This is a genomic window from Agathobaculum sp. (assembly GCF_050946325.1).
Taxonomy (GTDB): Bacteria; Bacillota; Clostridia; order Oscillospirales; family Butyricicoccaceae; genus Agathobaculum.
The window spans coordinates 1-45,664 of the sequence record NZ_JBMNUP010000004.1; the positions used below are offsets into that span (position 1 = coordinate 1).

General features: G+C 55.5%; 44 protein-coding genes and 1 tRNA gene. 15 read left to right on the top strand and 30 right to left on the bottom strand.

Annotated elements, in window-relative coordinates; translation table 11 throughout:
* A partial coding sequence (locus tag ACOYIE_RS00955) for an IdeS/Mac family cysteine endopeptidase (protein WP_433409985.1) occupies positions 1–2,159 on the bottom strand: 2,159 nt, incomplete at its 3' end.
* 311 nt (positions 2,160–2,470) lie between these two features.
* Here ACOYIE_RS00955 and malQ point away from each other — a divergent pair.
* From malQ to ACOYIE_RS00995, 8 genes are all read left to right on the top strand, one after another.
* On the top strand, positions 2,471–3,964 hold the full coding sequence (gene malQ, locus ACOYIE_RS00960) for a 4-alpha-glucanotransferase (RefSeq protein ID WP_433409986.1): 1,494 nt from the start codon (positions 2,471–2,473) through the stop codon (positions 3,962–3,964).
* 36 nt (positions 3,965–4,000) lie between these two features.
* A complete protein-coding gene (locus ACOYIE_RS00965; protein ID WP_433409988.1) occupies positions 4,001–5,239 on the top strand; it encodes an HAD-IA family hydrolase in 1,239 nt (412 codons plus the stop codon).
* A 140-nt stretch (positions 5,240–5,379) separates the two neighbouring features.
* Positions 5,380–6,081, top strand: coding sequence for a helix-turn-helix domain-containing protein (locus ACOYIE_RS00970; RefSeq protein ID WP_433409989.1), 702 nt, complete (start codon positions 5,380–5,382; stop codon positions 6,079–6,081).
* Positions 6,082–6,175: 94 nt separating this feature from the next.
* Positions 6,176–6,251 (top strand) — tRNA-Gly (locus tag ACOYIE_RS00975).
* A 492-nt stretch (positions 6,252–6,743) separates the two neighbouring features.
* Entirely contained in the window at positions 6,744–7,334 is a 591-nt protein-coding gene (locus tag ACOYIE_RS00980) for a 2-oxoacid:acceptor oxidoreductase family protein (RefSeq protein ID WP_433409990.1), read from the top strand.
* Positions 7,331–7,636: a 4Fe-4S binding protein gene (locus ACOYIE_RS00985; RefSeq protein ID WP_433409991.1), complete on the top strand. Its 306-nt coding sequence runs from the start codon at positions 7,331–7,333 to the stop codon at positions 7,634–7,636. The genes ACOYIE_RS00980 and ACOYIE_RS00985 overlap by 4 nt, the downstream gene beginning before the upstream one ends.
* A gap of 2 nt (positions 7,637–7,638) precedes the next feature.
* Positions 7,639–8,823 carry a pyruvate ferredoxin oxidoreductase gene (porA, locus tag ACOYIE_RS00990; RefSeq protein WP_433409993.1) on the top strand — a complete coding sequence of 395 codons (1,185 nt, stop codon included), beginning with the start codon at positions 7,639–7,641 and terminating at the stop codon, positions 8,821–8,823.
* A gap of 4 nt (positions 8,824–8,827) precedes the next feature.
* Positions 8,828–9,757 carry a thiamine pyrophosphate-dependent enzyme gene (locus tag ACOYIE_RS00995; RefSeq protein ID WP_433409994.1) on the top strand — a complete coding sequence of 310 codons (930 nt, stop codon included), beginning with the start codon at positions 8,828–8,830 and terminating at the stop codon, positions 9,755–9,757.
* A 74-nt stretch (positions 9,758–9,831) separates the two neighbouring features.
* Here ACOYIE_RS00995 and ACOYIE_RS01000 read toward each other — a convergent pair whose 3' ends face one another.
* Positions 9,832–10,677 (bottom strand): pyridoxamine kinase, encoded by an 846-nt coding sequence (locus ACOYIE_RS01000; RefSeq protein ID WP_433409996.1) that lies wholly within the window; start codon positions 10,675–10,677, stop codon positions 9,832–9,834.
* A gap of 134 nt (positions 10,678–10,811) precedes the next feature.
* Between ACOYIE_RS01000 and ACOYIE_RS01005 the strand changes: the two genes are divergently transcribed.
* Genes ACOYIE_RS01005 through ACOYIE_RS01020 form a run of 4 tightly spaced genes read left to right on the top strand, consistent with a single transcriptional unit; the run spans position 10,812 to position 13,599 of the window.
* Positions 10,812–12,107 carry a glycoside hydrolase family 10 protein gene (locus ACOYIE_RS01005; protein ID WP_433409998.1) on the top strand — a complete coding sequence of 432 codons (1,296 nt, stop codon included), beginning with the start codon at positions 10,812–10,814 and terminating at the stop codon, positions 12,105–12,107.
* A gap of 21 nt (positions 12,108–12,128) precedes the next feature.
* On the top strand, positions 12,129–12,857 hold the full coding sequence (locus ACOYIE_RS01010) for an acyl-[acyl-carrier-protein] thioesterase (RefSeq protein WP_433410000.1): 729 nt from the start codon (positions 12,129–12,131) through the stop codon (positions 12,855–12,857).
* A gap of 3 nt (positions 12,858–12,860) precedes the next feature.
* The gene (locus ACOYIE_RS01015) at positions 12,861–13,172 is read left to right on the top strand and encodes a hypothetical protein (RefSeq protein ID WP_433410001.1); all 312 of its coding nucleotides are present in this window, start codon (positions 12,861–12,863) and stop codon (positions 13,170–13,172) included.
* Positions 13,156–13,599, top strand: a complete 444-nt coding sequence (locus tag ACOYIE_RS01020; protein ID WP_433410002.1) for a HEPN domain-containing protein — start codon at positions 13,156–13,158, stop codon at positions 13,597–13,599. The genes ACOYIE_RS01015 and ACOYIE_RS01020 overlap by 17 nt, the downstream gene beginning before the upstream one ends.
* Before the next feature lie 48 nt (positions 13,600–13,647).
* Here the strand turns inward: ACOYIE_RS01020 and ACOYIE_RS01025 are convergent, their stop codons facing one another.
* The 27 genes from ACOYIE_RS01025 to ACOYIE_RS01155 all read right to left on the bottom strand — a co-directional run bounded on the left by ACOYIE_RS01025 (position 13,648) and on the right by ACOYIE_RS01155 (position 41,752).
* On the bottom strand, positions 13,648–14,922 hold the full coding sequence (locus ACOYIE_RS01025; protein ID WP_433410004.1) for a glycosyltransferase family 2 protein: 1,275 nt from the start codon (positions 14,920–14,922) through the stop codon (positions 13,648–13,650).
* A 312-nt stretch (positions 14,923–15,234) separates the two neighbouring features.
* Complete coding sequence (locus ACOYIE_RS01030; protein WP_433410006.1) at positions 15,235–16,173, bottom strand: magnesium transporter CorA family protein; 939 nt, start codon at positions 16,171–16,173, stop codon at positions 15,235–15,237.
* Positions 16,174–16,358: 185 nt separating this feature from the next.
* Positions 16,359–17,510: a cell division protein FtsZ gene (gene ftsZ / locus ACOYIE_RS01035; protein WP_433410008.1), complete on the bottom strand. Its 1,152-nt coding sequence runs from the start codon at positions 17,508–17,510 to the stop codon at positions 16,359–16,361.
* A gap of 280 nt (positions 17,511–17,790) precedes the next feature.
* Positions 17,791–18,732 carry a cell division protein FtsQ/DivIB gene (locus tag ACOYIE_RS01040; RefSeq protein ID WP_433410009.1) on the bottom strand — a complete coding sequence of 314 codons (942 nt, stop codon included), beginning with the start codon at positions 18,730–18,732 and terminating at the stop codon, positions 17,791–17,793.
* Between the two features lie 17 nt (positions 18,733–18,749).
* Entirely contained in the window at positions 18,750–19,883 is a 1,134-nt protein-coding gene (murG, locus tag ACOYIE_RS01045; RefSeq protein WP_433410010.1) for an undecaprenyldiphospho-muramoylpentapeptide beta-N-acetylglucosaminyltransferase, read from the bottom strand.
* 23 nt (positions 19,884–19,906) lie between these two features.
* A complete protein-coding gene (gene ftsW / locus ACOYIE_RS01050; RefSeq protein WP_433410011.1) occupies positions 19,907–21,157 on the bottom strand; it encodes a putative lipid II flippase FtsW in 1,251 nt (416 codons plus the stop codon).
* 33 nt (positions 21,158–21,190) lie between these two features.
* Positions 21,191–22,201 (bottom strand): phospho-N-acetylmuramoyl-pentapeptide-transferase, encoded by a 1,011-nt coding sequence (gene mraY, locus ACOYIE_RS01055; protein ID WP_433410013.1) that lies wholly within the window; start codon positions 22,199–22,201, stop codon positions 21,191–21,193.
* The gene (locus ACOYIE_RS01060) at positions 22,198–23,580 is read right to left on the bottom strand and encodes a UDP-N-acetylmuramoyl-tripeptide--D-alanyl-D-alanine ligase (protein ID WP_433410015.1); all 1,383 of its coding nucleotides are present in this window, start codon (positions 23,578–23,580) and stop codon (positions 22,198–22,200) included. Before ACOYIE_RS01060 ends, mraY begins: the two co-directional genes overlap by 4 nt.
* 74 nt (positions 23,581–23,654) lie before the next feature.
* Positions 23,655–25,097, bottom strand: a complete 1,443-nt coding sequence (locus tag ACOYIE_RS01065; RefSeq protein ID WP_433410017.1) for a UDP-N-acetylmuramoyl-L-alanyl-D-glutamate--2,6-diaminopimelate ligase — start codon at positions 25,095–25,097, stop codon at positions 23,655–23,657.
* A 9-nt stretch (positions 25,098–25,106) separates the two neighbouring features.
* Positions 25,107–27,497, bottom strand: coding sequence for a penicillin-binding transpeptidase domain-containing protein (locus ACOYIE_RS01070; protein ID WP_433410018.1), 2,391 nt, complete (start codon positions 27,495–27,497; stop codon positions 25,107–25,109).
* A gap of 93 nt (positions 27,498–27,590) precedes the next feature.
* On the bottom strand, positions 27,591–28,076 hold the full coding sequence (locus tag ACOYIE_RS01075) for a hypothetical protein (RefSeq protein WP_433410020.1): 486 nt from the start codon (positions 28,074–28,076) through the stop codon (positions 27,591–27,593).
* A 22-nt stretch (positions 28,077–28,098) separates the two neighbouring features.
* A complete protein-coding gene (rsmH, locus tag ACOYIE_RS01080; protein ID WP_433410022.1) occupies positions 28,099–29,040 on the bottom strand; it encodes a 16S rRNA (cytosine(1402)-N(4))-methyltransferase RsmH in 942 nt (313 codons plus the stop codon).
* A gap of 18 nt (positions 29,041–29,058) precedes the next feature.
* Complete coding sequence (mraZ, locus tag ACOYIE_RS01085; RefSeq protein WP_433410023.1) at positions 29,059–29,466, bottom strand: division/cell wall cluster transcriptional repressor MraZ; 408 nt, start codon at positions 29,464–29,466, stop codon at positions 29,059–29,061.
* A 299-nt stretch (positions 29,467–29,765) separates the two neighbouring features.
* Positions 29,766–30,221, bottom strand: coding sequence for a hypothetical protein (locus ACOYIE_RS01090; protein ID WP_433410024.1), 456 nt, complete (start codon positions 30,219–30,221; stop codon positions 29,766–29,768).
* Between the two features lie 5 nt (positions 30,222–30,226).
* Positions 30,227–30,712, bottom strand: a complete 486-nt coding sequence (coaD, locus tag ACOYIE_RS01095; RefSeq protein ID WP_433410026.1) for a pantetheine-phosphate adenylyltransferase — start codon at positions 30,710–30,712, stop codon at positions 30,227–30,229.
* Positions 30,681–31,268, bottom strand: coding sequence for a 16S rRNA (guanine(966)-N(2))-methyltransferase RsmD (gene rsmD, locus ACOYIE_RS01100; protein WP_433410027.1), 588 nt, complete (start codon positions 31,266–31,268; stop codon positions 30,681–30,683). Before rsmD ends, coaD begins: the two co-directional genes overlap by 32 nt.
* A gap of 3 nt (positions 31,269–31,271) precedes the next feature.
* Positions 31,272–33,095 (bottom strand): excinuclease ABC subunit UvrC, encoded by a 1,824-nt coding sequence (gene uvrC, locus ACOYIE_RS01105; protein ID WP_433410029.1) that lies wholly within the window; start codon positions 33,093–33,095, stop codon positions 31,272–31,274.
* 88 nt (positions 33,096–33,183) lie between these two features.
* Complete coding sequence (locus ACOYIE_RS01110) at positions 33,184–33,447, bottom strand: HPr family phosphocarrier protein (protein WP_031474079.1); 264 nt, start codon at positions 33,445–33,447, stop codon at positions 33,184–33,186.
* 180 nt (positions 33,448–33,627) lie between these two features.
* A complete protein-coding gene (locus tag ACOYIE_RS01115; protein WP_433410030.1) occupies positions 33,628–36,021 on the bottom strand; it encodes an endonuclease MutS2 in 2,394 nt (797 codons plus the stop codon).
* Positions 36,022–36,121: 100 nt separating this feature from the next.
* Positions 36,122–36,907 (bottom strand): DNA repair protein RecO, encoded by a 786-nt coding sequence (gene recO, locus ACOYIE_RS01120; RefSeq protein ID WP_433410031.1) that lies wholly within the window; start codon positions 36,905–36,907, stop codon positions 36,122–36,124.
* A 3-nt stretch (positions 36,908–36,910) separates the two neighbouring features.
* Positions 36,911–37,807, bottom strand: a complete 897-nt coding sequence (gene era / locus ACOYIE_RS01125; protein WP_433410033.1) for a GTPase Era — start codon at positions 37,805–37,807, stop codon at positions 36,911–36,913.
* Positions 37,804–38,271, bottom strand: a complete 468-nt coding sequence (locus ACOYIE_RS01130) for a diacylglycerol kinase (protein ID WP_433410035.1) — start codon at positions 38,269–38,271, stop codon at positions 37,804–37,806. Before ACOYIE_RS01130 ends, era begins: the two co-directional genes overlap by 4 nt.
* Positions 38,268–38,762: an rRNA maturation RNase YbeY gene (ybeY, locus tag ACOYIE_RS01135; protein WP_433410037.1), complete on the bottom strand. Its 495-nt coding sequence runs from the start codon at positions 38,760–38,762 to the stop codon at positions 38,268–38,270. The genes ACOYIE_RS01130 and ybeY overlap by 4 nt, the downstream gene beginning before the upstream one ends.
* On the bottom strand, positions 38,759–39,739 hold the full coding sequence (locus ACOYIE_RS01140) for a PhoH family protein (RefSeq protein ID WP_433410052.1): 981 nt from the start codon (positions 39,737–39,739) through the stop codon (positions 38,759–38,761). Before ACOYIE_RS01140 ends, ybeY begins: the two co-directional genes overlap by 4 nt.
* Positions 39,740–39,799: 60 nt before the next feature.
* Complete coding sequence (locus ACOYIE_RS01145; protein WP_433410039.1) at positions 39,800–40,252, bottom strand: hypothetical protein; 453 nt, start codon at positions 40,250–40,252, stop codon at positions 39,800–39,802.
* A 2-nt stretch (positions 40,253–40,254) separates the two neighbouring features.
* On the bottom strand, positions 40,255–41,484 hold the full coding sequence (locus ACOYIE_RS01150; RefSeq protein WP_433410041.1) for a sporulation protein YqfD: 1,230 nt from the start codon (positions 41,482–41,484) through the stop codon (positions 40,255–40,257).
* Positions 41,485–41,500: 16 nt separating this feature from the next.
* Positions 41,501–41,752 carry a YabP/YqfC family sporulation protein gene (locus tag ACOYIE_RS01155; RefSeq protein WP_433410043.1) on the bottom strand — a complete coding sequence of 84 codons (252 nt, stop codon included), beginning with the start codon at positions 41,750–41,752 and terminating at the stop codon, positions 41,501–41,503.
* Between the two features lie 87 nt (positions 41,753–41,839).
* On the opposite strand from ACOYIE_RS01155, the gene ACOYIE_RS01160 reads away from it, so the two are divergent.
* From ACOYIE_RS01160 to ACOYIE_RS01170, 3 genes are read left to right on the top strand one after another with little or no spacing between them, the layout of a single operon-like run.
* Entirely contained in the window at positions 41,840–42,904 is a 1,065-nt protein-coding gene (locus tag ACOYIE_RS01160; protein ID WP_433410045.1) for a hypothetical protein, read from the top strand.
* A gap of 8 nt (positions 42,905–42,912) precedes the next feature.
* A complete protein-coding gene (locus tag ACOYIE_RS01165) occupies positions 42,913–43,146 on the top strand; it encodes a hypothetical protein (protein ID WP_433410047.1) in 234 nt (77 codons plus the stop codon).
* Positions 43,143–44,567, top strand: coding sequence for a D-alanyl-D-alanine carboxypeptidase family protein (locus ACOYIE_RS01170; protein ID WP_433410049.1), 1,425 nt, complete (start codon positions 43,143–43,145; stop codon positions 44,565–44,567). Before ACOYIE_RS01165 ends, ACOYIE_RS01170 begins: the two co-directional genes overlap by 4 nt.
* Positions 44,568–44,642: 75 nt before the next feature.
* Here the strand turns inward: ACOYIE_RS01170 and ACOYIE_RS01175 are convergent, their stop codons facing one another.
* A complete protein-coding gene (locus ACOYIE_RS01175) occupies positions 44,643–45,467 on the bottom strand; it encodes a TIM barrel protein (RefSeq protein ID WP_433410050.1) in 825 nt (274 codons plus the stop codon).
* Positions 45,468–45,664: the final 197 nt, after the last annotated feature.

The window sequence follows — 45,664 nt, forward strand, 5'->3', positions numbered from 1 at the left end:
ATGGTATGGCGGTTCTCTGTCGTTTCAAGGTTTTCCGCCCGCACAGTGACGTTCGGCGCCGCCTGCTGTACGGCAACACTCGCCGTATGAGAGCAGTCTGTAATGGTTTCATAATTGCGGATGGTTTGCTCATTGGGCGTAAAGCGGATCTCGGCGCTTGCTGCGCCCGCGTTCAGTACAGCATCCGGATTGGACCACGCAAAGCTACCGTACTCTGTGCTGCCGCCATTGAGAGCACTTGCGCTCAGTTTCTGTCCGTAAGTGATCGCGGAAGCGGCGGGATAGGCAATGCTCGGTGCAGGCGCCTTGTCTACCGTCACAGCAAGCGTCGCCGTCACGCTGCTGTAAACCGCATCCCCTTCCATGGTAGCTGTAAGGGTTGCAGTGCCCGCGCCGCAGATTACAGCCTCAGAACCGTCGATGCGGAGCACGGTCGGATCGCTGCTGGTATACGTCACCGCGCCGTTTGTGCTGCCGCCGGACACGCGCAGAGCAAACGCTTCCTCTCCGTACACTTTGCGTCCGACATCCTCAATCGTCAGCGCCGCTTGAATTTGCTTGGCAACGTCTACCTTTTGAAGCGCGCTGACAGATTGCTTATAGTTCCCGCCTTCTGCCGGAATATAGGTTGCGTCAAACGTATATTCGCCCGCTTCGGATATGCTGCATGTGCCCAACGCCTTATTGCCCTGCAGCGGCGCCTCCGTCACAGCTTCACCATCTTTTGCAAACCGCACTTTTCCCGCAGGCACTTCCCCATTTAAGCCGGAAACCTCGGCCGTCAGGTTCACGCGACCGTTCTGCACCTCTGCCGTGAGCTGTACCGTGGCTGACGCAGGCTGAATGGTGTACTGTATGGTATCCGAACCGGAAATTTCGTATTTTCCTGCATCCTTTCCGATGAGATGCACCTGAGCCGTATGCGTACCTGCATCAGCCGCCCCGCCGGTCACATCCAGCCGAACGTCATCACCCGCCTGGATATCCGCTGTGCTGACCGTCGGGCACTGCGTTTTCCCATTGTAAGTCAGTTCGGTATTGTCCCATCGGAGATGCAGCGCCCGCTGCTCAATCCCCAGGTATTGCTTCCACTGCTGTGTGCCTTGGGAGAGAATTTGCAGGCTCTCTATCAGCGTGGTGCCGCCGCCGTTTGTCCGGTTGGATAAAATGGCCTGTCCCCTGCCGGTACGATAGATGCCGTAACGCACCATGCCCTGCTGTTTCGCATCGTCAGAGTCCGATATATACACCGCGCTGAGCTTACCGTTTTGATCATACTCTACACCCCAAACTGTGACCACATGAGATTTGGCCTGTCCCATCGCATAGGACAGCAGCACAATCTCACCGTTTATCAGATGGTCTTTCAGTTCTTTGCTGATGGTATCATAGCCCGCATCGTAATAGCTGCGCCGCGTCAGACGTTTCGCCTTCAGCACGTCGTAGAAAAAACCGCCGTTTTTATCCGGTCCATTTGCAATCAGCGCCGGTCCATCCCAGTCTTCGTCGTTTACACCGCCGTTGGCCTTGGGCTTATAGCCGTTGAGGAACTGATCCTGCAAAATATCCGTCCAATAGCCTTCCTGCCGCTTGGCGAACTGGTCCACAAAAATCTTGTAAATGGGACTACCGGTCTGTTCTTGGGCATCAACCCGCAGCGATTGCAGTTTTGCGGCCTTGCCTGAATCGGTTTGCTGCAATTTGGGCAAATATAAATCGATATATTCACGGTTCTGCGCCAACCACCAGTGCAGCGTATTGGAGGCCGCCGCTGCAAAACACAGGTTGGCATCATTCTCCAGGCTTTCGGATTTATTGATGTCATACCAGCCGTTTCCCGCAGTAAAGGGGGCAATGTATTCCACATAGGTTTCGCCGCCGGCCGTGCTTTCCGTGCGGACAAAATCACTGTTTTCCCCGCCCATCTGCGGGGGCGTCACGCCCTGCGTCCAGTAAATGGTTTTTGTTTTTCCGTCCTCCTGACTGACGTACTGCGTAACCGCATTCCCGCCTTGTGCAGTCGTCTGCTGCGATGCATCCGCACCCACATCCGCCGCCAAAGCCGACAGGGGTACCATCTGAGCCGCCAGCAGCACGGACATTGCGGCGCATAATCCCCTTTTCCATGCTGCCCACGCGCTGTTTGCAAAACTTTTCATGTAATTCTCCATTTCTTCTCTCAATATCCATCTCAAAATATTGCAGCGCAGCATATGCACTGCACCACATGCAAAAGCATCCGCTTCTTCCAAACAGAGCAAGCGAACAATTTATATATTTTACTATGAATCCCCGATAAAGTAAAGCAATTTGCAGAAAAATGCTGTAAAAGTCAAACATTTTTCATGCGCTTCCCCTTTTCTCCCGTCATTGCAAAAGCAGCCGGCCTGCGATTGCTTTTGAGATAAGCCTTGGGAATTTCTCTCTTCTGTGCTATAATACTGTCATATTAAACTGGGGGAAGAAACTTATGTTCAAGCGTTCAAGCGGCGTGCTGGCGCACGTCACTTCTCTGCCTTCGCCGCACGGCGTGGGCACCATGGGCAAAACCGCCTACGAATTTATTGATTTTCTCGCCGCAGCGCACCAGACCTACTGGCAGGTGCTGCCGCTCGGCCACACCGGCTTCGGCGATTCACCGTACCAGTGCTTTTCCGCCGCCGCCGGCAATCCCTATCTGATTGATTTGGATCTGCTGGTCGAAGATGGACTGCTGACCGCGGACGAAGTCCGCGCAGGTGATTTTGAAGCCTCGCCCGACACGGCGGATTTTGAGCAGCTTGCGGATACCCGCTGGCCGCTGTTCCGCAGGGCATACAGCCGCGCAGATGCGGCGCTGCGTGAAAAAATCCATGTCTTTGCCGCGGCTAACGCCGAATGGCTGCCGGATTACGCGCTGTTTATGGCATTGAAAGAAGAAAAATATCACGACATGCCGGTTTATATGTGGCCGGATAAAGCCGTGCGCGACCGCAAACCTGCCGCCCTGCAAAAGGTGACGGAAGAACTGCGGGACGAAATCGACTTCCGCATTTTCCTGCAATATGTCTTTTTTGAGCAGTGGACGGCGCTGCGGGCATATGCCAACGAAAAAGGCATCAAAATCATCGGCGATATCCCGATCTATGTCTCTGCCGACTCGGCAGATGTTTGGGTACACCCCACCCTGTTCAAGCTCAAAGCGGATAAAAGCCCCAAGCTCGTAGCAGGTGTGCCGCCTGACTATTACTCGGCCACCGGCCAGCTCTGGGGCAACCCGGTATACGACTGGGCGGCACATCGTGCCGAGCATTACGCTTGGTGGATCTGGCGCATGAAGAGCAACATGGCGCTGTTCGATGTCATTCGCCTCGACCATTTCCGCGGCTTTGCCGCCTATTGGGAGGTCAAAGCCAGCGAGGAAACCGCCGTCAACGGACACTGGCGCAAGGGGCCTGGCATGGAGCTGTTCCGCGCCATCGAGCAGGCGCTCGGTCCGGTGCCGCTCATCGCAGAGGATCTCGGCGTGCAGACAGACGAAGTGCGCGAGCTGCTGGCGGAAAGCGGCTTGCCCGGTATGCGCGTTCTGATTTTCGGTTTTACGCCGGATTATGACAATGAGCATCTGCCGCATAACTTCATCCCGAACAGCATTGTCTACACCTCCACCCACGATTCGCAGACCGTGTGCGAGCAGATCATGGATCTGTGCAGCGAACCGGAAAAACAGTTTGCCTACCGGTATCTGCGCACCTCGCATGCCGAGGCAATGGGCTGGAGCGCGATCAAAAGCGTCTGGGCCTCTCCCTCACGCATCGCCATGACCACCCTGCAGGATCTGCTTTCGCTCGGCGCAGACGCCCGTATGAACACGCCGGCCACCATCGGCGGCAAAAACTGGCGCTGGCGGGTGCGTGAAGAGGCGCTCAACCCGACGGTTTCGGCCATGTTGGGCGAAATTACCAAAACGTATAGGCGCGGCTGACCCGCGCATCCAAACCGACCTGGAAAGGATCGCAGCATGAAAATCACAACAGCTATTTTCGATTTAGACGGCACCCTGCTCAACACGCTGGGCGACCTGTGCGACAGTGTCAACTGTGCGGTGATGCGGCACGGCTTCCCTGCTGTCACCGAAGAGCAGACGAGACAGTATGTCGGCAACGGTGTGCGCAAGCTGGTCGAACGCTGTATTCCGGAAGGAAAGCGCAGCGAAACCATGCTTGATACCTGTCTGGACGACTTCCGCACGGCATACAACGAACGTATGATGAACCGCACCCAGCCATATGATGGCATCCTGCCGCTTTTGAAAACGCTCAAAAAGGCCGGTGTGTCTGTCGGCGTACTGTCCAACAAATACGACCTTGCCGCCAAAAGTCTCATCCGTCACTTCTTTGGCGACCTCTGTCAAATTACAATCGGCGAGCGGCCGGACATGCCGCGCAAGCCCGACCCGACCGGCGCACTCCAGCTGCTGCGCGAACTGGGCGGCGAGCCTGCATCCACGCTGTATATCGGAGACAGCGCGACGGATATGCAGACCGCCAAAAACGCCGGCCTGACCGCCGTCGGCGTGACCTGGGGGTTCCGCTCTGCCGATGAACTAAAGGAGGCTGGCGCCGATGCGCTGGCAAACGCCCCTGCCGAGCTTCTGCCGCTGTTTGAGCGCGGCCCGCTCAACATTGACGCCCTTTGCAGCGCATTTACCGGACGCGGCTTTGCGTTCTCCTACTTTCCGACGGCAAAAGAAGCCGCCGCTTACTTATCGCAAGTATGTGCGGGCCAGTCCGTGTCTCTCGGCGGCTCGATCACCCTCAAGGAACTGGGCTTCCCCGAAGCATTTGACAGCAGCACCGAGGTGCATTGGCACTGGATTGACCCTGACGACTGTTTTCAGACGCCGGATATTTATCTCACTTCTGCCAACGGGCTGAGTGAGACCGGCGAAATTGTCAACATCGACGGCAACGGCAACCGCGTGGCAGGAACTTTGTATGGGCCGAAGCGCTGTATCTTTGTATGCGGCATCAATAAATTATGCCCCGATCTTGCCAGCGCTATCGAGCGGGCGCGCACCATTGCCGCGCCGCTGAACGCCAAGCGCCTGCACCGTCAAACGCCATGCGCCGCGGACGGCAAATGCCATGACTGCCGCGCACCTGAGCGGATCTGCCGCGCGCTTGTCGTCCACATGGGTCCGATGAAAAAGATGGACAGCTGCGAGCTGGTGCTGATTGGCGAACATTTGGGATATTGATAAAAACCGGCGCATATTTGCAAAAAATGCGCCGGTTTTTCCAATTGCAACCGTAGGTTGCGCAATTTCCAGCTCAACTTGGTGGTCTGCAACGCAATCTTGCAGTAAAATCAGACCATCACGCATGGAGGTGCATACACATGACACTTGGAGAAAAAATCATCGACCTGCGCAAAAAACGCGGTCTGTCACAGGAAGATCTGGCGATTACATTGGGTGTGTCCCGTCAGGCGGTCAGCAAGTGGGAGACGGACGAAGCCACGCCGGATACCGCCAAAATCGTGGCGCTGGCAGAGTATTTTCATGTAACGACCGACTGGCTGCTCCGGAATATCGCGCCCGAACCGGAAGCCCCCAAAAAGGCCCCGCATACCGCATCTGCACAGGCGCACATCGGCACGCCCCTGCTGCTCTGCATGACGATTGCAGGCTGCGTCTGCGGGCTGCTGCTGATCTGCTACGGCTTTTTCCGCTCCGCCACGACACTCCCAACTGTTCTCGGCCTGATTCTTCTCGTCTTTTCTGTTGCGCTGGCAACAGGCTACGGGCTATTTCTCCGCAGCGCGGCTGAAACGGAGGGAACTGCGTTTATTGGCTCTTTTTGGCGCATCGCAGTCTGGTTCGTTTCACCGGTCGTCTGCTATCCGCTCGCGCTTCTGTTCTATGGGCTGCTCACGGAAATCCCCTATCAGCTTGTCGATCAGCTATGGCTCGCCCTGCCCAGACCGGCATGGAATATTGTGCGTTTTCTGCTTCTCTCTGGGGTGCCGCTGCTGCTGTATCTGGCGGTCTGTCTGTTCGTCTCTCTGCGGCTGTGCCGAAGGTCCCGCAAGCACCTTTGAAAATTTTTCTTATTTTTTCATTTTTTCGCTTGACAGTACACGCTCTCTTTGCTATAATAAATATCGCGCTAATGAGTTCGACGCGATAGAAAATGCGGCTGTAGCTCATCTGGTAGAGCGCCACCTTGCCAAGGTGGAGGTAGCGAGTTCGAGCCTCGTCAGCCGCTCCAAAAGAAAAAGCACCGTTTTCAAACGGTGCTTTTTCTTTTTTACAGACGCACAAACTCACCGTTTTGTCCGCTCCACGCGGACGGATGTATATATTAGATGGAATATCCCGTAATTTTTGTGCAGTTTCACTATTGCAAAGCATGCAAATTTTGCGTATACTTTTCCTCGTTAATATGACAATGACTGTGACGGAGACAGTACGCCGCCAATGCCAAAGCACAAGCGAGTCGGGGACAGTGCGAGCCCGATGCGAGTAGCCGGCTGCCGAAAATCACTCCCGAGTCGCACGCCGAAGCTGATGTTGCAGCAGAGATCGTGCCGGTGCCCCACCGTTAACGGGAAACGTATGATGGTACGGTATCAGGTGGTATAACGACGCTTACAGGCGGTCGTCCTTTTACGGGACGGCCGCTTTTTATTTTCCAAACCCGCCTCACCGTCCGCTCACCTCAAGGCAAACGATAACCGCGATGATATGGAGGGTTTATTTCATGGTTCAGCAAGCAAAAAAAACGGTTGAAATCCGCTGGCACGGCCGCGGCGGCCAGGGCGCAAAAACAGCGTGCCTTCTTCTGGCAGACGCCGCATTCTCTTCCGGTAAATATGTGCAGGGATTTCCGGAGTACGGGCCGGAGCGCATGGGCGCGCCCATTACAGCCTATAACCGCATCTCTGATGAGCGCTGTTCCATCCATTCCAATATTTATGAACCGGATTACGTCGTGGTGGTTGACGAGACCCTGCTTGAATCCGTTGATGTAACCCGCGGCTTATCAGCAGACGGCGCCATCATCATCAACACCGCAAAAAATCCAGACGACGTCCGTCCGCTGCTCGGCGGCTACAGCGGCAAGGTCTGCACCATTGACGCACGCGAAATTTCCGAGCAGACGCTCGGCAAAAACTTTCCAAATACGCCGATGCTGGCGGCCGCCGTCAAGGTCTCCGGCGTGGTGGAAGAATATCGCTTTATCGCAGATATGAAAGCGTCTTTCCAGCACAAATTTGCACATAAGCCGCAGGTCATCGACGGCAATATGGCCGCGCTGACCCGTTCCATGCAGGAGGTAAAAGTAGGATGAATTTCAAAGCAGCCGATATTCACGAAAATTCGCCGTGGCAAAAGCTGACGCCCGGCGGTGAAATTTACGAGCCCGGCACCTCCCGCCTGACCATGACCGGCGAATGGCGCACCCAGACGCCGGTATTCATCGCGGATAAGTGCCGCCACTGCATGCTGTGCGTCCCCTACTGCCCTGACAGCGCCATTCCTGTTGACGGCGACAAGCGCCTTGATTTTGACTTTGACCACTGCAAGGGCTGCGGCATCTGCGAAAAGGTATGTCCTTTTGACGCCATCAAATTTGTAAAGGAGGGGGAATGACCATGTCGATTCGTGAGCGTCTTTCGGGCAACGAGGCCGTCGCCACCGCGATGCGCCAGATCAACCCTGACGTGATGGGCGCGTTCCCCATCACCCCCTCTACCGAAATTCCGCAGTATTTTGCCCAGTATGTGGCCGACGGCCTGGTAGACACCGAATATGTCACTGTAGAGAGCGAACACTCTTCCATGTCCACCTGCATTGGCGCGGAAGCCGCCGGTGCGCGCGCCGTCACCGCCACCTCTTCCTGCGGCCTTGCGCTGATGTATGAGCTGCTGTACGTCGCATCCTCCTCCCGCCTGCCGGTGACGCTGGCCTGCGTCAACCGCGCGCTGACCGGCCCCATCAACATCAACAACGACCACTCCGATTCCATGGGCATACGCGACGCGGGCTGGATTCAAATTTACGCAGAAACCAACCAGGAGGTTTATGACAATTACCTGCAGGCGATGCCCATCGGTGAAAACCCGGAGGTGCGTCTGCCTGTTATGATCTGTCAGGACGGCTTCATCACCTCTCACGGCGTAGAGAACATCGAATTGCTGGAAGACGACGTCGTCAAGCAGTTTGTAGGCGAATATCAGCCGGAGCATTATCTTCTCAAGCATGACAATCCGCTTGCGGTTGGCCCGTATGATGTGACCAATTATTACATGGAGCATAAAATCCAGCAGGCCGAAGCCATGAAGCATGCCAAAGCGGTCATTCTGGAGGTCGCAGAACGGTTTGAAAAAATCTCCGGCCGCAAATACGGCTTTTTTGAGGCTTATCGCATGGAGGATGCCGAGACCGCAATCGTGCTGATCGGCTCGTCCGCCGGCACAGCGCGCGCGGCCGTGGACAAGCTCAGAGCTGAAGGAAAGAAGGCCGGCATGGTCAAGGTGCGGGTATTCCGTCCCTTCCCGATGCAGGAACTGGCCGAAGCGCTCGACGGATGCAAGGCCGTTGCCGTACTGGACAAGGCGGAAAGTTTTTCCGCGGCAGGCGGCCCGCTGTTTGCCGAAACCCGTTCGGCACTGTATGATCTGGAAAACCGGCCCAAGTGCATCAACTATGTTTACGGTCTCGGCGGCCGCGACTTTACCGTAAATACCGCTGAGACAATCTTTGCTGCGCTTGATGAAATCGTGCAGACCGGCAAAACTGGCGAGGTCTATCGCCATATCGGACAAAGGAGCGAATAAGCATATGGCGTACAATCTGAAAACTGAAGTGCAGAAGAAAGAGCGCTTTGCGCCCGGCCACCGGCTTTGCGCCGGCTGCGGCGCAGGCATCACGGTACGCGCCGTGCTACGCGCGCTCAATCCCGAAGATAAGGCCGTCATCACCAATGCCACGGGCTGCCTTGAAGTTTCGTCTTTTCTATATCCCTATACCGCGTGGGAGGACAGCTATATCCACTGTGCGTTTGAAAACGCGGCCGCAACCTGCGGCGGCGTGGAAGCTGCGTATCAGGTGCTGAAGAAAAAGGGCAAGGTGCAGGATAATTTCAAATTCATCACCTTCGGCGGCGACGGCGGCACCTACGATATCGGCTTCCAGTCGCTCTCCGGCGCGATGGAACGCGGACATGACATGGTTTATGTCTGCTATGATAACGAGGCTTATATGAACACGGGCATCCAGCGTTCCTCCTCCACGCCGCGTTTTGCCGATGCCACCACCACGCCGACCGGCAGCGTCTCTTACGGCAAAAAGCAGAACAAAAAAGATTTGACCAGCATCATGGTTGCGCACGGCATCCCCTATGTTGGACAATCCACCTTTATCGGCAACTTCAAGGATCTGCACGAAAAGGCGCATCGCGCGATTTACACAGAGGGTCCGGCCTTTCTGAATGTAATGAGTCCCTGTCCGCGCGGCTGGCGGTATCCGGCTGAGGATATTGCCGAAATCTGCCGTCTTGCCGTGGAAACCTGCGTCTGGCCGCTGTACGAAGTTATCGAGGGCGAGTACCATCTGTCCTACGAGCCTAAAAAGAAATTGCCGGTTGAGGAGTTTCTCTCCAGACAGGGCCGTTTCAAGCACATGTTTGCCAGGGGCAATGAATGGATGCTTGAAAACGCCCAGGAATGGGTAGACCGCAAGTGGGCCGAGCTGCTCGGCAAATGCCGCTGAAACATTCTGTCGCACACCTCTTTTCATTTATATATGGAAAGCCCACGGGCAGCTTATCGCTGCCCGTGGGCTTTTTAACCTGTTGTGACCTCTGCCGGCGAGCCTGTCAGTTTTCCCAGCAGCTTTTCAAACTGCACGCCATACGCCGGGTCGGTATGCTGCGCGGCAGTATAGGCAATGCAATCCTTGACAAATTCTCCTGCGCGGTCGCACGCCGCCGACATTTTTTCTCCGTTCAGCAGCGCCCCCAGCATCACGGCAGCGAACAGATCGCCGGTGCCGGGGTAATATTGCTCCACCCTGCGATGCAGTGAAAAACCGCTGCAATCTTCCGCCAAATACCCTGCACCGATATGCCCCTGTTCAAAATCCAGTCCGGTCATTACAACCTGCGTGCCATATCGCCTGCGCAGCGCCTGCATCCATTCCCAGGCTTCATCGGCATTCCCCGGCCGGTCCGCAGGATTGCGGTCAAGCAGAATCGCGGCCTCCGTTGTATTCGGCGTAATCACATCGGCTATCGCGCACAATTCCCGCATACGCATGCACATTTCCGCCGTATAGGTGGCGTACACCCTGCCGTTATCGCCCATCACAGGGTCAATCAGCGCAATCCCGCCCGCCGCTTTCAGGCGGGTGGCGGCTTCACGCACACAGTCAATCTGGTCTGCCGAGCCAAGAAACCCCGCGTACACCGCTTCAAACCGCAGCCCCAGTCCATCATACTGTTCAATCGTCTGGTGCATCGCGCCGGTCAGGTCCGTCGTCACCCAACCCTCTATTGCCGTATGGGTGGAAAACACCGCTGTGGGCAGCGGCACGCACTGCTGTCCCGCCGCAGAAAGCACCGCAATAATCGGCACAAGCGACGACCGCCCGAACCCTGATAAATCATGCAGCGCCAATACTTTCTTTTGCATAAAACCCGTTCACATCCTTCACCATCTTATCATACGATGATTTTCTGCCAAAGTCAATCTCCCTTGCTTTCCGTTCGGCACAATGGTAAAATATATAATTAATACCATCTACCGTTTCCAAAGGAGTTATCCGCATGCTGCCAAAACGCATTTTTTCTTTTCTGCTGATTTTTTCTCTGCTGCTCCCGTTTTCTGCCGCTGCGCCTGCCGAGCAGCAGGCCGTACACACCCCCGAGGACGATGTGCGCGGCGTTTGGGTTTCCAGCGTATATAATATTGATTTCCCGACGAGACAGGGCATGACCGCCGATGAACTGAAAAGCGAAGCGGACGCCATGCTGGACAACATTGCCGCCATGGGACTGAATACCATATTCCTACAGGTTCGCCCTTCCGCAGACGCGCTTTATGCATCCGATATTTTTCCCTGGAGCCGTTATGTCAGCGGCACATCCGGCATTGCGCCGGACGGCGGGTTTGATCCGCTTTCCTATTGGATTGAAGGCGCACATCGCCGCGGCCTTGCGCTGCACGCCTGGCTCAACCCCTATCGCGTCACGCGCGGCGGAAAGGAGGAGCTGGACGCCCTGCCCGAGGACAGCCCCGCCAAACAGCATCCTGAGTGGCTGGTCGAACATGAGGGCAACTATTATTTTGACCCCGGCCTGCCCGGCGTTCAGCAGCTTGTGGTGGACGGCGCAGCGGAAATCGTCCGCAAATATGCGGTGGACGGCATCCATCTGGACGATTACTTTTACCCCGGCATGGACTTTAACGACCAGACCTCTTTTCTGCGCTATGGGGATGATTTTGACGATATTGACGACTGGAGACGCGATAATGTCAACACGCTGATTGCTGCACTGGATGAAACGCTGCACGATATTGACCCCGATCTGGCATTCGGCGTCAGCCCCGCCGGCATATGGGACAATAAACGGGATAACGCCCGCGGCAGCGACACGAACGGGCGCTCCTCCTATCGCGAAATCTACTGCGATTCGCTGGAATGGATCGAGGATGGCACCGTAGACTATATCTGCCCGCAGCTTTACTGGGAAATCGGCTTTGAAGCCGCAGATTTTGCCGTTCTGACCGAGTGGTGGCAGAATGCGGTTTCCGCAAGCGATGTTGCGCTGTATATCGGTATCGGCGCGTACCGCGCGGCGGAGGCTGCGCAGGGCGACCTCTGGTACGGTACGGCAGAGCTGGAGCGTCAGCTTGCCCTGCTGGACGAGGGAATTGATATTCAGGGCGAAGTTTTTTTCAGCTATTCTTCGCTTATGAATACCCCGAACGGCGCAGCTATGCTGACCGAGCATTATGCTTCGCATGACAGCGGCAAACCGGACAGAGATGCGGATGAATCCGACCGCAGCAATTCTCTGCTGGATATTTTCTCCCGTTTTATCACCAGTCTGTTTTATTAAGCCATAAGGAGGCGTATTCCCTTGCACAACCTACTGTCCCGCGAATATGAAATCACGTTCAGCCATGTGGACAATCGCGGCTTTGCCCGCCCTTCGTTCCTTTGGACAACTATGCAGGACGCCGCTACCGTCCATGCGGACGAGCTGCACATCGGGCGGGATGACCTGCACATTCTCTGGGTGCTTTCCCGCATGAAGGCTACGCTCACCCGTCCGCTGCTGCCCTATGAACGCCTCCGATGCGAGACCTGGTGCCCCGGCATCCGCGGCGCCTGCTGGTATCGCTGCTTCGCCTTTTACGTCGGAGACGAGCCGGTCGGACAGGGCCAGTCCATGTGGGTAACGCTTGAGCCGGAAACGCACCGCATTTTGCGGCCGACCGCCTTCCCTGCCGCCGCCGATTATCTGCATGCCGCGCGCGGAGATCTGTTCCCGCCGCTGCCCAAGCTGTCCTGCGGCAACGCGCAGCTGCACCATATTCACGATGTACGATATTCTGACCTGGATATCAACCGCCACGTCAATAACGCCCGTGTCGTCGAGCTTCTTTCGGACACACTCGATTTGCAAAGCCAGCCCGGCTTTGTTTCCTCGCTTCAGGTCAATTATACGGCAGAGACGACCTGCGGAGAGCAGCTCGCCCTGTCCCGCGGCATGTCGGACGGCGCATATTACCTGCGGGGCGAAGCCGGCGGCAGCGTTCGTTTTGAGGCCCTTGCCTCCATCTCACCCTTTCCCAAGGAGGTATGAATGATGCATGAACTTGTAAAACAATCCGTACAGGATATTCTTGGCGTGTGTCAGCCGAAAAAGATCATCTTGTATGCAGAAAAGCGCACCATGGCAACAGGCAAGCTCAAAGCGCTCAGCCTGTGCGTCATCACGCCGGACGGTGCAGACTGCCATCGGCTGCGTACCGCTTTGCACCTTGCCATTTCCGCAGATGTGCCCGTCTCTCTGAACGTGTATACGGAGAGCGAATGGAACCTTCTGTGCGAAGATCACACCTCCTATGCGGCGTGGATCGCCCGGAAAGGACAGGTGGTTTATGAGCCGGAGACGTAGAGGCGCATCAGACAGCCATGCCTATTATAAATGGCTGGATAAAGCGCTGTGCGACCTACAGTGCGCACGTCTGCTTCTGACCTATGGCGGCGATTGCTATAACACGGCGTTTCACTGCCAGCAGGCCATCGAAAAAGCGCTCAAGGGATATCTTCTGTACCGCACAGGCAAGCACTTTGACGGACATAACCTGACTTATCTCTGCCGTCAGGCCATCCGGCTGGACCCCGATGCATTTTCCGAATACCTGGATGAGAGCGCAGCGCTCAATGACCTTTATATTGAAACCCGATATCCGACCGACCTGCCTTTTACCATCAGCGAGCAGGATATCCGGCGGTATCTCGATATGGCCGAGCGGATGTTCGCCGCGATTCGCAGAGAGCTCTATGATAGTGATGGACCGCACCCAATCGCAGAAGAATAAAAAGGAGGAAGATGCCGCAAGGCGTCTTCCTCCTTTTTTGTAGTGTTGTTATGCCCGCTCTCTGCTTCTTTGGGAAGCGCCGTGACGAATCGGTTTCCATTCCACCTTGCTGACCAGCGCAGCAACCGAAATCGGAATATACGTCATCATAAACAGCGGGAAAGTAAATGTATACATCAATTTTTTCCATGCGGCGCCGTCTATTCGTTTCCACTCCGTCAGCACCGTAATGAAGCCAAACAGCAGCATGGTTTTATAGATGCCCAAAAATGTTGCTGCGAGGAAATGCCCCAGCAGACGCAGGGCCCGCCAAACAAGAAACGCCGGCTGCCACAAGGCGCTCAATAAAACCACCAAAAACAGCGCCACCATGCCAACGCATACCAGGTTGCCCGGCGCAACCGTCATCAGCATGTCATAGCAGGATGCGCCCCGCCGCCCGCCGCGCGCACATCCGCGCAGCAGCGCGCCCGTATAATGGGCATTAATCTGATAAAATCCCTTGCTCCAGCGCAGGCGTTGATCCCAGGACTGCCGAAACTCTGTCGGCTGTTCATCATACACCATCGCCGTACCGCAATAGCCGATTTTGCGCCCCTCCACCGCACAGGATACGGAAAACTCAATATCCTCCGTCAGCAAATGATACGGCCAGCCGCCTTTTTCGCGTATCACATCGGCTGAAACCAGAAAACCTGTGCCGGAAATCGCGCAATTGACGCCAAGCTGCGCACGCGGCTGGCTCAAATAGCGCGCTTCCCGCAGGAACCACAGCGAATATCCGGCAGTAATCCAGTTATCGCAAAAATTCTTGGAGTTCCGATAGCTGGTTAACGCTACATAACGGCCTGTATCAAACATGCGGTTCATTTCGCTGACAAAGCGCGCATCTACCAGATTATCTGCATCAAAGACAAAAAAGCCGTCGTAATACTGATCGCCGCAATCTTCAAAAATCCGGTGCAGCAGATAGTCCAGCGCATATCCCTTGCCTACCTGCCGCTTGTTGAACCGCTCATAAACCACTGCACCGGCCTTTCGGGAAACCTCTGCCGTTCGGTCAGTACAGTTATCCGCCACAACGTAAATATCCATCAGTTCCTGCGGATATTGCTGTTCTTTCAGGCTGGCAATCAAATCCCCTATTACCGTCTGCTCATTTCTTGCAGCAATCATCACCGCGTACCGGTGCAGTTCCGCATTCTTTTTCCCCTGCGGTCCCTTGCCCAGCAGGCCGATAAACAGGTATATTAACTGATAGGCATATGCCAGGATAAAAGCGATGTACACAACAACTTGTAAATTATCCAAAAAACGAAGCATGCACCCTTCGCTCCTTTCATTCCGTCCGATTTTTCTATCCGGAATTCCTCGTATCATCATAGCACTTTTGACGATTTTTTCAACATTTATTTAAGCACTTTCCACAATTTTTCTCCTTTCCACAAAATCCTACCCTTATTTTTCCTTTTTTTCATTACTCTTTTTGTCACAAGAGTTTTCTATTCAACTATAACGCAAAATTATGAAGAAAGTTTCCCTGATTTTCTTAAATTTTTCTGAATTTTTTATGAGCCCCCGCACCTTTTCCCTGCTCCCGCTCAATATAAAAAGCGCCGCAAAAGCGGCGCTTTTTCAATCCAGATTTTTCTTTTTTAACATAAACCATGCAAAGAAGCAGGCACAGGCCGAAATAATCAGCGGCACCCACCAGAACCATTGTCCCGGAATGCCTCCCTCAATATTCATTCCGTAAAAACCGAAAATAATATTGGGAATGGTCATAATAATGGTCAGCACAGTCAGTACTTTCATAATAATGTTCAAATTGTTGGATACAACAGAGGCGTAGGCATCCATCGTACCGGACAGAATGCTGGAGTAAATCCCTGCCATCTCAATGGCCTGCCGAATCTCAATCAGCGCGTCCTCCAGAATATCCCTGTCATCCTCATATAATTTGAGCACGCGGCCGCGCAGCACTTTTTCCATTGTGACTTCGTTTCCCTTCAGGGACGCAGAGAAATAAACCAGCGATTTAGATAAGCCAAGCAGCAGAATCAATTCCTCGTTCTTCTGCGAATCATACAGCCGTCTTTCAATACGCGAAAAGTCACGCTCAATCATGCGCAGATTTTTCAAAAAGCGGCCTGCTACGCGCAGCAAAATCTGAAACACAAACCGTGTACGCAGCGCAGTATGGACGCCCTTCACCGCCCCCTCTGCGATGGACCGCAGAATAATGCTGTCTTCCAAGCAAATGGTGATAACAGCCGTCTGTCCCACCACAATACCCATTGGCAGGGTGCTGAACATCTGCCCGCCATCTTCTACGGAATTTTTCTCTACCATCGGGATGTCAACGATCATCAAAAGCTGCTCGTCTTCCGTATCCACACGCGAGCTTTCTTCCGGGTCAAGCGCCGCACGGATGAACTCCTCTTCCACATGCGCCGCTCGCGCAATCGCATCAATCTCATCCGAACTGGGGTGTACCATATTGACCCAGCAGCCTTCCGTAAAGCCTTCCAGTTCGGTAACACGACCATCAATCGTCTTGTAAAATTCTACCATTTTCTACCGCCTTTCCACGGCAGCTCATGCAGAGAGACCGCCGTGAGTTTTTTTATTTTGTCTACTTCGAGGGTCTGGACTCACAGCAATCACGCTCCTTTTACAAGTTATTTACAATGGCAGTTAACACCAAAACAGCCCTTTACAGGGCTGTTTTTTGAATTTTGATTGTACTGTCCTGCGAATCAGCGATGATCCTTATCGAAAATACGCATCAGCACGTCAAATGCAGCGTCATCTGAACCCAGCTCGCTCGACTGGGACTGCACGGGAGCAGATTTCTCCTCTGCCGCAGTGGAGGACGCTTCCGTAAACAGGCCGGTGCCAGTGGACGCGGGAGACGCCGTTTTGCCTTCCATATCCATCTTCGCCGAGTTAGGCGCATTATCAAAGCCTGTTGCAATAACAACAACACGGATTTCATCATCCATCGAATCGTCAATAAACGCACCGAAGATGATATGCGCATCAGGATGCGCTGCCTGCTGCACCATGGTAGCCGCGGTTTCAACCTCATCCAGGCCGATATCATCCGAACCAATGACAGAAACAATTACGCCGCGTGCCATATCAATCGAAGTTTCCAGCAGCGGGCTGGAAATCGCCATGCGGGCAGCCTCAGCCGCTTTATCTTTCCCAGCAGCGCGGCCGGTGCCGATATGCGCATAGCCGGCGTCCTTCATTACCGAAGTAACGTCTGCAAAGTCCAGGTTGATAAAGCCGGGCACGGTAATCAGTTCGGAAATGTTGGCAACGGCCTGACGCAGCACACCGTCCGCAATTTCAAACGCATTTTTGAAGGTAATCTTCTGCTCCGAAACGTACTTCAGGCGCTCGTTCGGAATAATTACCAGCGAGTCAACGTTTTTGTTCAGTTCATCAATACCGCTGAGCGCCTGCTCCAGGCGCTTCTTGCCTTCAAATGCAAACGGACGGGTAACAACGCCAACGGTCAGGATACCCATTTCACGCGCAATCTGCGCCACAACCGGAGCCGCGCCCGTTCCTGTACCGCCGCCCATGCCGGCAGTGATGAACACCATATTGGTACCCTGCAGCGCAGCGGCGATCTGGTCCTTGCTCTCTTCCGCTGCCTTGCGGCCAATCTCAGGATTCGCACCTGCGCCCTGTCCCTTAGTCAGCTTTTCACCAATCTGGATTTTGGTGCCGGCCTGAGAATAATTCAGCGCCTGCATATCCGTATTGATCGAAATAAAGTCAACGCCCTGCACGCCGCTTTCCACCATGCGGTTCACCGCATTGCCGCCGCCGCCGCCGACACCGATCACCTTGATATTAACTACGTTATCCAAGCCCTGTTCAAACTCAAAACCCATTGTTGCCATCCTCCGTTATGATAAAAATCGTTCAGATATTCTTAATTAACAATTCCTGTCGTCCTGCCGCTGCATTGCCTGCGGGCATGCGACCCCTATTGTTTTAATTTTAACCCTTTTCGCCCTGTTTTGCAACATAAATTAGTGGATGCCTCAAAAAAATATTGAAATTTCTGTAACTTTCCACGAACGGGGCGAATTTTTTTGCACCAGACATTCCGTATTAAAAGCGTTCCTGCATACTTTTTGTAATATTTTCCCGTTTTTAGCAGCCCTGCATTCATGCCGCGCTTTCTTCGCCTTCTTCACCTTCCGTTTCATCTTCCGGCTCCGACGAATCTTCCGGCGCAGACTGTCCATCCTCCGGTATGGCCGTCCCGTCCGGATGAAACGTTACCACATCGCTGTCGTCCACGCCTGTCCGTGATTTGGCAACGTTCTCCGCTGTATCCGGCACATAATGCAGGCGCGCTTTGGCATCCCAATACAGCCGGCCGATATCCGACGGAGACAACCGGTTTTCAATAACCGTCTGCGCAAAACGCAGCCGATAGGCCAAGTCTTCCACCGTCCCCACGCGGATATCAAAGCGTTTCTGATAGCCAATGCGCACATCTGTCAGCGATTGCAGGTTGATAAAATCGGTATCTTCCAGCATATCGGCCGCATCCAGTGTCATCAGCACGGCCAGCAGCGCATCCGTATAGGCATCCGACGACTGTTCAATCATCTGTCCCGGCTGCATGCCCATCAGCGAAACCCCTGTCGCCACAGAGAGTCCTCTGTCACTGTCCGTCTGTTCCAGTATCTTGCCCTGTTCGCTTACCAGATAATACCCGCCGTCCGACGGCACGGCCAGCACGGCTTCGCTTTCTGTTACCGTTACCACAATGGTATCCGGCAGACGCCGCCGTATCTGTACCGTTTGCAAATATGGAAAGCGCTCCAGCAGGACATCCCTTGTCTTCACTTTATTCCAAAGGTACAGGTTGTCCCCTTTTTTCACATCCATTCCGGCGACGATCTCCTCGGCGCTGTATTTGATGGAACCCTCTATCGAGATGGTATCCACTTTAAAGAAAACCGTCAGCGCCAGCACAGCCGCCGCCAATAACACGCCGATGAAGAGCAGCCGCCCGAACAGCCGAAACAATCGCTCCCGGCGGTGGGACCGCCGCCTCATCTGCTCGGGCGTTTTCTGTTTCCGTTTCCGCCGTTTCATCCAAACGCCCCTTTTTCTTAGCTATGCACGCCTATTGCCCGCATAATCTCCTGATAAATTTTCTCACTCGCATCGGGCGCGGCCAGCGCAGTGGCATTGCGCCCCATTTGCCGAAGCTGCTCACCATTGCGCAGCATATCCTGTATCGCATGGAACAGCGTCTCCGGATCAGCATCCTTTTCCAGCAGTACGCTGCAGCCGCCAGCCTGTTCCAGCGCACGGGCGTTCTTTTCCTGGTGATTCTCCGCCACAAAGGGAGAGGGCACCAGAATCGCCGGCCGGCCAAGCAGGCACAACTCACCCAGCGTTGCCGCACCCGCACGGCACACAACCAGATCCGCGGCAGCCAGCCGGTCTGCCATATCGTAAATATATTCCGTCAGCTCAATATTGGGATGGTTCTGTAAATCTGCACCCTGCTCTTCCGCCATTTTGGGCATCCACTCCCGCGCCGCTGCGCCGGAAGCATGCACATGGTGATAGGCAACATTATTTTTACATTCCAGCGCCAGCGTTCCCGCCATATGTTCGTTCATGTATTTGGCGCCCATTGACCCCCAAAAGGACACGACAAGCTGGTCTTCTTCCTTCAGGCCGAATCGGGCACGCGCTTTTCCCCGATCTGCCGCAAGGATTTCTCCGCGAACGGGCGCACCCGTTACCACCACCTTGTCTCCTCCGCCAAGCAGTTCTTTGGCCTGTTCAAAACAAACCAGCACACGATCCGCCTTTTTGGCAAGCATCTTCGTCACCTTGCCGGGCAGCGCGTTCACTTCGAGCAGGACGGTCGGAATGCCAAGCTGCTGCGCTGCGCGCACCACCGCGAAGGAGGCATATCCGCCGCAGCCGATCACACAGTCCGGCCGCGCTTCCTTCAGCAGTTTTTTTGCTTTGCCGACAGCCGCCACCGCCAGTTTCGCCGCTTTGATGTTATGCGCCACGCCCTTCAGGCTCATAGCGCGCGACAGGCCGATAATTTCAATCGTATCCAGCGGATATCCCTCGCGCGGGACCAGCTTATTTTCAATTCCGCGCTCCGAGCCCGCAAAGCGGACGACAGTATCCGGATGTTTCTGCTCAAAATACCGTGCGATTGCAAGGCCCGGCGTTACATGCCCGCCCGTACCGCCGCCGGTGATATATAGTTTCATACTTGCGTTCCCCCAATGCCGTTTTATTCGCTTTGCCGCACGTCGATGCGCATATAGCGTGAAATATTCAGCAGTATCCCCATCTCACCCAGCTGCATGAGCAGCGCTGTGCCGCCGTAACTGAAAAACGGCAAACTTGCGCCGGTGACCGGAATGATACCGGTAACAACATACAAATTCATCAGCGTCTGAATCGCCAATTTGGCGGTGATACCAGTTGCTACCATAGCGCTGAACTTATCGGGCGCCGCGCGTGCAATTACGAAGCCCCTGTAAATCAGGCAGGCAAACATCAGAATGACAATCAGCGCGCCAATAAAGCCCATCTCTTCGCACCATGCGGCGAAGATAAAGTCGTTCTGCGGTTCGGGCAGATACAGATGCTTCTGCCGCCCGTTCCCCAATCCAAGGCCAAAAAAGCCGCCCGAGCCGATTGCAATCTGGCTCATCGCACCCTGATAGCCGTCTCCGCTCATATCCAGAAACGGATTGAGCCAGACCGCAAAACGTGTGCGCACATGCTCAAACATGAAATAAAAGGCGGTTACCACGCCGACGCCCAACACGCCAATCGGGATGAAATACCACAGGCGCATGCCGCCCGCCACCAAAATAATTACGCCGATGCCGCAGATAATCAGCATGCCCGATGTATGCGGTTCGAGCGCCAGCAGCACAACATAGGCTGCCAGCAATAGTCCATACGGCTTTATCAGCCCTTTCAGGCTGCGCACGCTTTTTGTATCGCGCGCAATCCAATAGGCAAAGCAAATAATAACCGCCAGTTTGGCGATTTCTGACGGCTGGAAACCAAACAGCCAGCGGCGTGCATGGTTGCGTACCTCACCCACGCCCGGGATGGCAACCAGGATCAGCAAAATGATAGAGACCACCATCAGCGCCTGATGCCAGCGGGCATAGAGCTTATAGGGAATGCGGGAAATCACAATCATTGCTCCGATACCCAGAACCGCATTCACAAATTGGTTCTTGATAAAATAAACAGGGCTGCCAAACCGATGTAATCCAACCGAATAGCTGGCCGAATACAGCGCAATCAACCCAACCGCCATCAGCAGAAGCACGCAAAAAAACAAACCGCCGTCCCACGCATGTGCGCGCACTTTCTGGTGGGGCTGCTCTGCAGTTCGCGGCGCAGCACCGTCATGCGGCAGCGCCGCATCCGCATGCCCGCCGGCGGCATATACCGGACGCCGCTGCCCCTTCCGGGCTGCACGATAGGTTTGGCGCGCCGGCCTGTTTGTCGTAGCCATGGGAGACACCTCCGAAGAGTCCATCAAAAAAAATCAGAGAACGGGCCGCAATGCACCAAAATAAGCCAGCAGGCAAAGCAAAATCGTCACACCGGCAAACACCAGCACGATCTTCTTTTCTCCCCAGCCGCACATTTCAAAATGATGATGAATCGGCGCCATCTTAAACAGACGTTTGCCGCCCGATATTTTAAAGTAAGTCACCTGCAAAATAACCGACAGGGTTTCGATAATATAAATCAGGCCGACCAGCAGCAGAATGAGCGGCATATCGCAGGCAAACGCCAAGCCGGCTACTGCACCGCCCAGAAAAAGCGAGCCCGTATCGCCCATAAACACCTTGGCAGGGTTAAAATTATAAATCAAAAATCCTGCAAGACCGCCGGCCAGCGAAGCCGCAAAAATCGTTACGCCAAAATCGCCGCGCGCAATCCCCACGCAGGTAAAAAACACCGCAACCGGCAGCGTTACACCGGCCGCCAGACCGTCGATACCGTCGGTCAAATTCACTGCGTTATCCGCGCCGACAATGACAAACGCTGCAAAAATAATATACAGCGGCCACGGCAGGCCAACTGCGATATCCGTAAAAGGAATCCAGAGCTTGGGCAGGCCGTCACTCTCCAGAAACAGGACCAGAATAAATACCGCCGCAACCAGAATTTGCAGCACCAGCTTCTGCTTGGGGGTCAAGCCGGCATTTTGCTTTTTTTTGATTTTGGCATAGTCGTCCACCAGGCCGACCGCCCCGTAGGCCACCGCCAGCCCCAGCACCGCCAGCGACGAAACCGAAACCTCGCCGTCCGTCACGCAGCTGATCACATTGCCTGCGGCCACAGCAACCGCAATGCCAATGATGAACATAAACCCGCCCATTGTCGGAATATTCTGCTTATTCATGTGCCATTTGGGGCCGATTTCCAAAATCTTTTGCCCAAACTTCATCTTGCGCAGATAGCGGATAACCGCCGGTCCAATCGCTGCGGTTACCGCAAAGGCAACCGCGCAGAGAATCAGCGCCGTATAGCTGTTTACTGGTGTCATTCTTCAACGTCCTCCCCTAAGAACAAACGGAGCGCTCGCTCCATTTTCATGCCATGGCTGCCCTTAAACAGCAACGCATCTCCCTTTTTCGCATCCCGCTGCAGCGCCGCAACCAGCGCCGCATGGTCCGAAAAAGTATAAACCTGCTCCATGCCGCATGCTCTTGCTCCCGCAGCCATCGCGGCTGCGTCCGGCCCATAGGCGTAAAGCGCATCCGCGTATGCGGCGGCGGCACGTCCGGCGCGCCGATGCCCCTCTTCCGCGTACTCCCCCAGCTCCAGCATCGAGCCGAGAACCGCAAAACGTCTGCCTTCAGGCGCCATCGTGCCCAGCACGCGCAGCGTCGCTTCCATCGCGTCCGGACTGGCATTATAGCAGTCGGCATAGATATGATAACCATTCTTATCATAAATGTTCTGCCGCACGCCGCTTGCACGGTAACTGGCAAGCCCTGCCGCGATCTGTTCCGGCGCCTCTCCCAGCAGCAGGCCGACGGCCGCGGCCGCCAGCGCATTCAGCACGTTATGTGCGCCCGGAATGGCAAGCGCTGCTTTGAATTTTTCTCCTCTGCCCAGCGTTTGGCACGGCAGACTGTTATTTACTATATCAAATGTACCGTCCTCATGCAAGTGCGCAGTGAGGTCACAAGCCGGATTTTCTATTCCATAAGTGCAGACACGGCAGCCGAGACTTTCCCGTTTTTCCCACAAAAGCGGCTCGTCTCCGCAGAATACGGCGCAGCCATCCGGCCGCAGCCCCTCCAGAATCTCCAGTTTCGCCTTGCAGATACCCTCCCGCGAACCGAGAAATTCAATATGCGAGGTGCCGATGTTGGTAATCACCGCAATATCCGGCCTTGCCGCCGCGGTCATGCGGCTGATTTCTCCAAAATGGTTCATCCCCATTTCAGCCACCATCACCTCAGTCTCCCGCGTCATACGCAGCAGCGTCAGCGGCAGACCCACTTCGTTATTCAGATTGCCTTCCGTCTTGCAGGCACGGAATTTCTGCGACAGAACTGCATACAGCAGTTCCTTGGTCGTCGTTTTTCCGACCGACCCCGTTACACCGATCACTTTTCCGCCGCACATACGGCGATAGCCGCCCGCAAGATCAAGCAGCGCCTGCGAGGTGTTTTCAACATACAGGGCAGGCACGGCATACTGCTCCTTTTTCCTGTGGGAAACAACGGCAGCCGCACCGTCTGCAATGGCCTTTTCCATAAAATCATGCGCATCAAACCGCTCCCCCCTGATGGGCAAAAACAGCGCTTCAGGCGGTATCTGCCGTGAATCGGTTGTCACCGCAGTCAATTCGGCTTCGCCCACCGCATCTCCCTTTGTCCAATCCGCAGCCTGTGCAAGCGTAAAGCGTTCCATTTTACCTATCCCCCATTTTTATTGTTCTTACTGCTCGCTTCCGGCAAAGCAGGCTGCCCTTTCCATTCTGCCGTTCAGCGGACATCCTGAAAGTAATCCGCGACGATCTCCCGTTCATCCATATGATGCTTGACGTGGTTGACCTCCTGATAGGTCTCATGGCCCTTGCCCATCAGAACGATGATATCGTCTTTTTTCGCATGCGCCAGCGCCCAGCGGATGGCTTCCGGCCGGTCTGCAATCACCTGCATCGGTGTCTTGCTGTCCTGCATGCCCGCAAGAATATCGTCAATAATTGCCTGCGGCTGCTCGGTGCGCGGGTTGTCGCTCGTCACTACGCAAAAATCAGCCAGTTCGGCCGCAATGCGTCCCATTTTCGGACGTTTGGTCCGGTCTCGGTCTCCGCCGCAGCCAAACAGCGCAATAACACGGCCTTTGGCAAAGCCCCGCACAGCCTTCAGCACATTTTCCACGCCGTCCGGCGAATGCGCATAATCAATCAGCACCGTGTAGTCTGCATCCACCGGCACAACCTCAACGCGGCCCTTGACGCCCTTCGCCGCTGCAAGCGATCTGGCGGCATTCTCCAGCGGGATACCCAGCTGCACGGCAATACCGAGCGCGCACAGCGCATTTTCTGCCGAAAAATGTCCTGGAATCCCCAGCCGGACACGCGCGAGTTCTCCTCTTGTGTTGGCAAGAAACTCAACGCCATCCGCATGCAGCTGCAAATTTTTCGCAGTCAGGCCGGCGGCATCGCTGCCGCATGAGAAGGTCAGGCACGGGCACTCCGCATCTGCCAGCATGGCCTGCGCCGCTGCATCATCCAGGTTGATAACGCCCTTATCGCATACGGAAAACAGCATCGCCTTGGCTTTGCGGTATTCTTCCATGGTTTTGTGAAAATCCAGGTGGTCCTGCGTCAGGTTGGTAAATGCGCCCACCGCAAAACGAATCCCGTGTACGCGGTCCAGCACCAGCGAGTGCGAGGACACCTCCATAATAACGTGCGTACATCCGGCGTCCCGCATGCGCGCGAACAGCGCATGCAGCTCGTAAGATTCCGGTGTGGTGCGTTCAGTCTCAATCGCTTCATCGCCAATCAGATTCTGATTTGTGCCAATCAGGCCGACTTTATATCCCGCGTCCTCCAGCATATGTTTGACGAGATAGGTCGTCGTCGTTTTACCGTTGGTACCCGTTACGCCCAGCATAACCATGCTGTCCGCCGGATGCCCAAAGCGATTAGCGGCAATTTCAGCCAGCGCCTGCCGCGCATTTTCCACCACAATCGCAGGCACGCCCGCGGGCGCCTCTTCGCAGACAACAGCCGCAGCACCCTGTTCCATCGCTTTGCCAATATATTGGTGCCCGTCTGTCGCATAGCCGCGGATGGCGACAAACAGATCGCCCTGCCCGACCATGCGCGAATCATAACGCACTTCCCGAATATCCAGTTCCATTGCCGCAGCACTGTTTTTTACCGCAACGCCTTTCAGCAATTCCTGTAACTTCATGTTATCCTCCTATCGGTCATCGACATCGGTCGTATTGGCAAATTCCACCGTTATCACCGCGCCGATATTCACTTTGGTCCCCTTCACCGGATTCTGCCGGCTTGCCGTTGTATTGCCGGTCACCTGTGAAGTGGCGACGCCCTTCTGTTTCAGGTACAATCCATACTCTGCCAGCGTATCACGGCATTCAGACGGCGTAAGGCCGGTCAAATCCGGAACTTCAATCTGCTCCGTCGGTTTTTCACTGCCGAAATACAAAATCACCGATCCGCTTGCCGGTATTTTCACGCCGCCCGCAGGCACCTGGTCCGTAATCGTTCCGTTGCCGTTGTTCACGATACGGTAAGACAATCCGGCCTCCTTGAGCGCTGCGCCCGCCTGATATTCATCCATACCGATAACGCTCGGTACTGTCAGTTCACGTCGGTCGTTTTCATCCTCCGTATATACCGGCGTCACACCCAGGTATGGCAGCACATCTTCCATAATGCGGCCCACTACCGGCGCGGCAATCGCGCCGCCGCCATGCGGCACGGATTCCGGCAGATCCTGAATCGCCACCAGCACAACGATCTGCGGGTCGTCCATCGGCGCCACACCGATGAACGACGCCGTATACCGGTCTTCAAGGTCATCCTTCTGCTTCTGGATTTCCGAAGTCGCCGTCTTGCCGCCCACGCGGTAGCCCGCTACATAGGCGTTCTTGCCTGTACCGCCGTTAACAACGGATTCCATTGCCTGCCGCATAAACGCCGAAGTATCAGCTGAAATAACCTGCCGGACAACCTGCGTATCCGTTACCGATTTGACCGAGCCGTCCGCATTGAGCACTTCCTTCACAACATACGGCTTTTTCAGCTTGCCGTCATCCACAATGGCCGATACCATGCTGGCCATCTGAATCGGCGTTACCGTAAAGCGCTGGCCAAAGGACGCTACCGCAAGAGAAACTTCATTCCATGCCGCGGTGTTGCTCAAATCATGGAAAATGCCCTTGCTTTCGTTGGGCAGATCAATCCCTGTCTTTTCCGTCATGCCAAACGCCTTGTAAAAATCATAAAAGCGCTCCATGCCTGTTTTGGCAACAATCTGCATCATGCCCACATTGCAGGAATTGACCAGCGTTTCTTCCAGCGTCAGCGTACCATGGCCGCCCGTTTTCCAGCACTGAATCGGTTTTTTCCAGTCCCCAACCATCATGGAGCCGCCGCAGTAATATGTGTCTTCGGCATGCGCCACGCCCAGCTCATAGGCCGTTGCAACATTCATCAGTTTAAAGGTGGAGCCGGGCTCATAGGTATCTGTTACGATGGGATTATACCACATTTTATAGAGGATGTTAACCCGCGCGGCGCCAATCTTATCCACAAGTTCTTCATTCTTCTGAATGGACTCGGGCAGGTTGGCAAGGCCGCCCTCCTGATAATATTTATCGCTGATCTCAGCAGTAACGCCCGCCTCTTCCAGAATTTTCTGTACAGACGTCTTCAGTTCGTCCAAATACCGCGCTTCCGTGATGCGGTATGCTTCATTCGGGTCAAAGTCCGGCAGGTTTGCCATGGCAAGCACCGCGCCCGTTTTGGCATCCATCACAATGCCGGATACGCCGCGGCGCGCATCCGGATTATCCGCCAGCGCCGTGGCAAGGTGCTTTTCCAGATACCCCTGAATATCGTTATCAATCGTCAGCACCAGAGAATTGCCGTCCTGCGCCGGAATTTCCTGCACATATTCATACGGCATATCCTGGTTGTTGCCATTCTGCGCGCGCACAATGCGGCCGGCTGTTCCGGCAAGTTCATTTTCATACTGCGCTTCCAGTCCGTATACGCCGACGTTATCATTATTCACATAGCCCAAAACAGCGGACAGAAAGGAACCATACTGGTAATATCGCTTGGTATCGCTTTCCAGGTTAACACCCGTACACGAATTTTTTTCCAGCGCAGCCAGCAGCGCGTCCACCTCATCCTGTTCCACCTTCTGCGCAATAATTTGATACATCGTGTCTGTTTTCTGCACTTTTTTCAGAACGCTGTCATAGTCGAGCGCCAGCGTCTCAGACAAAATCTGCGCCAGCGTCTGCTGCTGGGTTTCTGCCGAAATGCCTTTCTCCACCTTGGCCTCGTCAATCACGCCTTTCGGGTTAACCGTAACACGTTTGACGGTGGCTGATTCAGCAAGAACCTGCATATTCGCGTCATATATTTTCCCTCGGTTTGGTGTGATAATCGAATCGCGCGTTTGCAGCGTCGTCGCCTGCTGCACATAGAAATCGCTGTTGAATACCTGCATATATAACAGCCGCACCACAAGCACGCCAAACCCTAGTATTACAATCAGCAGTGAAATCCTGCTTATGCGCCCGCGCATCTGATTGTTGGGACCTTTTACCGTCATACAGTTCTTACTCCTCTTAAAAAGGCTCTAAAAAAGCGTAGGGAGTCAGAAGTTTCCACCTCTCACTCCCCTATACGCATTCTATTCCTTTTGTTATCTGATATATTCCACAACTGCTGAGAAGCTGCGCGCCAATCCGCCCAGCAACGCGTCCAGCGATACGCCGCTGTCCGCAACCGTCACTTGATCCGGATTGACCAGTTCCACATACTCAATCTGCGAATTATCCATTTTCACCATACCCAGCTGATTCACCGCGTAGGCTTCCACTTCATCCATATTCAGGCTGTGTTTCTGCTTATTGGCCAGCGAAACACTCTCCGCAGTCAGTTCATCCAGCGTTTTCGACTGCGCGGAAATTTCCGCCGTCAGGTCGGTAAGCTGCATATGGCAAAACAAAATATAAGCTGCGGCTGCAATGACAAGCCCAATGCAGGCAACCAGTCCAGGGCGCACACCAGTTTTTCTGCGGCGGCGTTTGTCCGGCACTGCGTGAAGCGAGCTTTTCTGCGTGGGAGCCGGCACGAAGCGTTCTTCGTATTCCCTATATGCTACGCTTTCTCTGCTGGCTGTTATCATTGCATATCCTTCCTTTACAGTATCATTTATCCGACAATTTTTCACACACACGCAGTTTTGCGCTGCGCGCACGCGGATTTTCTGCAATTTCCTGTTCATCCGGCAAGATGGGCTTGCGCGGCGTCAACCGCACCTTGGGCTTTTTGCCGCAAACACATACCGGAAAATCTTTCGGGCATGTACAGCCCTGCGCCGCTGCCTGAAACGCTGCTTTCACAATGCGGTCCTCCAAGCTGTGGAAGGTAATTACCGCAAGCCGTCCGCCGGGATTCAGGCAATCAATTGCTTTTTCCATCGCCTCACGCACCGCGCCAAGCTCATCATTCACTGCAATGCGGATCGCCTGGAAACTTCGTTTGGCCGGATGCTGTTTTTCCCGCAACGCCTTGGCCGGCATCGCGCCCCGAATGATATCCACCAGCTCCAGCGTGGTCTCAATCGGTTTTTTCTCCCGCTCACGCTCAATGGCCGCGGCAATCAGCGGCGCATACCGTTCTTCGCCGTATTCAAACAAAATTCTGCGCAGTTCTTCCCTGCTCCAGCCGTTTACCACTTCATAGGCGCTCAACCGCTGTGAACGATCCATGCGCATATCAAGCGGTGCGTCTTTCATATAAGAAAAGCCGCGTTCCGCATGGTCAAGCTGCGGCGAAGATACGCCCAGATCAAACAAAATGCCGTCCGCGCCCGCAAGGCCCAGCCCCGCGAGCACCTTGTCAATTTCCCTGAAATCGCTTTTTACCGGCGTCACACGCCGCCACACATCACGCAGACGGTCTTTCGCGTTTTCCAGCGCCTCATCGTCTCGGTCAATGCAAATCAGCCTGCCGCTGTCCAGCCGCTGCGCAATGCGGAGCGAATGCCCTGCGCCGCCCGTCGTCGCATCAACGTATATCCCGTCCGGCCGAATGCAAAGCGCGTCCAGGCAGGCTTCCAGCAGAATAGATACATGATGGAATTCCACGCCTTTCCGCCCTTTCTTTTAAAAATCCACGTCGTCCAGCTCAGATTCGTCACAGTCGTCATAATATGCATTCCAACGCTCGCTGTCCCAAATCTCCGCTCTGTCCATCATACCAACCACGATGACATCTTTGCGCAGGCCCGCAAATTCGCGCAGGTCCGCACGAATCAGCACGCGGCCCTGCGCATCCAGTTCCACATCAATTGCTTTGGCCATATAATAGCGCTGCGTGCGGCGCGCTTTTTCACTGCCGCCAAGCGCCTTCAGTTTTTGTTCAAAAACTTCCCACTCTCGCTCCGGATAAGCGTACAGGCAGCCATCCCGTCCTTTGGTAATGGTGAATCGGTCTCCCAGCTCCTCGCGGAGCTTGGCCGGCATCGCCAAGCGGCCCTTGGCATCTATGGAATGCTTATACTCGCCTTTCACCGATTCACACCACGCTTTCCCTTTGGTGGAATCCGTGACACTTTACCCCACTTCTCACCACCTTGAATCTATTATAGCGATAAAGCCTGAATAATGCAAGAGCTTTTTTGAATTTTTACACAGAATATTCCACCATTTTCTGCCCTAAAATCGTCATTTTTGCAATTTTTCAAACACTTGTTCGATAAATTCGTTTTTCTCTCCGCTTCTATTTTCTGCATTTCGTCAGTGGGGAGAAATCCCATAAAGTATGCAAAAAAGCGCCGTTCCGAAAGGAACGGCGCTTGTACATTTTATGTTCACTTTGCAACGCTTTTAAAACGCTGGCGCGCTTTGCGCACCTCTTCCAGAGAGAGGGCAACCGCCTCCTCCGTGCGCTTCAGCGTATCCTCGCAATACTCATTGGCTACCCGGCGCAACTCCCGTGCCTGAATCTCCGCATTGCCCTGCACTTCCTTGGCTTTGCGGCGGGCGGCTACGACAATCTCCGTCTCCGACACCATCTGGCGGGCATCCTCTTCCGCCTGGCGGCGAATCGCCTCCGCCTCTCTTTTGCCGGTTGAAAGCATCTCATTGCGTTTTTCCACAATATCCTGCGCCATCTTCAAATCATTCGGCAAGGTTGCGCGCAGCTCATCGAGCAGATCGAGCAGATGGTCCCGTTCGAGAATACATTTTTCACTCGCCAGCGGAATACACTTGGCATCCTGCACCATATCATACATTCTGTTGATCAGTTCATCTAAAGTCGCCATCTCTTTTAACCTTCCTTTCTTGTGCGGCACACAATTTCCGCTTCCAACGCATCCGGAACAAAGCCGGCAATACTGCCGCCGTGCACCGCAATATCCTTCACCACAGAGGAGGAAAGGTACATATACTCTGCGCTTGTCATCAGGAATACCGTGTCCAGCTCGGGGTTCAGTTTGCGGTTGGCAAGTGCCATCTGGAACTCATATTCAAAATCAGACACTGCGCGCAATCCTTTTACCACCGCGCAGGCGCCCTCCCGTCTGGCATAATCTGCCAGCAAACCGTCAAACGAAGCAATCTCCACATTGGGCAGGCTCTCTGTCGTCCGCCGCAGAAACGCCATACGTTCCTCCACGGTAAACAGAGGCTTTTTATTCTGATTATGCATCACCGAAACAACCAATCGGTCAAACATGACCGACGCGCGGCGGATAATATCCAAGTGTCCCAAGGTAACAGGGTCAAAACTGCCCGGGTAAATCGCTGTCCTCATACTGTCCATCCGTTCCGCCGTCTCTGCGCCGCAGGACGGTAATCAAAGTCGCGCCATAGCGGCGTTCCCGCACCGTTTCAAACGCATGCGCAAACCGATCCTCTATCGCACTTTCGCATATTATTATACCATTTGCTGAGAGAATGTCAAACCTTTCTATCTGCATCAGGGCATTTTCCAGTATTTTTCCCCCATAAGGCGGGTCCAGAAAAATCAGATCAAACTGCCCGGCAGACACATGGGAAAGAAAGTCTCCCGCATCCTTTTTATGCAGAGAAGCGCGCTCCTGTACGCGCGCAGCCTGTACGTTTTTACACACGATATCGTATGCAGCGCGCCCTGACTCCACAAAATCGCAGTGCTGCGCCCCGCGCGACAGCGCCTCGATCCCCAACTGTCCGGTACCGGCAAACAGGTCAAGCACCCGCGCGCCGCGCACATGCTCCTGAATCAGGTTGAAAATATTTTCTTTCACACGGTCAGTCGTCGGCCGGGTGTTCATCCCAGGCACTGGCTGCAGCCGGCACCCCCGCGCAGAGCCGGATACCACACGCATAACTCAATCCTCCTTATGGAAATACTCATATACCGCACGCGCTGTGTTCTGCGGCAGAACACGGGCAAGTTCACGCTCCTCCGCATGGCGGATGCTCTCAATACTGCCGAAATGCCGCAGCAGCTCTGCCCTTCTTTTTTCTCCCACGCCGGAAATGTTATCCAGCGTGGAGCCGCGCACTTTTTTTCCGCCCAGCTTGCGGTTGTACTCGATTGCAAAGCGGTGTACTTCTTCCTGTATCCGGCCGATCAGCGCAAACAGCGCCGGCGTGGCCGAAATACCGAACTCCCGTCCGTCCGGCGCAACCAGCGCCCGTGTACGGTGGCGATCATCCTTTACCATGCCGAAGCAGGGCGTGGTCAGCCCGTAAGCATCCAGCACTTCCCTGCACACACGCACATGCCCCAGTCCGCCGTCAATCAGGAATGCACTGGGCAGAGGCGTAAACTTTTCATCCCCATCCACATAGCGCTGCACCCGACGGGTGAGCATTTCGCGCATCGAGGCATAGTCATCCTGCCCGTTTGCCGCACACGCAATTTTGAACTTGCGGTAGTCGCTTTTCTTCGGCTGTCCTTCGACAAAGACAACCATCGACCCCACTGTATCCTGCCCCGCAAAATTTGAAATATCATATGCTTCCAGGCGCAGCGGCAGCGCCGCCATGCCGGTCACATGCTGTAACAGCTCCAGCGATTTGTGCCGACGCTCGGACTGTTTTTCGCGGCGTTCAATCTCCTCCCGCGCGTTGGTTTCCGCCAGACGGGTAAGCACCCGCCGCTCACCGCGCTGCGGCACCGCCAGCTCGACCCGCCGCTCCGCGATTGAGGACAAATACTCCGCAACCGCCTCCGGCTCCTCCAGCGCATGCGACAGCAGCACCGTTTTGGGAACTGCGCCCCGCTGCGCATAATACTGCTTGATAAAGGCTTCAAGCACCTCGGCCGGATCGCTTTCCACCAGCGAAAACAAGGTATACTCCTTATCCTGCAATGCGCCGCCGCCGTAGTGCAGCACGCAAATGCAGGCGCGGGTCTGCCCCTGTACAAAAGAAACCGCGTCCAGCTCCGCATACGCGCCAGCAACCACATGCTGCCGCGTGCCGAGTTTTTGCACCGCGCGCAGCCGGTCGCGCAGCAGCGCGGCCCGCTCAAACTGCAATTCTTCCGCAGCCTCGTTCATCTTTTCGGTCAGCTCTTTTTCCAGCTTTTTTGCGTCCCCTTCAAACAGGGAAACCGCCTGACCAATCAACGCCTGATACTCCTCCGGACTGACATCGCCCGTACACGGCGCGCAGCAGCGCCCCAGGTGCCGGTTGAGGCACGGACGGTCCTTGCCGATATCCCGTGGAAAAACCCGCGTGCAGGTTTTGAGATGCAGTGCCTCGCTGATCGTATCAATCGCGCGGCGGGCCGCTACCCGTCCGGGATACGGTCCAAAATAGCGCGCGCCGTCCTGCGCAGGCTTGGAAACCACCTTAAAATCCGGATATGGGGCGGCTGTATCCAGCCGAATATAGGGATAGCCCTTGTCATCCTTGAGCAGGATGTTGTATTTGGGCTTGTATTTTTTGATCATCGAGTTTTCCAGCACAAGGGCTTCAAACTCGGTTTCGGTAACGATGATATCAAAGTCATCAATATGTGAAACAAGCTGCCGTGTTTTGGCATTCAGGTTTTCGGGCGGCTGAAAATAGTTGGAAACACGGTTTTTCAGCGCCTTTGCCTTGCCCACATAGATGACTTTTCCGGTCTTATCCTTATGCAGATAAACGCCGGGCTGCTGCGGCAGGCGGCGCACACGTTCTTTCAGTTGTTCTCTTGTCACAGCAATCCGCCTTCTCTCCGCGTTATCCATTTATACCGATTAAAAAAGCGCCGATCTCACAATCGGCGCTTTCGCAGGATGCGATAACTTAGTCGGTGAAGTTGGACGTGATCAGCTCAACCAGTGCGGAAACAGCCTCTTCCTCATCCGGACCGTCTGCAATCAGGTTGATGGTAGTGCCCTTGGTAATGCCAAGGGAAAGAATGCCGAGCAGGCTCTTCGCGTTTACGCGGCGCTCTTCCTTCTCTACCAGGATCGTCGACTTGAATTCATTAGCCTTCTGAATAAAAAAAGTTGCGGGACGGGCATATAAGCCTACCTGATTGGTAACCTGTACCTCTTTCGAAAACATATCTGCATCGCTCCTATTTCTTCTAATCCGATGTATATAGTCTATCTCTTTTTCCCTGTTTCGTCAAGGTTATTTTAAAAAACGCCCCTTTGCGTTTTCCATGAATTTTTCACCAAAAGGTGTTTTTTTTCGGGCATCTTGCCATTCATTCCACCTTTTTCTCCACAATAGCAGGCAAATTCAGCGCAATTCCACAATGGTAACGCCCTGTTCTCCCTCGCCGTAAACGCCGCTGCGTACGCTTTTGACGCGCTTGTTCGCGCGCAGATGCTGCTGCACCGCACCCCGCAGCACGCCTGTGCCCTTGCCGTGAATTACCGTCACCGACGGCAGTCCCGCCATAATTGCGCGGGAGAGGAAATTATCCACCTCAAACAGCGCTTCCTCCGCGCTCATGCCGCGCACATCGACCTCGCTCTCCGCCGAGCGCAGGTTGAGCTCCCGCCGCGGCGCATCACGCCGCGGCTGCGGTGCAGGCTTTTTCGCCGTCTTTTTTTCCTCCACAATACGGATTTCGTTCTGCTTCACCGTCATTTTCATCGGTCCGGCCTGCACCTGCACATTGCCGCTTTTATCTGCCGGAGCAAGCACATCCGCCAGCACCCCGCCAACATTGAGCAGGCGTACTCTGTCTCCCTTCTGCACCGCGCGCTGTTCGTGCGCTTCCACCACGCGCTTCTGCACACCGCACCGCTGTTCATTCTCCGTCTGGGTGATGACGCCGCGCAGCGCCGCCTTTGCCGCAGCAAGATTTTGATCGGCGTTTTTCTTCTGCGCCTTCTTTTTCATCTCTTCCAGCTCGTCGAATACGGTCTCCGCCGTCATACGGGCGTCCTTCAAAATGCGGTCCGCCTGGCTGCGCGCGCCCTCCAGCAGTTTATCCGCGCGCTCCTCGGCCGCGTCCCGCTCGGCGCGCATTTTATCCCGCTCGGACTGCGCGGCCGAACGCATCTTCTGCGCCTCATCCTTCATCTGCTCCACGCGGCGGCGTTCGCGCTCCAGCTCGGCCAGCACGTCCTCAAACCGCGCGTCCTCGGTGGAAACCTGCTCCTTGGCCCGCTCGATGATCATGGGCGACAGCCCCAGCCGCGCCGCGATCGCAAACGCATTGGATTTGCCCGGAATGCCGGTCAGCAGGCGATAGGTCGGCTGCAGCGACTGCACATTAAATTCGCAGGAAGCATTTTCCACGCCATCGGTCGTCAACGCAAAGGTTTTCAGCTCCGCATAGTGGGTCGTGGCCGCGACGCACGCGCCCATCTGCCGCGCGTAGCCGATCACCGCAACCGCCAGCGCCGCGCCTTCCACCGGATCGGTGCCCGCGCCCAGCTCATCAAACAGCACCAGATCGCCCATCGCACAGCAATCCATAATGGACACAATGGTCTTCATATGCGCAGAAAACGTGGACAGCGACTGCTCAATGCTCTGCTCATCGCCAATATCCGCATAAACATGCTCGAACAAACCGATTTCCGACTGCTCATTTGCCGGAATATGCAGACCGGAGGCCGCCATCAGGCTCAAAAGGCCAAGCGTCTTCAGCGATACCGTTTTGCCGCCCGTATTGGGGCCGGTGATAACCAGCGTATCGTATTCCGCCCCGATTGCAATATCAATCGGCACCGCTTTATCCTTATCCAGCAGCGGGTGGCGCGCGCGGATCAGGCGGCAGCGCGAACCGCTCTCCAGCAGCACCGGCGCGGCTGCGTTCATCTCAAACGAAAGCTTGGCGCGCGCAAAAATAAAGTCCAGCGTGGTCAGCGCGTCCACATCCTGCTCAATTGCGCCCTTATACATGGAAACCTCAGCCGAAAGTTCGGACAGAATCCGCTCAATTTCCGCCTGTTCCCTGCCCTCCAGCACTTTGATCTGGTTATTAATCTCCACAACCTGCTGCGGCTCAACAAACACCGTTGCACCCGTAGAGGAAGTGTCATGCACCAGGCCCGGAATATCGCCGCGGTGCTCGGCTTTTACCGGCACAACGAAACGTCCGTTTCGCTGGGTGATAATCGTTTCCTGCAAATACTTGGCCCGCTCGCCCGAAATCATACGACTGAGCGTCTCACGCACTTTGCCCGAAATACGGCGCAGTTCGCGGCGAATAGACAGCAGCTCGGGTGACGCGCCGTCCGCGATCTCTTCCTCTGATACAATCGCCGTCGTAATTGATTCCTCCAGCGTCCGGTTGCCGGAAAGCAGACCAAAAATCGGCGTAAGCGTCGTCTTTTCCTCGTGTTCCGCGTCATACAGCAGCGCGCGGCGCGCAGTTTGGAGAACGCTCGCCACCGCGAGCAGCTCCCTCGGGTTCAGCATGCCCCCTCTGTCTGCGCGCGACAAAATCGCGCCCACCGCACGGATGCCGCCAAAAGACGGACTTCCCTGCCGCACCATCAGGTCCTTGGCATCACTCGTCTGGCGCATCCAGAGCGCCGCCTGCTCCCTGTCCTCCAGCGGACGCAGCGCGCGGCATTTCTCCTTCGCGCCGTCTGAAGCGGCCTGCGCCGCAAGGCGGTCGAGAATTTCATAATATTCCAGTGTCTTTAAGGATTTTTCCCCTAATCTGTTCATCGTTCACTCCTGAGGTACTCGAAATTAATATCCGTCTGCGGCCAGGCACAAAAGCGCCGCCGCAGGCAGCCGTCTCAGCTCATCAAATGCGCTGGGTGATTCACTTCTGTTTCCGTACAGGCGGCTCGGGCTGGGCCGGCAGTGCAACTGAGCGATAAAACCGCAGCGTATCAAACCCCCGTCCAAGGTGATATTGCACATATCGCTCTGCCATATCGCAAAACTGGCCGTGCGATGGACCGCCCAGAGAAAAGGCATATGCACGGTCCGGTTCGGCCGTCAGCACATGAACCAGCGCGCGCAGCGCGCCCGCATGCAGCGGCGCATAGCCGCCGACGCGCTGCGCGCAGTCCGCATCCGCCGCCTGCCCGGCAGCAACCGAAAAACACACAGGCGGGTCGCTGATGGTCCGTCCGCACACGCCGCAGCACGTCAAATCAGGCGCATAGCCGTTTTCCGCCATCACACGCCACTCAAACGCCGCCTCGACCAGCGCAGGGTCTCTTTTTTTCCCCTCCAGCGCATACAGAGCATACAGCAGCAGCCGGCAAAGAGCAGGCGCCTCTTCATCCGGCGCCGTCAGGGCCGCGGTCAGTTCGGACAGATAACAGGCCAGCGCATACCGCTCAATATCATCCGCCAGCGCAAAAAAGGAATGGACCAGGTCCGCTTCACGCAACGTATATTTTCCGCCGCGCTCCATCAGAATAAACTCCGAAAAGCAAAACTGCCGCGCCGCAGGCAGCTGTTTCTTGCCGCCGCGGCGCGCACCTTTGCACAAAATTTCAATTTTCCGTCCATCCTCGGTCAGCGCGGTCAGATATTGGTCATAGTCGCCGAAATCCACCTCACGCAGGCCAAGCGCGCGCAGTTTGACCTCTGCCACGGCTTATGAATCCTCATAGCCAAAGTTGCGCATCTGGTACTGGTTGTTGCGCCAGCCTTCCTTCACCTTTACCCACAATTCAAGGAATACTTTCGTGTCCAGCATGCGCTCCATATCCGCGCGGGCCTGCTTGCCGATCTCTTTGAGCATGGCTCCCTGTTTGCCAATGATAATTCCCTTGTGGCTGGCTTTTTCACAGTAAATATTGGCGCTGATTTCAATCAGGCCGTCCTCGCGCTCATTCCAGCGCTCAATACCCACCGCCGTGCCGTGCGGCACTTCCCGTTCCAGCAGGCGCAGCATTTTTTCACGGATAATTTCCGCCGCAAGCTGACGCTCCGGCTGGTCGGAAACCATATCCTCCGGAAAAAGCTGCGGACCTTCAATGGCAAACCGGTCGATCTCATCCAGCAGTTCGTCCAATCCCTCGCCCTTACGGGCGGAAATCGGGATAATCGCTTCAAATGTATGCGCCTGCGCATACAGCGCAATCACAGCAAGCAGTTCTTCTTTGGGCAGCGTGTCAATCTTATTGATAGCCAGAATGGACGGCATATGGTGCTGCTCGATCTGCGCAATCAGGCTCTCTTCCGCCGGACCGATATGCGCCACCGGCTCCACCACAAGCACCGCCACGTCCACCTCAGAAACCGTATCGGTCACGATTTTGCACATGTAATCGCCCAGCCGGCTCCGCGGTTTGTGCAGACCGGGCGTATCCAGCAGCACATACTGCGTCTCTCCGCGGCTCAAAACGCCCGTAATACGGGTGCGCGTCGTCTGCGGTTTGTTGGACACGATGGCAACCTTCTGCCCCACCAGCTTGTTGGTAAGCGTCGATTTGCCGACGTTCGGACGGCCGACCACCGAGACGACCGCAGTTTTTGTAATCTTGCTCATTGTATTCTCCCATATCGAAAAATAAAACACCACGCGGCGGGAACGGATACCGCCAGCGCCGCCAGCACCCACAGGTGCGCTGCCATGCAGTGCAGCGCCTGCCACAATATGCCCCCGCCGATAAAAATGCACACGCCCACTGCAACACACGCCGCCGCGCACACAAAAACAGCCGCCGCCGCAATATCCTTGGCATCGCGCACCAGCATGTCATAGCCGCTGGCCTGTTTGTCGCACAGACGCTCAATCGCCGTATTGAGCAGTTCAGCGCTCATCGTCAGTCCAAAACACAGGCAGAGGGCCGCAATCTGGCCCGCATCCGCCTGCCCCAGCAGCGCAAATATTGTAACATAGAACGCCGCCGTCAGGTGTACGCGAAAATTCCGCTCACCATGAATGCACAGCTTCAGGCCCCGCAGGGCGAAAGAAAAGCTGTCTCTCAGTTTTCTGATTTCTTTTTTCATGCGTCTCTTGTCAGGCCCAGGAAGGAAAGATTGTCTTCCTCTTTGCCGCGCATCAGTTTTGTATCTTCTTCATTCCGTTCATGGTCATACCCCAACAGATGGAGCACCGAATGCGTTGTCAGATAGCCGCATTCACGCGCCGGCGAATGTCCGAACTGCTCCGCCTGCTCACAGGCGCGGGTATAGCACAAAATCATATCGCCCAGCATCACGCAGCCCGTGCCCGGGTCTGCCTCCAGCTCCTCCTGCGGCACGCCGTTATAAAATTCATACATCGGGAAGGACAGCACGTCGGTCACCGCGTCCTTGTCCCTGTATTCCGCATTCATTTGCCGGATGGTATCCGCATCAACCACGGTCACGTCAATTTCCGCATCAAAGTCCACCTGCTCGCTCGCCAGCACACGGCCGGCGCAGGTCTCAACCAGCTCGCGCACGGCCTGTTCATCCGCTACTTCGGTTTCAAACCCAATGTTGATTTGATGCTTCATCGCTGCTTGTCCCCTTTTCTCCGCAGCGCCGGATGCTTGTTTTCCGGCGGCTTGCTTTTTCCTTTTTTGCCCTCATACTCCGCATATGCCTTGACAATGCGCTGCACCAGCTCATGCCGCACCACGTCTTTCTCGGTCAAAAAGCATTCTGCAATATCCTCTACGCCGTCCAGCACACGCAGCGCTTCCTTCAGGCCGGACTGCTTGCCGTCCGGCAGGTCGATCTGCGTCACGTCTCCCGTAATCACTGCCTGCGAGCCAAATCCCAGGCGGGTGAGAAACATTTTCATCTGCTCAGGGCTCGTATTCTGCGCCTCGTCCAGAATGATAAAGCTGTCATCCAGCGTGCGGCCGCGCATATAGGCCAGCGGCGCCACTTCAATGGAACCGCGCTCCTGGTATTTGGCAAAATTCTCCGCACCCAGCATGTCAAACAGGCCGTCATACAGCGGGCGCAGATAGGGGTCCACCTTGCTCTGCAGGTCGCCCGGCAGAAAACCGAGTTTTTCGCCCGCCTCAACCGCAGGTCTGGTCAGGATAATGCGCGAAACTTTTTTATCCCGAAACGCCGCCACAGCGGCAGCCACAGCCAGATAGGTCTTACCCGTACCGGCAGGACCGACGCCGATGACGATCGTATTGTTGCGGATGGCCTCCATATATTTTTTCTGGCCAAGCGTCTTTGCCTTAACCGGTTTGCCCTTGGCCGTGATGCACAGCACATCGCGGCTCATGGTCTGCACCTCGGTCTCCCGTCCGTCCCGCGCCAGCCCGATGACATACTGCACTGTCTGTATGCTGATCGCCTCGCCGCGTTTTGCCATGCCGGTCAGCGCGCTGATGGTCCGCGCGGCAAGCTCTGCGGCGGCCTCTTCTCCTGTAATTTTCAGTTCACTGCCGCGGCTGACGATTGACACGTCCAGCTCGCGCTCAATCAGCTTGATATTCTCATCAAACGCGCCGAACACCGTCATCATCAGTTCAATCTGCTCCACCTGAATCGTCTTTTCTATTTTCCTGCACCTTGCTTTCGTTTTTTATGTTTTATTCCGCCGCACCGGCTTGATTTTTTTCAAAAAGGCAATGCTCAGCGCCAGCCAAATCAGGCTGATGAGCAGCAGCACAGCGCCGGTCTGCAAAGCGTCTTCTGATTCCAAAAAGAACCGCAGGCCGCACATTGGCACAGCAAACGGCAGCATCCATTGCAGCGGCCGCCAAATCTGCCAATCGCATATCTGCGCCAGCACAATGCATGCCGACGGGATCAGCGTAAGTACGCTGCATACAGCGGACAGCCGCATCACGGTTCTGCTTTTCCTGCACCCAAACAGCACCATGCACCAAAGGCCGATGTAAGCCAGGCTGGCATACAGGCCGCGCGGCTCCGCCGGCGTGCCGAACAGGGCCTCCTCAACATTGAGCACAGAAGCAATGACCGCCGCAGCGGGCAGCAGCAAAACAGCAACCAGCCGTTTCCACGTCCACTCCATTTTCAGTCCTCCTCTTCGCCGTTCTTTTCCGGCGGAGCCTCGGGTATCGTACTGTCATCCAGCGCCTGCACGCCAATCTGTTCCATCGCATCAGCGGACAGCTCCAGCACGGCCGCACCGTTCTGCTCGGTCACGCGTTCCCTGTGCGCGGTGATTGTACCGTCCATCCCTTCTGCGATCTGCCCGAGCGCGCGGGCGATCATATCGACGCGGACCTCGTCCGCAGTTTGTGTGCGCGGTGTGCGTTCATAAAACATATAGCGCTGCACAATCAGAGAGATGGGAAACACCACGCTCTCCGACAGCCAGAGCTCCTTTGTTTCTACTATTTTATCACAGGTGCCTGCTGAAATTCCACTCCCAATATATAAATTTAACCGTTTATTTCCGAAAACCAGCGCATACTGGCAGCGCACTTTTCCGGTATAGGTCTTTTTTTCATCGGTCAGCGCCCGTATGGCGGCCTTCTGGTGCGATGTATAGGCCTCTATCTCGCCCCGCGCATGCACCAGGCGGTATTCCCCGCCTTCCATCGTCGGCGGCACAAGGCCGCTGATCAGCGTGTCCCCCGCCGCTACTGCATCGCCTGCCTGCACTGCCGGCTGCCCTTCCTGCGCGCGCACGGTGCGAACAACGCCGTCACGCGCTGCAACCACACGGGTCACCGCCTGCTGATCGAGCAGTTCTTCGTGCGGCGTCGCCGCGCGGGCTTCAACGGTCAGCCGGTTACCTTCGATATTAAGCGCAATAAACCGAATCTCCGGATACCGCCGCAGCATGCTCCACCGAATCTGCGTTACGTCAATCGCGCTGCGCCGCACACCGATATGAACGCCCAGTTCATCGAGCTGCTGCATGATCTCTGCCTGCGGCAGCGCCGCATCAATATGCTGCTCAATCGCCCAGATATGCGTACACAGCACCCAGCAAAGCAGCACGGCCGCCAGCAGGCCGCCCCACAGCGCATATCGGGTCCGCAAACGCGACGCTACAAACGGCGCACCGCGCCGCCGGACGATATGTACTCTGCATCCGGTACGCCCCATTTTCCCGCGCAGAATCCGAAAGTCCGCAACCGACAAGGTTGCATACAGCTCATTCCACGCGGTGCGCTTCATCTGGCGCAGCGTTATCGTGTTCTGTGCGCACACATTCAAAAAGCGCGGCAGGCTTGCGCCTGTGACCCGCACACGAACCTGCCCGCGCGCCAGCAGCAGAAACCGTCCTATCATCCCGTCCCCTCCCTTTTCAGCCCGAGGTATATTCAACCGAGACAATCGTGCCCGTCACAGCCAATTCGTCCAGTGAAAGCGCCGTCAGCGCCAACCCGTCGCCTGTGATGCGCACCTCGCATCCATTGCATTTGACGCGCAGCACACTATCGTCATATTCCTGTATGCCGCGATGGTTTTCCACCACAACCCTGCTGTTTCCGATAATTTCCACCCGCGGCCGGCCGCTGTGCAGATCATCCAGCAGCGACGATGCAAACCCCTCCATATGGTCCCTCCTCTGTTCGGCCCATTGTATGCGCCGGCGGCATCAAACTTGCCTGCCGCACATAGGATTGCCAAACGAGGTGATCCGATGAAGGCGTTTTTATCGCTTGCGCTGTTTTTGGCATTTCTGCTCTGTCCGGCTGCCTGCGCCGATGGGGTGCGCAGCGGTCTTTCGCTCGCAGCGCACCAGGCGCTTCCTGCGCTTTTCCCCTTTTTTGCAGCCAGCGCACTGTTTGTCCGAACCGGTCTTTCCCATCTGCTCGCACGGTTTGCCGCGCGCCCGCTCGCATGGCTGTACGGTCTTCCGCCCGCGGCCGCGCCCATCCTCATCCTTGGGCTGACCGGCGGTTATCCGGTCGGCGCCGCGACTGCCGCTGCGGCGCTGGAACAGCAGCTCCTTACGCCCGAACAGGCTGCACGGGCAAACGCTTTCTGCAACTGCGCAAGCCCCGGATTTTGCATCGGACTGGTCGGCCTTGGCGTTTTCGGCAGCGCGCGCACAGGTGCGGTGCTGTACGGCGTCCATGCGCTTTCCGCGCTGCTGACCGGCCTGCTTGTTGCGCGCGCCGCGCCCTGCCGCGCGCAGCCGTACCGTCCGCCGGAAGCCGGCGGCGAAGACTTTGCCTCCGCCTTTTGCGGCGCAGTCCGGCAGGCGGCTTCCACCGCGCTCACTGTAACCGCTTTTTTAACGATGTTTTCCGTTTTGCTTGCACTGCTGCAGCCTGTTCTGTCCCTGTGTCCCTATGGCGCCATGCTGACCGGTTTGGTGGAGCTCACCTGCGGACTGCAAACGCTGTCCAGTCTGCCGCTGACCGCCGGCGCCAGGCTGACGCTCGCTTCCTTTCTGCTGGGGTTTGGCGGGCTGGCCGTACAGTTTCAGGTGCGCGCCATCGCCGCTCCCTGCGCTTTGCCGATGCGCGGCTTTGTTTCTGCCAAGCTGCTTCACGGCGCGCTGGCGGCGGCCATCACTGCGGCGCTCTTCCGTATCTCTCCCCGTGCGCTGGCCGTTTCCGTGCCCTGCATCGCGTCCGGCACGCCCATATCCGGCTGGGCTGGCATTGTTTTTCTGATTCTTTTATCCGGTTTCCAATTCGGTCTGGAAAAAAGACGAAAAATGCGGTATAATGGTCACGACAATATTCGATTGGAGTGAACTTACGCATGAAGCTGAAAAAGCTGCTGCGCAAAAATATCGAACCGCGCTGCGCCTACTGCGCGCTTGGAACCCCCCTAGCAGACGGAGAACGCTTTACCTGCCGCCGCCGCGGCGTGGTGGACGGTGCGGACCACTGCCGCGCATTCCAGTACGACCCGCTTCGCCGTACTCCGCCCAAACCGGCTGTCCTCCGCGGTCACTTTACCGACGCTGACTTTTCTCTGGAGGACCCGAAATGAAAATGAGGCTGTTTTTCCGGCAGCTTGCGTCGCTTGCTTTGTGCGGCGCGCTGTTGTTCCCCGTCCTGCCCTGCGCATCTGCCGCGCCCGAGGAGGACCAGTCCGAAGGCGGTGCTTCTTCCGAGCCGGCAGGCAGCAGCGCCGGTGTGCTGACCTATCCGGAGCTCAACGCAAAGGCGGCCTTGCTCATCAGTCCCGACTCCGGCATGGTGCTGTATGAGAAAAATGCCGATGAACGCCGTTTCCCCGCTTCCACCACCAAAATCATGACCGCGCTTCTGACGCTGGAAAACGTGGACGATCTGAATACCGTCGTCACCGCCGAGGCCGTTGACTTTGAAAACGTAACGGCGGACAGTTCAACCGCCAACATCAAAGAGGGCGAACAGGTGCGGGTCATCGACCTGCTGTATGCGCTGATGCTGCCTTCGGCCAACGAAGCGGCCTATATGCTTGCGCGGCATGTCGGCGGTACATCGGAAAATTTTGTGGAACTGATGAATACGCGCGCAGCCGAGCTCGGCTGCACCGGCACGCATTTTTCCAACCCCTGCGGCCTGCATGCGGACGACCACTATACCACCGCCCGCGACCTTTATCTGATGACGGCCGAAGCCATGAAGGACGAAACCTTCCTCAATATTATCGACACGGTGCAGTACCGCATGCCTGCTACCAATATGCACGAAGAGCGCATCATCTTCACCACCAACATGCTGATTTTCAGCTCGTTCCAGCCATATGCCTACTCCTACTGCAAGGGCGTCAAGACCGGCCACACGTCGGAAGCGGGCAACTGCTTCGTAGGCTATGCGGAACGCGGAGAGGCCAGCCTGTACTCGGTCGTGCTCGGCTGCGACGACGCGCCAAGCGACGGTTACAACGTCGCCGCGAGTTTTACGGATACCAAAAAGCTGTGCGAATGGGGATTTGACAATTTTTCCTCCAAAACACTGGCGAAAAAGGGCGACACGGCCTGCCAGATCGACGTCCGCCTGTCCACCGATGCCGACAAGCTTGTACTGACGGCGCAAAATGACGTCATCTCGCTGCTGCCCAACGATTTGGAAATGGATGACCTTGAAATAAATATCACTGCGCCGGAAAGCGTAGACGCGCCCGTCCATGCAGGCGATCCCATCGGCAGCATGAGTTTTTCCTATGGCGGCATAGAATATGGCACCGTGCAGCTTGTCGCGCTGAACGATGTGGAAATGAGCCGCGTACTCTACTATGCGGACAAGCTCGAAAATTTCTTTAAGGGCTCCGTATTCAAAATCATTCTTGTCGTTATCGCAATTTTTATCGTACTGTATATTCTGTCCAACCTGTTTTTCGGCGGTCTGCGCCGCCGGAGACGCCGGCAGAATCTCCGTTCTCGCTATGATAACGCCAACTACCAACGCCGCCGCCGGCGATAAGCGCAGCTATCCCACCGCACAAAAAAGCCTCCGTATGGTTTTGCACCATACGGAGGCTTTTCGTTTTCCAAAATGTTATTCTTTTTCCGCAAGCAGCTCACGAACTGCCGCAATCCACTCGCGTGCAGCCGTTTCCTTGTCCGGACGCGGCAATATCTCTGCGCTGAGCACACCATGATAACCGCAATCATGCAGCTTGCGCAAAACGCCTGCCATATCCGTATGCCCGCCCCCCGGATACATGCGGTTAGAGTCGGAAAAATGCACATACTGAATCTCAGGCGCGCACAGTGCGATGGACTCCAGCATATCCGCTTCCTCAATATTCATATGGAACGTATCAATCAGCATTCCTGTATTTGTCAATCCATTTTCACGAATAAAGCTCGTGATTTCCTGCATACCGCAGAGGAAATTGTTTTCATAGCGATTGATCGGCTCAAAAACCAGCTCCACGCCCGCCTTCTGCGCTTCCTTATCCAGATAGCGCATGGATTCCGCCAGACGTGCCAATGCGTCCGGCAGCTCATCCGGCGCGGCAATATTGCCCCGCATGCAGCCGATAATCACCATCGCATGCAGTCTGCCGGCCAGCGCGATAAAGGTCTCCAGACGCTGCACCGCAGCACGGCGGCGGGTCTCATCCGGATCGGTAATCGACAGACCGTCGTTTACATACGCACGGCCCGTGCCAAAGGCCGTCAGCCGGATATGATTGGCTGCCAGCGCCTGTTCAATCGCAGGCACGTCAATCTCCGCAGGATCTGCAATGTGCAGTTCTACGCCGTCATAGCCCAGCATGCGCGCCTGTTCAATTCCCTTAACAAAATCGCCTTCATAAACAAACGGAGCGCTGCCGATTATTTTATCGACCATTGTCATAGATGTGATAAATTGCATGTTCATACACCTCGTTACCGTTTTAGTACAGCAGTGAAAGCTCTCCCTTTCAAGGAGAGCTTTCACTTTTCAAGAAATGAATAGAAAAGAAGAAAAGAGAAAAAGAGTCAGTCAATAAAGAAACCGCGTCTGGGCAGCTCATGTACGCTCTTCCAGCCTTCGCTGAGCGGCTCGCGCAGGCAGGGCTCGATTTCTTC

Excerpts from the sequence above, each read along its gene's own strand:
- ACOYIE_RS01065 (WP_433410017.1), bottom strand. The coding sequence starts at position 25,097 with ATGAAGTTACAGGAATTGCTGAAAGGCGTTGCGGTAAAAAACAGTGCT.
- ACOYIE_RS01165 (WP_433410047.1), top strand. The coding sequence starts at position 42,913 with ATGAAGCTGAAAAAGCTGCTGCGCAAAAATATCGAACCGCGCTGCGCC.
- ACOYIE_RS01140 (WP_433410052.1), bottom strand. The coding sequence starts at position 39,739 with ATGATGACGGTGTTCGGCGCGTTTGATGAGAATATCAAGCTGATTGAG.
- ACOYIE_RS01015 (WP_433410001.1), top strand. The coding sequence starts at position 12,861 with ATGCATGAACTTGTAAAACAATCCGTACAGGATATTCTTGGCGTGTGT.
- ACOYIE_RS01000 (WP_433409996.1), bottom strand. The coding sequence starts at position 10,677 with ATGCAAAAGAAAGTATTGGCGCTGCATGATTTATCAGGGTTCGGGCGG.
- murG (WP_433410010.1), bottom strand. The coding sequence starts at position 19,883 with ATGAAACTATATATCACCGGCGGCGGTACGGGCGGGCATGTAACGCCG.
- ACOYIE_RS00965 (WP_433409988.1), top strand. The coding sequence starts at position 4,001 with ATGAAAATCACAACAGCTATTTTCGATTTAGACGGCACCCTGCTCAAC.
- ACOYIE_RS01030 (WP_433410006.1), bottom strand. The coding sequence starts at position 16,173 with ATGGTAGAATTTTACAAGACGATTGATGGTCGTGTTACCGAACTGGAA.
- ACOYIE_RS01150 (WP_433410041.1), bottom strand. The coding sequence starts at position 41,484 with ATGATAGGACGGTTTCTGCTGCTGGCGCGCGGGCAGGTTCGTGTGCGG.
- porA (WP_433409993.1), top strand. The coding sequence starts at position 7,639 with ATGTCGATTCGTGAGCGTCTTTCGGGCAACGAGGCCGTCGCCACCGCG.
- ACOYIE_RS01060 (WP_433410015.1), bottom strand. The coding sequence starts at position 23,580 with ATGGAACGCTTTACGCTTGCACAGGCTGCGGATTGGACAAAGGGAGAT.
- ACOYIE_RS01110 (WP_031474079.1), bottom strand. The coding sequence starts at position 33,447 with ATGTTTTCGAAAGAGGTACAGGTTACCAATCAGGTAGGCTTATATGCC.
- ACOYIE_RS01170 (WP_433410049.1), top strand. The coding sequence starts at position 43,143 with ATGAAAATGAGGCTGTTTTTCCGGCAGCTTGCGTCGCTTGCTTTGTGC.
- ACOYIE_RS01040 (WP_433410009.1), bottom strand. The coding sequence starts at position 18,732 with ATGAAACGGCGGAAACGGAAACAGAAAACGCCCGAGCAGATGAGGCGG.
- ACOYIE_RS01160 (WP_433410045.1), top strand. The coding sequence starts at position 41,840 with ATGAAGGCGTTTTTATCGCTTGCGCTGTTTTTGGCATTTCTGCTCTGT.
- malQ (WP_433409986.1), top strand. The coding sequence starts at position 2,471 with ATGTTCAAGCGTTCAAGCGGCGTGCTGGCGCACGTCACTTCTCTGCCT.
- coaD (WP_433410026.1), bottom strand. The coding sequence starts at position 30,712 with ATGAGGACAGCGATTTACCCGGGCAGTTTTGACCCTGTTACCTTGGGA.
- ACOYIE_RS01115 (WP_433410030.1), bottom strand. The coding sequence starts at position 36,021 with ATGAACAGATTAGGGGAAAAATCCTTAAAGACACTGGAATATTATGAA.
- ACOYIE_RS01020 (WP_433410002.1), top strand. The coding sequence starts at position 13,156 with ATGAGCCGGAGACGTAGAGGCGCATCAGACAGCCATGCCTATTATAAA.
- ybeY (WP_433410037.1), bottom strand. The coding sequence starts at position 38,762 with ATGAAGCATCAAATCAACATTGGGTTTGAAACCGAAGTAGCGGATGAA.
- rsmD (WP_433410027.1), bottom strand. The coding sequence starts at position 31,268 with ATGCGTGTGGTATCCGGCTCTGCGCGGGGGTGCCGGCTGCAGCCAGTG.
- era (WP_433410033.1), bottom strand. The coding sequence starts at position 37,807 with ATGAGCAAGATTACAAAAACTGCGGTCGTCTCGGTGGTCGGCCGTCCG.
- ACOYIE_RS01130 (WP_433410035.1), bottom strand. The coding sequence starts at position 38,271 with ATGAAAAAAGAAATCAGAAAACTGAGAGACAGCTTTTCTTTCGCCCTG.
- ACOYIE_RS01155 (WP_433410043.1), bottom strand. The coding sequence starts at position 41,752 with ATGGAGGGGTTTGCATCGTCGCTGCTGGATGATCTGCACAGCGGCCGG.
- ACOYIE_RS00980 (WP_433409990.1), top strand. The coding sequence starts at position 6,744 with ATGGTTCAGCAAGCAAAAAAAACGGTTGAAATCCGCTGGCACGGCCGC.
- ACOYIE_RS01005 (WP_433409998.1), top strand. The coding sequence starts at position 10,812 with ATGCTGCCAAAACGCATTTTTTCTTTTCTGCTGATTTTTTCTCTGCTG.
- ACOYIE_RS00985 (WP_433409991.1), top strand. The coding sequence starts at position 7,331 with ATGAATTTCAAAGCAGCCGATATTCACGAAAATTCGCCGTGGCAAAAG.
- mraY (WP_433410013.1), bottom strand. The coding sequence starts at position 22,201 with ATGACACCAGTAAACAGCTATACGGCGCTGATTCTCTGCGCGGTTGCC.
- ACOYIE_RS01145 (WP_433410039.1), bottom strand. The coding sequence starts at position 40,252 with ATGGAGTGGACGTGGAAACGGCTGGTTGCTGTTTTGCTGCTGCCCGCT.
- ftsW (WP_433410011.1), bottom strand. The coding sequence starts at position 21,157 with ATGGCTACGACAAACAGGCCGGCGCGCCAAACCTATCGTGCAGCCCGG.
- ACOYIE_RS01025 (WP_433410004.1), bottom strand. The coding sequence starts at position 14,922 with ATGCTTCGTTTTTTGGATAATTTACAAGTTGTTGTGTACATCGCTTTT.
- ACOYIE_RS00995 (WP_433409994.1), top strand. The coding sequence starts at position 8,828 with ATGGCGTACAATCTGAAAACTGAAGTGCAGAAGAAAGAGCGCTTTGCG.
- ACOYIE_RS01070 (WP_433410018.1), bottom strand. The coding sequence starts at position 27,497 with ATGACGGTAAAAGGTCCCAACAATCAGATGCGCGGGCGCATAAGCAGG.
- ACOYIE_RS01075 (WP_433410020.1), bottom strand. The coding sequence starts at position 28,076 with ATGATAACAGCCAGCAGAGAAAGCGTAGCATATAGGGAATACGAAGAA.
- ACOYIE_RS01175 (WP_433410050.1), bottom strand. The coding sequence starts at position 45,467 with ATGCAATTTATCACATCTATGACAATGGTCGATAAAATAATCGGCAGC.
- ACOYIE_RS01090 (WP_433410024.1), bottom strand. The coding sequence starts at position 30,221 with ATGGCGACTTTAGATGAACTGATCAACAGAATGTATGATATGGTGCAG.
- ftsZ (WP_433410008.1), bottom strand. The coding sequence starts at position 17,510 with ATGGGTTTTGAGTTTGAACAGGGCTTGGATAACGTAGTTAATATCAAG.
- ACOYIE_RS00970 (WP_433409989.1), top strand. The coding sequence starts at position 5,380 with ATGACACTTGGAGAAAAAATCATCGACCTGCGCAAAAAACGCGGTCTG.